We start from the raw sequence: 57,434 nt of genomic DNA, 5'->3' as shown, positions 1-57,434 counted from the left end.
AACCTCTCCGAGCTCGGTCTGCAGATGGCGGAGCGGGTCGCCGACCGGATCGCGGGGCAGGACATCACCCACGTGATCTCCAGCCCGCTCGAGCGGGCCCAGCAGACCGCCGGGCCGCTGGCGAAGGCGCTCGGCGTCGACATCTCGCTCGACGAGCGGGTGCTCGAGTCGGAGAACCTCTTCGTCGGCAAGAGCTTCAAGGACGGCCTGGGGCCGCTGAAGGACCCCAAGGTCTGGCCGAAGCTGCTCAACCCGTTCAAACCGTCGTGGGGCGAGCCCTACCTGGAGATCGTGTCCAGGATGATGGCCGCGATCCACGACGCCCGCGACCTCGCGCGCGGCCACGAGGCGGTCATCGTCTCCCACCAGCTGCCGATCTGGACCACCCGGCTGCACCTCGAGGGCCGCAGCTTCCTGCACGACCCGCGTCACCGCCAGTGCGCGCTGTGCTCCCTGACTTCGCTGCACTTCGTCGACGACGAGTTCGTCGCGCTCTCCTACAGCGAGCCAGCGGGCGACATGCTGCCGGCGAAGGACAAATACGCACCGTTCTCGGCAGGTGACGCAGAAGAAGCGGAAGATTAACGAGGCTCTCAGGTTTGTCAGGAACCATCCTGCGTGTGCGTAAGAAGTTGGGTGGCCTCCTCCTCACGGTGGTGATGGTGGGGCTGCTGGCCGCGTGCGGACAGACGGGCACGAACGAAGCCGGCTACATCTCCGGTGACGGCCGCACCCAGGAGATCCCGGTCGCCGATCGCGGAGAGCCGATCGAGCTCACCGGCGAGACCCTCGAGGGCAAGCCGTTCGACCTCGCCGACACCCGTGGCAAGGTCACGGTGCTCAACGTGTGGTGGACCGGCTGCGCGCCGTGCCGCAAGGAGATGCCGATGCTCCAGGCGGCTTACGAGGAGCTCGGTGACGAGGTCGCGTTCGTCGGCCTCAACACCCGCGATGCCTCGGCCGCCCAGGGGCTGGCGTTCGAGCGGCACTACGGCGTCGAGTACCCGTCGGTCTACTCGCCCGACGGCACCGCCGTCCTCGCGCTGAAGGGCTCGCTCGCGCCTCGCGCCATCCCGGCGACCGCGATCCTCGACACCGAGGGCCGCGTGGCCGCGCTGATCCGCGGCGAGATCCCCTCGGCACGTACGCTCGACGAGCTCATCACCTCGGCGGGCGAACAATGACCGACTGGTTCGCGAGCACTGCCGGGAGCGGGTCGCTGCTGCTGGCGGTGCCGATCGCGCTGCTGGCGGGGTTCCTCTCGTTCATCTCGCCGTGCACCCTGCCGATGCTTCCGGGCTACCTCTCCTACGCCACCGGCCTGTCCGGCGCCGACCTGGCCTCCGGTGACGTACGCCGCGGCCGCATGCTCGCCGGAGCCCTGCTCTTCGTCGCCGGGTTCTCGGTGGTCTTCGTCCTGCTGGGCATCACCGTGGGCGGGGTCGCCTACAAGCTGCTCGCGTTCCAGGAGACCGGCACCAAGATCCTCGGCGTGCTCTCGATCATCATGGGGATCGCGTTCATGGGCTTCATCCCGCTGCTCCAGCGCGACCTGAAGTTCCACAAGGTCCCGGCCGTCGGTCTCGCGGCCGCGCCGCTGCTCGGCTTCCTCTTCGGGCTCGCCTGGACCCCGTGCACCGGCCCGACGCTCGGCGTCATCGCCGGGCTCGCCTGGGACCAGGGCACCGCGGCGCGCGGCGGCCTGCTGCTCGCGGTCTATGCGCTCGGGCTCGGCATCCCGTTCATCCTCGTCGCGGTGATGTGGCGGCGAGCCACCGTCGCGCTGACCTGGTTCCGCCGCCACACTCGAGCGATCACGATCATCGGCGGCGTCGTGATGATCCTGATCGGTATCGCCATGCTCACCGGCTGGTGGGACAACGGCATGCAATGGCTGCAGGTCCAGGTCGTGCAGCGTTGGGAGGGCATCGCACTGTGAGCACACCCCCGTCGGTCGACACTGCTGCTCCTGACCAGGAGAAGCCGGAAGACGTACGCCGCCCCGGCGAACTGAACGCCCGCGAGCTGGTGCGCTGGGGCTGGCGTCAGCTGACCTCGATGCGCACCGCCCTGATCCTGCTCCTGCTGCTCGCTCTGGCAGCGGTCCCGGGGTCGCTGATCCCGCAGGACGGCGTCGACTCGCTCAAGGCCGACCAGTGGCGCGAGGCGCACACGACGCTGACGCCGATCTACGAGAAGCTCGGCCTCTTCAACGTCTACTCGACACCGTGGTTCGCGGCGATCTACCTGCTGCTGATGGTCTCGCTCGTCGGCTGCATCATCCCGCGCTGCCTCGTCTACGCGCGGGCCATGCGAGCTCAGCCGCCGGCCACGCCGGCCAGGCTGACCCGTCTGCCCGACTCCGCGACGTACGTCACCGACGAGTCGCCGGAGGAGGTGCTGGCCGCGGCGCGGAAGCAGTTGCGCCGCTACCGCATCCGCAAGGACGCTGACGGCGACTCCGTCTCGGCGGAGAAGGGCTACCTGCGCGAGGCCGGCAACCTGGTCTTCCACATGTCGCTGATCATCGTCCTGGTCGCGTTCGCGGTCGGAAGCCTGTTCGGCTACAAGGGCGGCGTGATCGTGCTGGTGGGGGAGGAGTTCGGCTTCGCCAACGAGCTCTCCCAGTACGACGACTTCAAGCCCGGGTCGCTCTTCGCGCCCGAGGACCTCGACGACTTCGCCTTCAAGATCGACGACTTCCACGCCGAGTGGCTGACCACCGGGGCCGGCGCCGGGACCGCGCGCGGGTTCAACTCGAAGATCCGCTACACGACCGGAGGGAGCAAGGAGAAGTCGTACGACCTCAAGGTCAACCACCCGCTGACCATCGGCGGCACCGACGTCTTCCTGCTCGCCCACGGCTATGCGCCGGTGATCACGGTGCGCGACGGCGAGGGCAACGTGGCCTACTCCGGTCCGACGATCTTTCTCCCGCAGAGCCAGAACCTGCTCTCCTTCGGGGTCGTGAAGGCGCCGTACGCCTCGCCCGAGGAGATCGGCTTCCAGGGCCTGTTCTACCCGTTCGAAGGCACGGTCGACGGCGAGCCGGTCAACCTGATGGGCGATATCGGCGACGGGTCGCACGCGATGCTCTCGCTCCAGGGCTTCCGAGGCGATCTCAACCTCGACGCCGGGCCGCAGTCGGTCTACGCGCTCGACACCTCCAAGGCCAACATGATGTCGCCCGACGAGTCCGGGAAGGCGTTCAACCTGCGCCTGGGCGAGACGGTCGAGCTGCCCGACGGGCTGGGCTCGGTCTCCTTCGACGACGTCCAGCAGTGGAACCGGGTGCAGATCTCGAAGTCGCCCGGCAAGGAGTGGGCGCTCCTCGGCGTCTCGCTCGCTCTGGTGGGCCTGCTCGGTTCCCTCTTCATCCGTCCGCGACGCGTGTGGGTTCGCGCCCGCCGGGTCGATGGGCGCACACTGGTCGAGATCGCCGCCCTCGACCGCTCCGGCGGTGGAGACACCGCGTCGGTTGTCACCGACCTGGTCGAGAACCTACGAGGCGCGCGAACACAGGAGGAGAAGGATGTCTGACCACACCTGGGGCGTTCTCAGCAACCAGGCCATCACGGCCGCCGGAGTCGTCTACTTCCTGGCGCTGCTCTGCGCGCTCGTCGAGTGGTCGGCCTGGCAGTCGCGGGCCCGAACCGCGGTCGCGGAGAAGGAGCTCGTCGGCGCCGGCGCTCCGGCGGACGAGGCCGCTGCGGCGGACCCCGCCGATGCCGTACGCGAGCACCGGGCCGCGCTCTTCGGACGACTCAGCCTGATGCTGACCGCGATCGCGGTCCTCTGCCACTTCCTGGCGCTGGTCGCCCGCGGGATGGCCGCCGACCCCAACCGGGTGCCGTGGGGCAACATGTACGAGTTCACGATCTCGGGCTCGTTCGTGGTCACTGCTGCCTACGTCGTTCTCCACCGGCGGCTGAAGCTGGCCTGGATGGCGCCGTGGGTGCTCGGGTTCACCGTGGTGGTGCTCATGCTGGCCGTGGTCGGGCTCTACGAGCCGGTCGCGCCGCTGACCGAGGCGCTCAACTCCTACTGGCTCGTCATCCACGTCATCGCCGCGATCATCGCGACCGGCGGGTTCACGCTGGGCGGCATCGCCGCGGTGGCGTACCTCCTCAAGACGCGCTTCCCCGACGCCGCGCTGCTGGCGCGGGTGCCCGACCTCGACAACCTCGACCGGGTCTCCTACCGGATCCACGCGTTCGCGTTCCCGGTGTGGACCTTCGGGGTGCTGATCTCCGGACCGATCTGGGCCCACGAGGCCTGGGGCTCCTACTGGAACTGGGACCCCAAGGAGGTCTGGGCGTTCATCACCTGGGTCGTCTACGCCGGTTACCTGCACGCCCGCGCGACCGCCGGGTGGAAGGGCAAGAAGGCGGCGATCGTCGCGCTGATCGGCCTGGCCACGCTGTGGTTCAACTTCATCGGCATCAACTACTTCTCCTCGACCTCGCAGCACTCCTACGCTGCCCCGGCTGCTCCGACGGTCGAGCTGGTCGAGATCACCCGATAGGGAATCCTCATGAAAGAGTTCTGGATCTACACCGGCCTGCGGCTGCTGTCGTTGGTCGCCACCTTCGGCATCGTGGCGGGCGTCTGGTCGCTGGTCGCCGGCGAGGTCGACATCTTCTTCGCCGTCATCGTCGCGTTCGTGATCAGCGGCGTGCTCTCCTTCTTCGTGCTCGACCCGCAGCGTCGGGCCTTCGCCGAGAAGGTCGAGGCCCGCGCTGCGAAGGCCGTCGAGGCCGCCCGCGCCAAGGAGGATGCCGAGATCGACACCGAGATGGATGCCAAGGCCGCCGACGCCCCCGCCACCGGCGACGGCGATAGCCACAAGGTCTCCTGACCTGCTAGACAACGATCATGTCGATCGTTCACAAGGCCACGCTCACCCCGACGAAGCCCGAGATCTTCGGTGCCTGGCTCGCCGACCAGGACTGGTCGCCGGGTGAGTTGACCAGCACGATCGGCTCCTACCGGTTCGACGACCCGGCGGGGCGGGTCGGGATCGAGTGTGTGCTCCTCGAGGTCGGCGAGTCCGTCGTCCACCTCCCGGTCTCCTATCGCGAGGCTCCGCTCGAGGGTGCCGAGGACTTCCTGATGGCGACCACCGAGCACTCCGCGCTGGGGACGCGCTACGTCTACGACGCCTGCGCCGACCCGGTGGCTGTCCGGGCGCTGCTGACGGCCGCGCTGACCGGCGCGACCCAGGAGCCGATGGACGTCTACGACCAGGGCCGCCTGGTGGAGCGCCGTGAGGCGGTCGTGACCGCGGCCGGCACCGGTGCGTGGGACCGCGACGCGGTGCCGCACTTCGACGGCGTCACGATCCGCTCCCACGGGGCCGAGTCCCGCGTCGACGCCGGCGGCTTCGTGGTCGTCGTGAAGCGCGTCGTCGACGACTCCGACGCGGACGGCACGGAGTCGATCCAGGTGACCTGGCCGGGGGGATCCGGGTCGCTGGTGGGCGTACAGCACCTCTGACCGCCGCCGCCGAGCCCGCTCGGGGTCGTTTCGGCAGGCTTCGCGCCTTGTCTGTGAACCGCCTGTGCGAGCGCTGATGATCAACGGGTCCTCCCGTAAGTCACGAGTCGGAAACATCGTCGTCCTGTACTTGACGCATTCGGACATGACGGGGCACATTGTCCCAATGTGAGCGTTCACATACGTGACGTCACTCACCCGGATTCCGGCCCCTGAGCCGGCCTCCGGCACCCCCGACAGCGGCGCGTCGGCTCCCCGACGTGGCCGTAGATGAAATGGAGCAGGTAAGTGCGCAAGGTACTCACCACGATCACCGCGGCGGCGCTTGCGCTCGGTCTGGCGGCATGCGGCGGCGACGGCGGCGAGGGCGGCGACAAGGGCACCGTCGGCGTGGCCATGCCGACCAAGTCCTCGGAGCGCTGGATCGCCGACGGCAACAACATCAAGAAGCAGCTCGAGGCCGAGGGCTACAAGGTCGACCTGCAGTACGCCGAGGACGACATCCCCACCCAGGTCTCCCAGGTCGAGAACATGGTGACCAAGGGCGTCGACGTCCTCGTGGTCGCGGCCATCGACGGCACCGCGCTCGGTGACGTCCTCGAGACCGCCTCGTCGCAGGACATCCCGGTCATCAGCTACGACCGCCTCATCCGCGACACCGACGCCGTCGACTACTACTCGACCTTCGACAACTTCCAGGTCGGCGTGCAGCAGGCCACCTCGCTCGTGGAGGGCCTGAAGGCCAAGGGCGAGGGCCCCTACAACGTCGAGCTCTTCGGTGGTTCGCCCGACGACAACAACGCCACCTTCTTCTGGGACGGCGCCATGTCGGTGCTCGAGCCGCTGATGAAGTCCGGCGAGATCGTCATCCCCTCCGGTCAGACCAAGTTCGACCAGGCCGCGATCCTGCGCTGGGACCCCGCCACCGCGCAGAAGCGCATGGAGGACATCCTCACCAAGACGTACGCCTCCACGAAGGTCCAGGGCGTCCTGTCGCCCTACGACGGCCTCTCGCTCGGCATCATCGCCGCGCTCAAGGGCAACGGCTACACCACCGCCGACCTCCCGGTCGTGACCGGTCAGGACGCCGAGGTGCAGTCCGTGAAGTCGATCAACGCCGGTGAGCAGTACTCCACGATCTTCAAGGACACCCGCGAGCTCGCCGAGGTGACCGTCGACATGATCGTCGCCGTCGGCGCGGGCGAGGAGCCCGAGGTCAACGACACCGAGACCTACGACAACGGCGAGAAGGTCGTTCCGTCCTACCTCCTCGACCCGGTCGTGGTCACCAAGGACGACGTCACCAAGGTGCTCGTCGACTCCAAGTACTACACCGCCGACGAGATCAAGTAGCACCCCGTACGCGGCGTGGGCCCGGGTCCCTCCGGACCGGGCCCACGCCGTCACCTGGCCAGAAGCAGGAACCACATGAGCTCACCGATCCTGGAGATGCGCGGCATCACCAAGGAGTTCCCCGGCGTCAAGGCGCTCTCCGACGTCAACCTCGTCGTCAACCGCGGTGACATCCACGCGATCTGCGGTGAGAACGGCGCCGGCAAGAGCACCCTGATGAAGGTGCTCAGCGGGGTCTACCCCCACGGCACCTACAGCGGCGACATCGTCTTCGAGGGCGAGACCGCGAAGTTCGGCAACATCCGGCAGAGCGAAGCCGCCGGCATCGTGATCATCCACCAGGAGCTCGCCCTCATCCCCGAGCTCTCGATCGCGGAGAACATCTTCCTCGGCAACGAGACCGCCAAGCGCGGCATCATCGACTGGGGCCGCGCCAACCGCGAGGCGATCGACCTGCTTGCGCGGGTCGGCCTGCGGGAGAACCCGCTGACCCCGGTGAAGAACCTCGGCATCGGCAAGCAGCAGCTGGTCGAGATCGCCAAGGCGCTCTCGAAGGAGGTCAAGCTCCTCATCCTCGACGAGCCGACCGCGGCGCTGAACGACGACGACTCCCAGCACCTTCTCGCCCTCCTCGAGGGACTGAAGGAGAAGGGGATCACCTCGATCATGATCAGCCACAAGCTGAACGAGATCGAGCAGATCGCCGACGAGATCACGATCATCCGCGACGGCCACAGCATCGAGACGCTGTCCGTCGCCGACGGCGGCGTGGACGAGGACCGGATCATCCGCGGGATGGTCGGCCGCGACCTCGAGAACCGTTTCCCCGACCACACCCCCTCCATCGGGGACGTACTCTTCGAGATCCGCGACTGGACCGTCATGCACCCCCAGGACAGCCACCGCGAGGTCATCCGGCAGGCCAACCTGTCCGTGCGCGCCGGCGAGATCGTCGGCATCGCCGGGATGATGGGCGCGGGACGTACGGAGCTCGCGCGGTCGGTCTTCGGTCGCTCCTACGGCTCCCGGACCTCCGGCTCGCTGGTGCTGGACGGCGAGGAGCTGCAGCTCAACACGGTCACCCAGGCGATCGATGCGGGCATCGCGTACGTCTCGGAGGACCGCAAGGGCCTCGGGCTCAACCTCATCGACGACATCAAGACCTCGATCACCGCGGCGGCGCTCAAGAAGCTGCGGCGCGGGCTGGTCGTCGACGAGCACAAGGAGGTCGTGGTCGCCGAGGGCTACCGCAAGAACCTCAACATCAAGGCGCCGTCGATCACGGCCGGTGTCGGCAAGCTCTCCGGCGGCAACCAGCAGAAGGTGGTGCTGTCCAAGTGGATGTACACCGACCCGAAGCTGCTGATCCTCGACGAGCCGACCCGAGGCATCGACGTCGGCGCCAAGTACGAGATCTACGGGATCATCCAGGAGCTCGCCAGCAGCGGTCGCGGCGTCCTGGTGATCTCCTCCGAGCTGCCTGAGCTGCTCGGCCTGTGTGATCGCATCTACACGCTCGCCGAGGGCGTGATCACCCATGAGTTCGACCGCTCAGAGGCCACCCAGGAGTCCCTGATGCGCTACATGACCGCGGACGCGAGGAAGTACCCCCGATGAATGCCCTGCTCAACACGCTGCGCGGGAACGTCCGCCAGTACGGGATGATCATCGCTCTGGCGGCGATCGTCATCCTCTTCCAGATCTCGACCGAGGGCGTGCTGCTCAAGCCGCTCAACGTCTCGAACCTGGTCGTCCAGAACGCTCAGATCCTGATCCTGGCCATCGGCATGGTGATCGTGATCGTGGCGCGCCACATCGACCTCTCGGTCGGCTCCGTGGCCGCCTTCGTGGGCGCCGCCTCGGCGATCATGATGACCCAGTACGACTTCCCGTGGTGGCTGGCCGTCTTCATCGGCCTGCTGATCGGCACGGCCATCGGTGCCTGGCACGGGTTCTGGGTGGCGTACGTCGGGATCCCGGCGTTCATCGTCACGCTGGCCTCGATGCTGCTCTTCCGCGGTCTGACCCTGGTCGTGCTCAAGGGTGCGACCGTGGGTGGTCTGCCCGAGGAGTTCAAGGCCATCGGTAACGGGTTCCTGCCCGAGATCGGGCCGGACACCGGGTTCCACAACCTGACGCTCCTCATCGCGGTCGCCGCTGTGGCCGTGCTGATCGTGCTCGAGGTGCGCCGCCGGGCTGCTCAGGCTGCGTACAACTTCGAGGTCCTGCCCTTCCCGCTCTTCGTGGTGAAGCTGGCGCTGCTGACGATCGTGATCATGTACTTCGCCTACCTGCTCGCCGATGCGCGCGGTCTGCCGATCGTCGGCCTCATCCTCGGTGGCCTGATCGTCGTCTACACGTTCATCATGAACAAGACCGTCTTCGGCCGGCACGTCTACGCGATCGGCGGCAACGTCGACGCGGCCACGATGTCCGGCGTCAACACCAAGCGTGTCGACTTCCTGGTCATGATGAACATGGGTCTGCTCTCCGGCCTGGCGGGTCTGGTCACGACCGCCCGCCTGACCGCGGCCAACCCCAAGGCCGGCGTCAACTTCGAGCTCGACGCGATCGCCGCTGCCTTCATCGGTGGCGCCGCCGTCACCGGTGGCGTCGGCACCGTCATCGGCGCGATCATCGGTGGTCTCGTCATGGGTGTGCTCAACAACGGCATGTCGCTGCTCGGTGTCTCCATCGACTGGCAGCAGGCCATCAAGGGTCTCGTGCTGCTGCTCGCCGTCGCGTTCGACGTGTGGAACAAGCGCCGCACCGCCGGCTCCGGTGGTGCCGGTGCCGAGTCCGCGGAGCCCAGCGCACCGCCGCCCGACAAGCTGGCCGAGGAGATCGAGGCCATGGAGGCCGAGCTTAGCGTCGACTCCCAGGAACCACCGAAGAACTGATCCATCCCTCCCTCCCCCACCCCTCGACCCCTGCCTCCCCCCGGCAGGGGTCGTTGGGGTTTCTGGGGGCGCGCCTTCGTGTAACACGCTGTTCGTAGCACTATCCGGTCGTTCATTGAGGGCGAGTAGCACTACGAACGACGTGTTACATCCCCGGCGCGCCCCTCACCAGCCGCCGGTGTTGAATAGCGGGGTGGCAAACTCCGCTCAGTGGCTCCAGGGAGCCCGACCTCGCACACTCCCAGCGGCGCTCGCGCCGGTCATCGCCGGCACCGGGGTGGCTGCGTACGCCGACGGGTTGGTCTGGTGGAAGGCGCTGCTCGCGCTCGTGGTGGCCCTCGCGCTGCAGGTCGCGGTCAACTACGCCAACGACTACTCCGACGGGATCCGCGGGACCGACGACGACCGCGTCGGGCCGCTGCGGCTGACCGGCTCGGGGCTCGCCTCGCCGTCCGCGGTCAAGCGGGCCGCGTTCATCGCGTTCGGGGTCGCCGCGGTGGCGGGGCTGATCCTGGCGGTGACCTCCGCGTGGTGGCTCGTGGTCGTCGGCCTGGTCTGCATGATCGCCGCCTGGTACTACACCGGCGGATCGCACCCCTACGGCTACGCCGGCCTCGGCGAGGTCATGGTCTTCGTCTTCTTCGGGCTCGTCGCGGTCATCGGCACCACGTTCGTCCAGACGCAGACCTGGGAGTGGGGCGCGCTGTGGGCCGGTGTGGGCATCGGCGCGATCACCTCCGCGCTCCTGGTCGCCAACAACCTCCGTGACATCCCCGGCGACACCGAGTCGGGGAAGATCACGCTCGCGGTCCGTCTGGGCGACGCGCGCACCCGCTGGCTCTACGTCGCCCTCGTGGCCGTCGCCGCCGTCTCGGTCGTGCTGGTGGCCCTGACGACGTCGTGGTGGGCGCTGCTCGGCCTCGGATTCCTCGTGGTGGCCGCTCAGGGCGTCCGCACCGTCCTCGACCGCGCCAACCTCGGCCCGCGGCTGATCCCCGTGCTCCAGCAGACGGGGCTGGCCACGCTGGTGTGGGGGCTGCTCGTCGGCGTACCGCTGCTGTTCGTCTGAGCGCAGTGTCGGCGCGCTGGCGCGTGCTGGCCCTCCGGTGAACCGAGTAACACGCTGTTCGTAGCACTACCCGGTCGTTCATTGAGGGCGAGTAGTACTACGAACGACGTGTTACACGAGTCGCCTATACCAGCTCAGCCACCCGCCCCCGCCGTGCCAGGTAGCGCTCGGCGGCGCGGGCGGAGGGGTGGACGCCGATGGCGGCGACGACGACGATCCCCGCGATGACGGCCCAGCCGAGGTGGCCGAGCTCCATGGCGAGGAAGGTGTACGCCGCGGGGGCCCAGACGGTGCCGAGGGTGTAGCCGACCTGGGCGGCACCCTGGTAGTCGCCGCGGTGCTCCGGGTCGGAGAGGTCGGCGACGAGGCCCCACTCGCCGGCGGACTGGAAGAGCTCGGCGCCGGTGACGGTCACGTGGCCGAGCCAGACCAGCGCGATGGTGAGAAGCCCGACGGTGTCGTGGGTGACCGCGATGATGACGCAGGAGGCGAGGAAGCAGAACGCTCCCCGCCGCTGCGCACGCAGCGACGTCGTCACGTCGGTGACCCCGCGGGCGGCGATGACCTGCAGCCCGACGGCCATGACGGTGTTCGTGCCGAACAGCCACGCCAGCAGCACCCGCGGCGCGTCGGTCTCCTGGACGAGCCAGAGCGGGATGACGACGTTGAGGAGCACCTGGTGGGTGCCGAGGACACCGTCGAAGAAGGTCGTGGCGAGGAACGCGCGGTTGCGCAGCGCGCCGAGACGGTCGCGTACCTCCGGCTTCACGTCGCCCGGAGAGGCAGCCGCGGCGAGCCGGGGGAGGCGCGAGATCCAGTAGGCGTTGACCAGGAGCACCACGGCGGTCATCACCGGGACTGCCTTGATCAGCGTGTTGGAGTCGGCCGCCAGGGCGAGGCCGCTGGCCAGGGCGCCGAGCGTGTAGCCGACGTTGCGGGCGGCGCGCATGTAGGCGAACCCGCGCACCCGGGTCGCTGCGGGGAAGACGGAGATCCGGTAGGCGTCGCGGCCTGACTTCTGCCAGGACGAGGCGAGGGCGAGGAGCACCTCGACGGCGACGTACGCGGCGAAGTTGCCGACCAGGACCCAGGCACCGAACAGCAGCGCTTGGAGGATGGCGCCGGCGATCCAGCTGAACCGGGTGCCGAGCCGGTCCGCGAGTCGGCCCAGGGGGACGGCGAACACAAAGGTGGCGACGCCCGCGATCGTGAGACCGAGGCCGACCTGCGCGGCGGAGAGGCCGACGATCTGGGTGAAGAAGACCGCCGAGCCCGTGAGGAAGGTGCCTTCGGCGAACGCCGACAGCACCGACTGGTACGACATCGCCCGGATCAGCGGGTCGTCTGAGAGGACCTTGTCCCTCAACCGGATGAAGCGAGACGACAAGGCGACTCCAAACTATCTTGACATCGAGACAAGCGCATCCTTGTCGTCGCCGTGTTCGACGTCAAACAGTTATCTGTGCTGGTCGGTCCCCACACCGGGCAGCCAGAGAAAAGGAGTCCATCGCGCCGACGCTCATGCGTCGGCGTAGGTCGCGGCCGAGGTCAGCGGGTGGAGCCCTCGATCGTGCCGATCACGCCGCCGAAGACGTCGGTGGTGACGCCCCAGATGCCGCCGGCGATTGCGGAGATCGTGCTGGTCAGCCCCTGCGGATCGGTGAACAGCCAAAACCCGACGAACAGAACGCCGATGACGATGAAGATCTTCTTCTTGTCCATGTGAGCTCGTCCTCCCGAGAAATCCGATTGTATTGAATGTAAATTCGCGAACCCGGACGCAAGCGCGCGAAATTCGCGAGGATGCACCGGGATATAGGTTCCCCGAAGTTGGCACCCCCTCGCAAGGATACGGTCAAGGAGACCGCAGAGCGGGACGGAGTCGTGCCCATCGGTCCGGTGGGCGGCATGGACGCCCCCCCCGAAGCGGTCGACCCGGGAGCCCGCGCGCACGCGATGAGCACGTGTCGTCAGGTGGAACGAGGTGCGCCGAGGCGGTCTGAGGACTACGCTCGTCTCACATGGCGGTGGCGTTTGTCCAGAAATGCCGATGCCCGGGAGTTTGCGTCTGTGCGCGGGAGGGGCAGGGCGCCTCCACCCACCGGTGCCGCATGGGGCTGCGCCGGACGGGACAACCGAATACTTCCGGAGATGTCCGGCAACCACACCTCACCTCGGGAAAGGGAGCAGAACAATGGCACCGCACCAGCTGATTCAAAGTACGTCGCAGGCCGCCGAGTACGGCACCGGTGGCCTGGCCGAATGGATCACCGACAACATCATCACCCTCGTCGTCCTGATCTTGGGCGTCACGGTCTTGTGGGCTGCCCGCAGCGGCAACATCTCCAAGGCCGTCACGATCGTCGGTGGCCTGATCATCGGTCTCGGCGTCCTCGGCCTGGCCGTGGGCAACAACGCCACAGACCTCGGTCAGTGGATGGCTGGTCTCTTCAAGGGGTGAACCCGGTCCCGTTAGCTAACCCAGGGAGGGATCTCGGGGATGAGGCTGCCTGACGACGACGAGCTGTACGAGGTCGACCAGACCTATCTCGGTCCCCCTCGTCGCTACATCGGGGAGATGCGGTATCGGACCATCTTCCTCTTCCTGGTGATCGCACCAGTGACGCTTGTGCTGTTGCGCAAGCTCGGCATGCCGGTGACGCTGCTCAGCATGGGACTGTGGCTGCTCGGCGCCTCCTTCCTCTCGATGAAGGCCTCCGACTACATCAGCGCGGAGAGCTCCGCCGGTGCCTGGCTGATGACCTTCTGGCACGAGCTGACCACGCCGCGGGTGGAGACCGGCATGCAGTACGCCGGGGGTGCAGCCGCCGCGTTCCGGCACGCGACCCGCCCCCGGGGCGGCTGGGCCAAGGCGATGCGACGGCCTGGCCGGCGGTTCGCCCAGCAGCCGGGCGCAACGTCGTCGCCGCGACTCATGCAGGCGACGGTCGTCGCCTCGACGCCGAGCGCCCAGTCTCGCCGCGCCGGCTCCTCGGCCATGCCCGTACGCGGCAAGGCCGCGCCTGTGCGACCGGTGATCGAGGCGAAGGTCGTCGAGGATCCGCTTCCGGCTCATCTCTCGGTCCAGCCCCAGGCCCAGGCTCAGCCCCAGGCTCGGTCCGCGACGCAGGCGGCCGGTGGCGGCCGTCCGGCGAAGGGTGGCTGGTCGAGCCGGCCGTCCTCGTCGCCACGAGAGCCCCGCGACGTGCCGTGGAAGGGCGGAGCGCCCTGGCAAGCCCGTGAGGGAGCGAACGCCCGCAGCGCCCAGCGCCCGCAGCCCGCTGCGCCTCAGCAGGCGCCCGCACAGCCCCCGGCACCGGCTCCCGAGCCCCCGGCGCCCCAGACCCCGGCACCCCAGACCCCGGCAGCCAAGTCCTCGACCCCTGCGCCGCCACCCCCGCCCGTCATCCCGACCCAGGCCCGGACGGCACGGCCGACAGCACCACCGCCTCCGCCGCCGACCTCTGCGGGTCAGCAGACCCCGCCGACCGCACAGCCGACCACACCGCCGAAGCCCCCGATTCGGGTCGAGCCGAAGGTCACCCGACAACCTCTCTCGCACGCGGTCAAGCCGGCCGTCGTGATCGCACCCGAACCAGGGCTCGCTGACCCCGACGAGCTCGATGACGCACCCTCGGGGCGGACACGGCCCCGGGGCAACCCGGACGAGCAGGCGATGCCTGCCGAGCACTCGCAGCGTACGGACGACTACGACTACCGCAAGCGCCTCGACGGCGACGCACCCAACGACGGAGGAACCGCATGAGGCGGCCGCGAACGGAGCGGGCCTACGGGCCCGGCTTCGAGAAGCCCAAGCCGGGACGCCGAGGCGTCTTCGGCCGGGGCGGCGACGACTCGAAGGGCGTCAACGGGCCCAGAGGCGACAGCTGGGCGCTGGAGGAGGTGCGTGGCCACCTGACCTTCACCAGCGACCGCATCATCGCCTGGTATCTCGCCGAGCCGCAGACCTGGTCGTTCCGGGCCCACGCCGACCTCGAGGCACTCATCACCGACCAGGCGAGCCAGCTGGCAGACCTGGTTGGCAACACCGTCCACGGTCGCGTCACCACCCGCCCCTATCCCGTACGTCACTGGGCGCACGCCGCCTTCGCGAACGCTCCGGACCCGCAGCCCGGGTTCGAGGAGATGATGGCGCGCAACCAGGCCCACATGGCCGCTCACAGCCAGGCCGACAAGCTCGTCTACTACGGCGTCGACCTCGGCCGCCGCGACGCGACGGTGCGGACGCTGGCGAAGTTCTCGGCCGGGGCTGCGGAGCGCGAGATGGCCGCGATCAGCGAGCGCCTCGACACTGTCAACCGGGTGATGTCGCGGCCGGGCTTCTCGGCACGTCCGGCCGTCGGCCACGACATGGAGTGGATGATCGCCCGTTCGCTCTCGCTGGGGGCGAAGATCCCCGTGCCCGAGCCGGGGGAGGCCCAGCAGAACTTCCTCGACACCGACGACATGGCCGAGTGGTTCGAGTCGGTCGCCTGGTCGGCAGAGCCGTTGGCGCCGACCGTGCAGGTCACGAGCAGCATCGGTGGCCGCCAGGAGACCAGCCACGTGTGTGTGCTGACCGTCTCGCGGATCGGCGACATCGAGGTGCCGGAGACCCATGCGCCGTGGATGGCGAAGACCGATGCACTCGGCTTCCCGGTGGAGTGGTCCTTCCGGGTCGAGCCCCGTTCGCCGGAGGACGTCTCCCGCGAGATGGCGTCGCTGACCCGCCGCATCGACGGCCAGGTCAGCCACTGGTCCGACGACCACGGGAAAAGGCCTCCCAAGCAGCTCACCCGCCAGGCCGGCCGGGCCGCCGACGTCGAGGACGAGATGCGCTCGGAGTTCACCGGCCTCTCGACCCGCACCCGGGGCTGGTACCGGATCGCCGTCACCGGTCGCACCGAGGCCGAGGCCCTCGACAAGGCGCAGAAGGTCGTCGACCTCTACCGGCCACAGATCAAGATCACCCGCCAGCTCGGCCAGTATCACCTGGCTCGCGAGTTCGTCCCGGGCGAGCCGCTCGCCTCGACCGCCCACGCCCGGAAGTTCCCGGTGCTCAAGGTCGCCGCCGGTCTTCCCGCGGTCACCGCGGAGGTCGGCGACAAGCGCGGCTTCTACCTCGGTGAGACCTCGGCGATGGCGTCGCGGGCGGTGCTGATGGACCCGTGGTACCTGACCGAGGTGATGGAGCAGGCCGGCCTGATCCCGCTCGTCGGCACCCCCGGATCCGGCAAGTCCACCCTCATGGGCGTCATCATCTACATGTCGATCCTGTCCGGCATCCACGGCGTCGCCATGGACCCGGCCGGCCGTCTGCAGCGGCTGATGTCGCTGCCCGAGATCGGTGGCGGCATCTTCAACGGCCAGCAGGTGCCGGCCCGGGCCCGCAGCGTCGACGTTCTCGGAGGCCGTCCGGGGAGCCTCTCGCCGTACGCCGTCGTGCCCGACCCCAACCCGGAGCTGATCCGGGCCGAGGCGATGTCCGACCACGAGTTCGCCGAGCGGCTCCACCGGGAGCGCTCGGCCGCCGTGCAGCAGCGCCGCGACCTGACCGTCTCCGTGCTCCGCTCCTGCCTCCCGGTCGGGTTGGCCAACAACGAGGAGGTGCTCAAGCGCATCCGTGCCCGCGTCATGGAGGCGCCGGCCGACCGCGGTGCCGACACCTCCACGATCGTGAAGATGCTCTTCGAGGGCGAGAACGGCGATCACGAGATCGCCCGCGAGCTCGCCGCCGCCCGTGAGCGTGAGCTCGGCCGACTGTTCTTCGGCAACGACTTCCTCCAGTCCGACGAGGAGCTGAAGGGCACGCCGTTCACCTTCTACAACCTCAAGGGCCTCAACACCCCGCCCGAGCACGTGCCGCGCGAGGAGTGGAGCGCCGAGGAGCAGATGGCGCGCCCGATCATGACCCTCGCTGCCTGGTCCGCGCTCCACCTGATCTACCGCAGCGACCCCAACGATCGGAAGCTGTTCGCGCTGGACGAGGCCCACGAGGTCACCCAGGCCTCGGGCGGCACCGGGCGTGCTCTCGTCCACAAGCTCTCCAGCGACTCCCGCAAGAACAACTGTGCCGCGCTGGTCTCCACCCAGAACGCCTCCGCGATCCTGGGCTCCGACATCAACAACTTCGTCGGGGCGGCCTTCGTGGGACGTACGCAGGACGAGTCCGCCCAGCGCGACGCGCTCAAGCTCCTGGGCAAGCCCGAGGGTCTGGGTTACGAGTCGATCCTGGCACGGCTCTCGCCGCGCACCAGGCGCGGCGACGAGCAGCTGGGCTACCGGGAGTTCATCTACCGTGACGGCCTCGGTGGCGACACCGGCCACGGCGGCATGGAGATCATCAAGGTCACCCTCAACCACCACCCGGGTCTGCAGGAGGCGCTCAACACCACCGCCGACCCCACGCGCCGCGTCAGCCGTGCCATCGGCGGCGACCCGACCGACCTTCCCGCGACCGATCTTTCCAGGGACGGGATCGGCTGATGCCACCGCGCCCCGCTCACCACAGGACAGCCCTGCGCCGCAGGGCTGCCGCCCTCGTCGTACTCGTGGTTGCGCTGCTGTCCGTCGCCGGGCCGGCGGCCGCGGGGCCGAAGGGGATCGACATCCCGATCCCGTTCGACCCGACGGGTGGGCTCTCGGGTGTGAGCGATGCGTGCAACAACCTGGATGCGCCGATGCCGGCGTCTCCCTACGGCGACGGCAGCTTCATCGTGCGGATGACGGCGTTGGGGGCGGCGTCGAAGGCGGGCACGGAGCTGAACGACCCGGAGAAGGTCGACGACGAGCTGGACCCGTTCCGCAACAAGGACGAGGTCTCGCTGGAGTCCGCCTACGGGACGTCGCCGCAGTGGTGGACCTACGACAACGGGTGCACGGGGCAGTTCGTGGCCGGTGCCGGGACCTCGTTGGGCAACATCCTGCTGGAGATCTCGGGGATCCTGCCCAACTGGTCGCATGCGTTGCTGAACGCCGTGATCGGGGAGAACTCGTTCCTGAAGGCGCTCGACGGCCCGATCGTGACGGCGTCGAAGGCGGTCACCGACGGGGTCTGGGCGCCGTGGGTGAGCGTGGTGCTGCTGCTGGTCGCGGCGACGGTGATGATCCGGGCGCGCGACGGCCGGTTCTCGCGGGCGGTGACGGCGGCCGGCTGGGCGCTGGGTGTGCTGGTGGTGACGTCGTGGCTGATCCAGTACCCGGTCGAGTCGACCCGGTTGGTCGACGACGGGGTGCGGTCGGCGACGGGGATGATCGCGACCGGGTTCAACGACGGCCGGACGGTGCCCGGGGTCAACGACGACAAGTTCGGTGAGACCGATGCGGTCGAGGCTGTCGACGCCCAGATGGACGACGTGGTGCGGTCGACGCAATACCGGACCTGGTTGGCGGGTGCGTTCGGTGATCCGGACTCGGCCACGGCGAAGAAATACGGGCCGCGGGTCTTCCGGTCCACGCACTTCTCCTGGCAGGAGTACGACGCCTACCGCGAGGACCCCAACGGCGAGGGCAAGAAGGTCCTGGAGGCCAAGCAGGACGCCTTCAAGAAGCACGCCGAGGCGGTCAAGAAGTCCGATCCGGTGGCCTACGAGTACTTCAAGGGCGAGCACTGGTCGCAGCGGGTGACCACGGCGCTGGTCAACCTCGTGGTGGTCGTGGTCGTGTGCGGATTCCTGCTGGTCGCGGGGCTGGCGATCCTGCTCTCGTTCGCGCTGATCCGGCTGATCGTGCCGTTCGCGCCGGCAGCCGGGGTGCTGTTCATGCTGGACCACACCCGGGATGCGGCGGTGGCGATGCTGAAGCGGGTGGTGGGGCCGCTGGTGATGGGCCCGATCTACTTCCTGGTCGCGTTGCTGCTGCTGCGGCTGGACTCGGCGATCCTGACCTCGAAGATGTGGTTCGTGCTCCAGCTGGGGCTGATCGCCGTGCTGACCGTGCTGGCCTGGCGGCTCACCCGCCCTGCTGCCTACGGGATCCCGATCCCGGGCATGGGACGTCTCAACGCGATGCTGTCCTCGTACGTCGGGGCCCGGACGGGCACCGAAGCCGGCGTCCGCGACGCGACCTCCGACCTGCAGCCCACGCCGGCAGGGGCCGGGCCGACCTCGAGCCCCGGTGGGGTCTACATGCCGGGCCAGGAGCTGACCGGAACCCGGCCGACGATGACCGCCGAGCAGGTGCCCGGCCAGGCGACCGTGGCCGCCGCCGGAGCCCTGGGCTCCGGATCGAGCGACACCCCTGCGTACGCCCTGGGGTCCTCCGCCGGTGGAAACGAGGGCGAGCGGGTGGCCGGTCAGTGGTTCGACTCGCGCTCCGTCGAGCGCGACGAGGCCCCGTCCGGTGACGAGGCGGCCCGAGGACGTGCCGGGCGCGTCTTCAACCAGGACCGCCCCGAGGCGCCGAGCCCCGTCGACTACACCGCAGGTGCCAACGCCGACCGTGAGCCGCCGCGACACTCTCCGGTGGCCGAGGCCAACGTCGACTACGACCCCGACGGCAACCCGGTCTTCGTCATCTACTCACCGAGCGGGAACCGCGCGGTTCCCGTCGACAACGGTTCGAGCTGGCGGCCAGATGAAGGAGGAGCCCGGTAGTGCGGTCGACAACGACGCGTGGTGTGCTGTGGGAGGTCATCGCGCCGCTGCTGAGGTGGCCCATGAGGTCGCCGTTCCGGTTCTTCTCGGTGGTTGTCGGCATCGTCTTCGTCATCTGGGTCATCGCCCAGTGGAGCGACGCTCCCGACGCCGAGCCGGCCGCGCAGCCGGAGCGAGGCGCCTCGGCCTCGGCCGGGGCGAGCGCCTCCGCCAGCGGGTCCGCAGCGCCGGTGCCCGACCCGGGCGCGGCGGCGACCCAGTTCGTGGCCGCGTGGGCACGACCCGACCTGACCACCGAAGAGTGGTGGGTCGGGATCAACGCCGCCCACCCCGACGAGTCGCTGGCCCAGGCGCTGGGCACCACCGATCCGGCCACCGTGCCGGCGACCAAGGTCGTCGGCACCGCGAAGGTGCTCGAGCAGACTGACTCCGAGGCGCGCGTCGAAGTCACCACCGACGGCCCGAAGGTCATCGTCTACCTGACGCTGATCGACAACGTCTGGTACGTCGCCAACATCCTCCCGGGCGGCTAGACCATGTCTCTCAAATCCACGCCCGCTACGCGACGTTTCGCATCCGATCTGGCTGCGTTGCCGCCGCTCGAAAGCCGTCAGGATGCCGTCGCAGCGGACGCCTTGCCAGATCGGCCCGAAACGCCGCTCGCGGCCGCCGTGTCTTTGAAAGACATGGTCTAGACCATGGCCATCATGCTGATCGCCAAGGCGCGACTGATCTGGGGACTCGTGGTCGCTGCGGCCACGGTGGCTCTGGTGGTCATGGTCGTCCTGGTGGTCATCATCGGGGGTCTGGCGAGCAGCGAGCAGAGCAACAAGGAGCAGGCCGAGGCCGGCTGCGTCGGCGGGACCAACGCGATCGCCACCAGCGGCGGGACCGGTGTCGACGGTGAGACGCCGGAGGGCAGCATCGCCGGGTTCACCAACGAGCAGATCCAGAACGCCCGGACCATCGTGGCGGTCGGCAAGCAGGCAGGGGTGCCGGCCTACGGGTGGGTGATCGCGCTCGCGACCGCGATGCAGGAGAGCACCCTGCGCAACCTCAACTACGGCGACCGCGACTCGCAGGGTCTCTTCCAGCAGCGCCCGGTCTCCGGCTGGGGGACGGTCGCCGACATCACGAACCCGGTCAAGTCCGCCCAGGCGTTCTACGGGGTGGCCACCCACACCGGCAACACCGGTCTGCTGGACATCCCGGGCTGGCGCAAGATGCAGGTCACCGCGGCCGCCCAGGCGGTGCAGCGATCGGCCTTCCCGCTCGCCTACGCCCAGCACGAGGACGAGGCGCGAGCCCTCGTCGCCGCGCTGGCCGACGGCGTCTCCGCCGCCGACCTGACGGCCACCGCGACCGACGTGGCCTGCACGATCGGCATGGCCGGGATCAGCACCTCCGTCGTACGTCCTATCCAGGCGGGCCTCGCGGTCGACAACGACAACTACGGCAACTCCGGGTCCAACTGGGCCAACATGCACACGGGCAACGACTACTCCTCGCCGTGCGGCACCCCGGTGCAGGCGGCCCACGGCGGCACCATCGTGCTCGAGTCGGGCGGCGGCTGGGGCTGGTCGGGCCGCTGGCTGGTGAAGGTGCAGACGGCGCCCGGCAACCTGACGACGTGGTACGGACACATGCAGTCGCTCTCGGTCCGCGAGGGCCAGATGGTCAAGGCCGGCCAGGTCATCGGCCAGGTCGGCAGCGAGGGCAACTCGACCGGCTGCCACCTCCACTTCGAGGTGCACCCGCACGGCGGTGGCTACCTTCAGGACCAGGTCGACCCTGCGGCCTGGCTGCAGAAGAACATCGGCAAGACCCTCGAGGCGACCAAGCAGGTCGCCGGGCTGCCGGGTGAGGGCAAGGCCGCCAGCGGCCAGCCGGCCGCGTCGCCGGCGGCGGTCTCCGGCCCGCAGGTGCGACTGGCCCAGGCCAACATCAAGGTCTCCATGTCCCGCTCGAGATACCGCTCCGACCTGGCGGAGGTCATGAAGCACGGACCCGACTTCGTCTCGCTCAACGAGGCCCAGTCGCGTACGGTCTCCGACATCTCGGTACGCGGCTACGGCACCTATCGCGCCTCCGCGGAGGAATACGGGGCGCGGAGCCAGGCGCTGAGCCCGGTCGTGATGTGGCGCACCGACCGCTGGGTGGCGGTCGACAAGGGCACCGTCCAGCTGACCAAGCCGGTCACCGGGGTCAAGAACGACAACAGGTACGCCACCTGGGTCGTCCTCGCGAGCAGCGACGGCTCTGGGCGCATCTCGGTGATCTCGACCCACACCATGACGTCACCGGCCAACAGCCCGCAGGCGCGCAAGGACGAGGCCCAGCGTGGCTTCGCCAAGCTCGCCGGGCTGGCGCAGGGTCTGCAGAAGTACGGCCCCGTGCTGGTCGCCGGCGACCTCAACTCGCCCTACCCGCGCAAGGGCGGCAACGGCGACCCGTGGGGACCGAAGCCCCTGATGACCAAGGCCGGGATGACCTCGACCTTCGAGACCCTCGGCGCTCCTCCGCAGGGTTGGGCCACCCATGACGGCGGCGGCACCATCGACTGGCTCCTCGGCTCGAGCTCGACCGCCGCCCCCACCCGCCACGCGACGTTCGAGCTGGAGTCCGACCACGACGGCCTGGTGGCCGACTTCAACATCCGCGGCCAGTAGCGCGCCGTCTCCCGTGTAACACGTCGTTCGTAGTACTACTCGCCCTCAATAAACGACCGGATAGTGCTACGAACAGCGTGTTACACCCCGCCGGACCCACCAGCCCGTCGCTCGCACTCCCGACGCAGGGGATAGCGTTGGGGGCATGGACCACGCGGCAGAACGGGCTCGACGCACCGTCGCCGCGATGGCCGAATGGCTGGCCGGAGGTGGGCCGGAGCACTGGATCGTGGAGACCTCGGGATCCACCGGCACGCCCAAGCGGGTGATGCTGTCGCGAGAAGCCATGAAGGCGTCGGCAGCGGCGTCGGCGCGACGCGTCGGGGCGAGCGGGCAGTGGCTGCTGACCCTGCCCGATTCGTACGTCGCTGGGGCCAACGTGATCGCCCGCTCGCTCCTCGCCGGGTTCGAGCCGGTGATCGCCGCGGCCCACGAGACCTTCGCCGAGGCAGCGGCAGCGATGAAGCCGGGGCCGCGGTTCGTCTCGCTGGTGCCGACGCAGCTGCACCGGATCCTGGAGGCGGTCGGCGCGGATCTGGCGGCGGCGGCCGAGTTCCACACGGTGCTTCTCGGTGGCGGCCCGATCGACCCGTCGCTGCGGGCGCGCGCCGAGGAGGCGGGCGTCACCGTCGTCGCCACCTATGGCTCGGCCGAGACCTGCGGCGGCTGCGTCTACGACGCGATGCCGCTGGACGGCGTCGGGATCGCGATCGGCACCGACGGCCGGGTCCGGATCAGCGGCCCGACGCTCTTCGACGGCTACCAGGACGATCCCGCCCAGACTGCGGAAGCGCTGGTCGACGGCTGGTTCCTCACCTCCGACGCCGGCACGCTGGACGAGGACGGCCGGCTCCGGATCCTCGGTCGGGTCGACGACATGGTGATCACCGGCGGCGTGAAGGTGCCGGCGGCGCTCGTCGCGCGCCGGCTCCGTGAGCACCCGGCCGTCGCGGCCGCGGAGGCGCTCGGCGTCCCCGACGAGGAGTGGGGCCAGCGCCTGGTCGCCTTCGTCGTCGGCGACATCACCGCCGACGCCGTCCGCGAGTGGGTCGCTGCGGAGCATCCGCGCTCGTGGGCTCCGCGTCAGGTCGTCGCGCTCGACGACATCCCGCTCCTGGCCAACGGGAAGCCCGACCGGCGGGCCCTGCTCGCGCTGGCCACGAGCGACGAGACGGAGGTGGCCCGATGAGCGAGCGCCAGCGAGCGACCATCGAAGCTGTCATCGGGCCGCGTCCGTATTCTGGCGCTTGCGCTACGGAGGTGGCCCGATGAGCGAGCGCCAGCGAGCGACCATCGAAGCTGTCATCGGGCCGCGTCCGTATTCTGGCGCTTGCGCTACGGAGGTGGCCCGATGAGCCTGCATGTCTTCTCCCTCCCGATGACGACCCGCTTCCGCGGGATCACCCAGCGTGAGGGCCTCGTCATCTCGACAGACTCGATACATCGCCTCGAAGGTGCCGGCGGGTGGGGCGAGTGGTCGCCGTTCCTCGACTACGACACCCCCGAGATCGAGCCCTGGCTGCGTTGCGCCGAGGAGGCGGCGGCAGGGGACTGGCCGGCCCGGGTCCGCGATTCTGTGCCCGTCAACGCCACCGTGCCCGCCGTCGGGCCCGAGCGCGCCCACGAGATCGTGACGCGCTCCGGGTGCGCGACCGCGAAGGTGAAGGTCGCCGACCCCGGCCAGAGCCTGGCCGACGACCTCGCCCGGGTCGAGGCGGTCCGGGATGCCCTCGGCCCCGGTGGCAAGGTCCGGATCGACGTCAACGGACTCTGGTCGGTCGACGAGGCGCTCGCGGCGATCGGCGTCCTCGACCGGGCCGCCGGAGGGTTGGAGTACGTCGAGCAACCGTGCCTCACGGTCGAGGAGCTCGCCGACGTACGCCGCAAGGTGGACGTCCCGATCGCCGCCGACGAGTCGATCCGGCGGGCCGCAGACCCCTACCGCGTCCGCGACCTCGAGGCCGCGGACGTAGCCGTGCTGAAGGTGCAGCCGCTGGGTGGCGTACGCGCCTGTCTGCGGATCGCCGAGGACATCGGGCTGCCGTGCGTGGTCTCCTCCGCGCTGGAGACGTCGGTCGGGATGGCCGCCGGGATCGCGCTCGCGGCGGCGCTGCCGGACCTTCCGTACGCGTGCGGCCTGGGCACGGTCTCGATGTTCACCGAGGACATCGCCGCCACGCCTCTCCTCCCGGACGGCGGGGTCCTGCCGGTGCTCCCGGCCTCGCCCGTTCCGGAGCGGCTGCTCGTCGAGGAGACGCTGGCCGCTTCCCCGGAGCGTACGGACTTCTGGCGGCGGCGACTGGCCGACGTCATCGCTTACCGGGAGACGCTCCGATGAGCACGTCGACGAAGGATCAGGGGAGTGCGCATGACAACGGCTACTGAGCTCGCCCGTGCGGTGGTCACCGCGCTTCTTGAGGCGCGTGTCACCGACGTCGTGATCGCTCCGGGTTCGCGGAACGCGCCGCTGTCGTTCGCCGTCTTCGACGCCGCCCGGGCCGGTCTGGTGCGGCTGCACACCCGGATCGACGAGCGCTCCGCCGGCTTCTTCGCGCTCGGCCTGACCAAGGTCGGCTCGCGCGCCGCGGTGATGTGCACCTCCGGCACCGCGGTCGCCAACCTGCACCCGTCGGTGCTCGAGGCGGCTCATGCGGCAGTGCCGCTGGTCGTCGTCACGGCCGACCGTCCGGCCCGGCTGCGCGAGACCGGCGCCAACCAGGTCACCGATCAGGTCGGCATCTTCGGCCGGCTGGTGGAGACCGTCGATCTGGCCGAGGCGCCCGCCGAGACCGACATCGCCGCCCTCGACTTCGCGCGCGGCCCCGTCCACTGGAACGTCCAGCTCGACGTCCCGCTGACTCCGCCGGACCGGTGGGAACCAGCGGGCCTCGAGGTCCGTCCGGAGCCCGTACGCCCGGAGCTGATGATCTACGAGTCGATCCCGACCGGCCCGGGGACGCCCCGCACGGTCGTGGTCGCCGGCGACGACGCCGGCCCGCCCTCCCGCATCCTTGCCCAGGAGGGCGGCTGGCCGCTGCTCGCCGAGCCCACCTCGGGCGCCCGCACGGGCGACAACGCCCTGCGCACCTACCGGCTGCTGCTGGAGTCGCCGCTCGCCGAGCGGATCGAGCGTGTCGTCGTCTACGGCCATCCGACCCTCTCCCGGCCGGTCGCGAACCTGCTGGCGCGCGACGACGTCGAGATCATCGCGGCCCCGGTCGAGGGGGCCTGGTCCGCGCGCCCGTTCCGGGTCGACCGCGCCGTCCGCACCCGCCTCCACGTCGACGGCGAGCCGGATCCGGCGTGGCTGGAGGAGTGGCGTACGGCCGACCGCGATCTCGGTCGTCAGGTCGACCGGCTGCTCCACGAGCAGCCGGAGATGACCGCGTACGACGTGTCCGCCTGTGTCGCCCGCGCCCTGCCCGACGGTGGCCTGCTGATGCTCGGCCCCTCCAATCCCGTACGTGACCTGGACCTGATGATGCGTCCCAACCGTGTCGGCGGGCGCCGGAAGGTGCTGGCCAACCGCGGTTTGGCCGGGATCGACGGCATCGTCTCCACGGCGATCGGCGCGGCCGCCGGTCGGGGCTCGTCGACCCGCGCGCTCGCGCTGATGGGCGACGTCACCTTCCTGCACGACGCCGGTGGGCTCGTGCTCGGCCCTGAGGAGATCCGCCCCGATCTCACCATCGTCGTCGCCAACGACGACGGCGGCTCGATCTTCGCCTCCCTCGAGCAGGGTGCCGACGACTACGCCGACAGCTTCGAGCGCCTCTTCGGCACCCCGCACGGGACCTCGCTGGAGGCTCTCTGCGCTGCCCACCGCATCCCGCACCTGGCGGTCACCTCCGTGCCCGAGCTCGACGCCGCCCTCGCCTCACCCAACGGCGGCATCGAGGTCGTCGAGGCCGTGGTCTCCCGGGCGGATCGCCGAGACCTCGACCTCGCCATCCGTGCGTTGGCCCATTCCTGAGCCTCCGCCCCGCCGGCGTGGCAGGGTGTGCCCGTGACCGAACAGCCGCAAGCGCAGCCGCAGTGGCCCGGCGTGGTGCCCTACGTCGAGTACTACACCGGCGCGAAGCGCATCCTGGTGCTCCACCTGACCAGCGGAAACGTGATGCTGGCCAACAACCCGGGCAAGCTCCCGCCGATCGCGAGCATCGACGGGCGCCAGTACGTCGTCTACTGGGGGACGGTCTCCTTCGAGATCCCCGCCGAACGCGCCTGCCACGTCAGCGTCCACGTCGAGGGCGACCACCTCCAGCAGGCCGCCACCATCCTGCTCTCGCCCGGGCGAGAGCAGGTGCAGCTGACGTACGCGACCCACTACACCTCCGGCGTCGGCTCTCTCACGCTGTCCTGAATCAGGCCCGCCAGTACGGATCCCGGCCGATGAAGCCGAGGAGCTGCTCCTGAGGGGTGGCGTCGGCGGGGACCTCGAACCTGGGGCCGAACTGGCCGGAGGCGCGCATGGCGTCCTCCATGGCGGCTGCGCCGGCGAGCATGGCGGCGGCGCGGTCGGCGCCGAGGTCGAAGTTCTGCCCGAGGGCGCGAGCGAGGTCCCAGGAGTGCATCCAGACGTCGGTCGTGTAGATCTCCGAGAGGGCAACGTCGAGGGGCTTGTCGCCCATGTGCGGGTTGGAGACCATGCGACCGGCGGGGTCGTCGAAGAGGGCCTGGATGTCTGCGGTGTGGGTCTTCCAGGCGGCGACGGGATCGGCGGCGACGTCCAGAGGCGGCAGGTCGACGCCCGCCGAACCCTGGAGGAACCCGCGTGACCACTCGACGAGATGGGTGACGACGTCCAGTGCGGTCCAGCCTGCGACCGGGCTGGGCCGTTCCCAGTCCTCGGCCCCGGCCGAGGCGACGAGGTCGGCGAACCGGGCCGAGTCGTAGGCGTGCTGCTCGGAGGGGCTCACGAGAGCTCCTCGAGGAGGTCGTCGAGCTGCTCGTAGCCCTGGATGACACCCTTGTCCATGCCGCTGGCCATGATCGCGGCCTGGGTCTCGAAGGACTCGACGACGCTGAGGCCGGTCAGCCGGGTGCGGCCGCCGGGGAGCGGCTCGAGCGTGAGGACCTCCAGTGAGACTCCGTCGGGCGCGCCGCGCCAGGTGAAGGTCTGCACGATGCGCTCGTTCTCGCGTACCTCGTGGAAGCTGCCGAAGAACTGGGTGAACTCGTCCCCGTCGCGCTCGGCCGAGTAGGCCCAGGAGCCGCCGGTGCGGAAGTCCCACTCGGTGATGTTCATGCCGACGTCGCGCGGGCCGACCCACGCGGCGTACAGGTCCTTCTCGGCGTGGGCGCGGAAGACGAGCTCCGGGGGAGCGTCGAACTCGCGGGTGATGGTGATCGTCGGGGTCTCCTTGGAGGCCTCGATCGTGGTCTCGTGCTTCGTGGTGGTCATGATGCGTCCTGTTCTCGGGATGATTCTCGTGTCGGTGTGCTGTCCTGCATCTCGTCGAGCAGCGCGTCCAGTCGGCGGTAGCGCTCCTCGGCCTGCTGTTGGTAGCGGTCGATCCATTTCGTCATGAGGTCGAACACCTCTGCTTCCAGACGTACGGGGGCGCGGCGCGACTCACGGCTCACCAGGCCGGCGTCCTCGAGCACCTTGAGGTGCTTGGAGACCGCCTGGAGGCTGACGTCGTACGGCGCCGCCAGCTCGCCGACCGTTGCGTCGGCCGACGAGAGCCGGGCGACCAGATCACGTCGGGTCGGGTCTGCCAGTGCCGCAAAGACTCGGGAGAGTCTGTCCTCGCTCATCCGTAACTCCTCAACCATGTGGTTGATAACGAGGCTAGGTCGCCGCGTGCGCTTTTGTCAACCATTTGGTTGAGTAACTTGGTTACCGGAAAACCGCCATCAGCGGACATCGGTTGCGGCATCCTGTTTTCCCAGTGCAGTGAGTGCACTCTCCACCTCGGGAAAGGCAGTCCCATGAGTCCTTTGCGCCGCAGATCCATGAGAGTGACCGCGATAGCCGCCGGTCTCCTCCTCGCCATCTCCCTCTCCTCGACCCAGTCCGCCGGCGCCGCCGGGAAGGACGACCGACAGCTCACCCAGAAGGCGAGGTCCCACGGCGTCACGCTGGAGCACGGGGCGTACGTCGGCTGGTCGACCCCCGGCTCGCGCGCCACGGGTGGAAGCATCTCCGGAGACACTCCGATCACCGTGCAGGCGACGGTGAGCGGCATCGACGTCTCCGGCCACCAGGGCAACGTCGACTGGGCCTACTGGTGGGGCCAGGGCAAGCGGTTCGCCTACATCAAGGCGACCGAAGGCACCTACTACCGCAACAGCACCTACTTCCCGCAGCAATACAACGGCTCCTACAACCAGGGCTTCATCCGCGGCGCCTACCACTTCGCCAACCCGTCCGACTCCGGCGGCGCCGCCCAGGCGGACTACTTCGTCAACAACGGCGGTGGCTGGTCGGCCGACGGGAAGACCCTGCCCGGTGTCCTGGACATCGAGTACAACCCCTACAGCGGCGGCACCTGCTACGGCCTCTCCCAGGCCTCGATGCGCTCGTGGATCGCGGCCTTCCTCAACCGCTACCGCTACCGCACCGGGCGTGACGCGGTCATCTACACGACCACCGACTGGTGGACGACCTGCACCGGCAACACCTCGCAGTTCGCCAGTGCTCACCCGCTGTGGATCGCGAGGTACGCCTCGACGCCGGGCGCGCTGCCGGCGGGTTGGGGATATTACACGTTCTGGCAGTACACCTCGTCGCCGTTGGATCAGGACACGTTCAACGGGGGGTCGGATCGGCTTCGGGCGTTGGCTTTGGGGTGAGGTTGTCTTTTGACCTTGTCATGCTCGGGGGGTTTGGTGGCTGGTCTGGGCCGCCGACCCTTCTTTGAGGGTCTTCTCGACGGCGCCCGGAGTAAAGGACGGCCTTCGGCCGCCGGCTACGCCGGCCGCTTCGCGGTCCTTGACACCGGGCCCCGTCGAGAAAAGATTTGGCTGGCTATCGGGGCGGCGGCCCGGGTGTGCCAACGAAAGCTGAGGCCGTTCGCTCACCGCGAAAGTCAGGGATGACCTGCGGAAACAGGTGACTTCCAGGGGTGTCGTCGCGTATAATATCGAGCATCAGGCAGGCACTCCTGGAAGGAACTGCGATGAGTCTCGGGCGCGACATCGACCACTGGGGCACCCACCCCGGTGACGCGATCGACGCCGCCCTGCAGTCCATCGAGTCCGCCGTCCAAGAGCTGTTGTCGACCGACCCTGTCTACTGGCGCACCGAGCAGAAGAAAGACCTCCTCGAGCGGCTGGAGAAACTCCAGGCCCAGCAGGCTGCGCTAAAGCTGCGGGTGCTTGCTGTGGCTGGTGATATCGCTGAGGAGACCGGCGCCAAGGATGCTTCGGGGTGGATGCTGACCGAGCTGCTCGTCGACAAGGCCGAGGCCCGGGCTCAGATCAAGCTCGCCACGGGTGTGGCGAAGTATGAACTCGTCGCTGCCGGTCTCGCCGAAGGCGTGGTTTCCCAGGTCAAGGCTGTCGTGATCACGAAAGCGTTGGATGCCGTCGAGGCCGACCCGGCTGCCAGCATCGAGGACCTCGTCCTCGCGGAGAAGCTGCTGGTCGAGTACGCCACCGTGCACACCGCCAACGAACTGAATAACATCGGCAAACGAATCCTGGCCGAGGTCGACCCGGAGCGGTTCGAGGCCGCCGAGGCCAAAGCGTTGCAGCGGGAGGAAGAGCGTGCCGCCCGGCGGACGTTCTTCTCCTCCCGCGACAACGGCGACGGCACTGTGGACATCCACGCCCGAGTCTCCCGTGCCGTGGGCATGCGGTTGCGGACCATGGTCGACTCGCTGGCGCAACCTCGGAAGTGGTCGGCCCAGGACAAGGGCCGCCACATCCCGTACGACCGGCTCCTCGGTCAGGCGTTCGCCCGGATCGTGGAGACCTACGACGTCGACCAGCTCCCCAGGCATGGCGGGCATGCGACCACGGTGTTCATCACGATGAGCATCGACGACCTCCGTGCTGAGCTCGGCACCGCCGCCCTCGGGTTCGATGGCGAGAAGATCACCGCCGCCGAGGCCCGCAAGATGGCCTGCAACGCCGATCTGGTCCCGGTGGTCCTCGGTACCGATTCGGAGGTCCTGGACCTCGGCCGCACCGCCCGCCTGGCCCATCCGGTCCAACACCGCGCACTCCGGCTACGGGACAAGGGCTGCCAAGCAGAAGACTGCGATGCGCCAGCCGCCTGGACCGAGGCCCATCATCTGAAACCCTGGGCCGAAGGCGGCAGAACCGATCTCGCGAACATGGTGCTGCTGTGCCCACGGGATCATCGCCGGATCCATGACCCGAACTACCGGCACGAGCGGCTGCCGGATGGACGGATCCGGTTCACCCGCCGCACCTGACCCTGCCCGCCGCGTTGCTGCCGCCCGGGGAGGGTCGGACTGTCGGGGTGTTTCCCTGCTGTCCGTCCCTTGTGAACGCTTCACAAGGTGTCATCGGCTAGTGAAAGCACCGACGAGACATTCCCCGGCCAAGAGAGACCCCAGCCCCAGTCCCCAAGCACCTACCCAGCCAAAGGAATCCGCGCCACACCCCGCCGCCGACCCGATATACGGCCAAATCTCTCGGCGGGTCCCGGTGTCCAGGATCGCCGAAGGCGACCGGCGAAGCCGGCGGCCGCAGGCCGTCCTTGACTCCGGGACCCGGCGAGAACACCATCCACAACGGGTCGGCGGCCCAGCCCCAGCGACACGACCAACACCGAGTTTCCAAAGGACCCGACCCCAACGCCCCCTAAAGCCCCAGCCGGGACTTCCAGGAGCCGAGGACCGGGGTCCACTCGAAGACACGGCGCTCCTTGATCAGTCCGACCGCGAGGAACGGATCCTCGTCGACGGTCGCCTCGACCGCGGCGATCTCGCCCTCGAAGACGAGCAGGCCGGAGCCGTCCGAGGTGGGGCCGGAGAGCACCAGGTTGTCCTGGCTCGCCAGGAATCCGCGATGGGCGTCGAGGTGCTCGGCGCGTACGTCCGGGAGGTCGTTGTAGGCGTACAGCACTGCGACGAGGGCCATCAGAGGTCAGCCCCGTCCGCGAGGCGTACGTAGCCGCGCTCGGCGGGGATCAGCGCGGCCGCCTGCGTGTCGAAGACGCCCGATCCGGCCTCGGAGTAGATCCGGTCGTGGATCGCGACGGTCCGGGAGGCGCCGACCTCGCGGGCGAAGTCGATCAGCTCGGCGGAGCGGGCCCAGGGGGCGGAGACGGGCAGGAAGAGCACGTCCACGGCCTGGCCGGGACCATCGAGCGCGTCGCCCGGGTGGAACAGCTTCGAGTCCCCGGCGGTGATCAGGTAGCCCGAGTTGTCGAAGTGGGGCATGTCTTCGTGGATCACCGCGTGCTTCTCGTTGACCGCGGTGACCGGGAGGCCGGCGTCGAACGACTCCCCGGGCTTCACGACCGTGGTCCGTTCGTGGACCGCGGGTGCGCCCTTCAGGATCTGCGCCGCGACGGCGCCGATGGTGTAGACCGGGGCGTCGCTGTTCTCCAGGAGAGCCGGGCTGTAATGGTCGGGGTGCTCGTGGGTGATCAGCACCGCGGTGGCGCCGTCCAGCGCCTCGGGCTGGGCGAACACGCCCGGGTCGACGACCACCACCGCCCCGTCGTGCTCGATCCGGACACAGGCATGGCCGAACTTCGTGATCCTCATGCCGCCGAATCTATCGCGGGCCGCACACTCCGGCAGGCCCCCTCTCGGGACCGGACAGCTCAGGAGAGAGCGTCGCGGATGGGGACGAACTTGGCCTGGGTCTCGGCCAGCTCGGTCGCCGGGTCGGAGCTGGCCACGATGCCGCAGCCGGCGAAGAGGCGAGCGGTGCGGTCGTCGATCATCTCGGCCGAGCGCAGTGCGATGCCCCACTCACCGTCGCCGGTGGCGTCCATCCAACCGACCGGCCCGGCGTAGCGGGCACGCTCCATCGACTCGATCTCGGCGATCAGGGCGACGGCGTCCTCCCGAGGGGTGCCGCCGACCGCGGCCGAGGGGTGCAGCGCGGCGGCCAGGTCGAGCGAGCTCACCCCGTCGCTGGCCACACCGGTGATGTCGGTGGCCAGGTGCATCACGTTGGGGAGCTTGAGCACGAAGGGGGCCTCGGGCACGTTCATCGAGGAGCAGTGCGGCTCGAGTGCGTCGGCGACCGACCTGGCGGCGTACTCGTGCTCCTCGAGGTTCTTCGACGACTCGGCCAGCGACGAGGCGAGGGCGTGGTCGCCGGTTCCATTTGATTTGGCCTCCTCGCCGGTGGGCCAGATCGTGCCCGCGAGCACGCGCGAGGTGACCAGGCCGCGCTCGCGGCGGACGAGGAGCTCCGGCGTCGCGCCGAAGAGGTCGTCGACGTGGAACGTCCAGCAGGTCGGGTACGCAGCCGCCAACCGCCGCAGCACGGCGCGGATGTCGATCGGCTCGCTGGCCGCGGCCAGCAGGTCGCGGGCGAGGACAACTTTTCGGAGGCGATGTCCTGAGCTTGTCGAAGGATCGCCGTCCTGGAGCCGGGACACGGCGTCGGCGACGATCCGCATCCAGTGCTCGCCGTCGACGTAGGCATCGGCGAAGACGACGTCGCGCGGCGCCTCCGGCGGCGACGTCGGCGCCAACGGAGGCGGGGGCGATGCGGCCGGGCCGACGGTGGTCACCCAGGCTGCGTCACCACGCTTGCCGACGATGACCGCCGGCACCTTGAGGACGGAGAAGCCCGGCAGGTCGGCGAAGGCGAAGGAGCCGAAGCCGACGAGCCCGGTGCCGGGCTCGCCCACGGCGTCCGAGACAGTGGAGGAGGCGACGAGCTCCTCGAACCACTTGGCGGCGTGCGCGAACCGTTCCGGCCCGGACGTACGGATCTCGGCGGCGGTGCCCCAGCCGACCAGGCCCTCGCCGTGGCGGACCCAGGACAGCACCCGCCGGCGGGCGGGCAGCAGCGCGAGCAGGTCGTCGAGCGTCTCCGACCCTGCGTCGAGTGCCACCGTGGTGGCTACCAGGGACCGCTGCTCTGACTCACTCACAGCCCCAGCGTATCGGCGTGGTGTCGGCGGCGACGAGTCGAAGTCATGTATGCAGCATCACGCCCCAGTTGCCATCCTTCACCAGATGGGTTGTAGCGTGCCCTGGCGTGAGTACCAACAAAGAGCAGTCGTTCATCGCAGAGAACGGCATCACCCTCGGCATCATCGCCTTGGCCCTCTTCGTCGTGCTGGGCGTTGGCCTGCCACGGTGGGTTGGCGACTCCGAATCCCACTCCAGTGTGAAGATCGCGCTCCCGGAGACGCTGTCGGGCGGCTACAAGCCGGCCGACGTGAAGTCCTCCTACGACCTCGAGGCGATCAAGAAGCAGGGCGCGACCGAGGAGCAGCTCGACCTGTTCATCAAGCAGAACGCGGCCAGCTCGAAGACCGAGGACCGCAACGTCTCCGACGCCCTCGGGTTCTCGATGGCCACGCGCACCTACATCACCGAGGACATGAAGAAGTCCGTGATGATCCGTGCCTTCGCCGGAGACGGCAGCGCCTACTACGGCGGTGGCGAGGTCTCCAAGGTGGGCGACAACGTGTGCTACTCCAGCGCCGACCAGCAGACCGGCCAGACCCAGGCGACCTGCTCTCACGCCTCCGACGACCTGACCGTCCAGGCGACCGCCGCAACGAAGAAGGACGCGGCGAAGTACGCCGACGAGATCTTCGAGAAGCTTGCCTGAGCTCGGGCCTGACGGAACCCGAGACAGCACCTGAGACAGAATCAGCCCGTGACCCGAGCAGATCTGGACAAGCAGCCCGGCGAGGTACGCCGGATGTTCGACGCCGTGGCCAAGCGCTACGACCTCACCAACGACGTACTCTCCCTCGGCCAGGACCGACGCTGGCGACGCGAGGTCATCAAGGCCGTCGACCCCAAGCCGGGTGAGCTCGTGCTCGACCTCGCTGCCGGCACCGGCACCTCGTCGCAGCCGTTCCTGGACGCCGGCGCCGAGGTGGTCCCGACCGACTTCTCGATCGGGATGCTCCAGGTCGGCAAGAAGGCGAAGCCGCACCTGCCGTTCACGGCCGGTGACGGCACCCGGCTGCCCTACCGCGACGGGACCTTCGACGCGGTGACGATCTCGTTCGGCCTGCGCAACATCGTCGACCCAGAGGCCGGCCTGCGCGAGCTGCGCCGGGTCACCCGCCCCGGCGGCCGGATCGTGGTCTGCGAGTTCTCGCACCCGACCTGGAAGCCGTTCCGGACGGTCTACGTGGAATACCTGATGAGGGCGCTTCCGCCGGTCGCCCGGGCGGTATCGTCCTCCCCGGACGCCTACGTCTATCTCGCTGAGTCCATCCGGGCCTGGCCCGACCAGGCAGGTCTCGCCGACATGCTCGCCTCAGCGGGGTGGAAGGCGCCGACCTGGACGAATCTCTCAGCCGGGATCGTCGCACTTCATCACGGAACCGCCTGATCTCTGCGAAAGTTCAACTATGACCACGACGTTGCCATGGGACGGCATCTTGATGCCTCGCGAGGCCTACGGCCCCGCAGCGGTCAAGGCCAGGGACTCGCTCACCGACGCGGCCGCACAGGGTGACTGGCGTCGCGCGCTCTCGCAGGTACGCAACGACTACACCGTCGGCGTCAACACCTGGAAGATCGGCGGCGAGTCGATGTTCACGCCGCTCCACCACGCCGCCTACCTCGGTGCACCGCGGGAGACCGTGCAGGAGCTGCTCTCGCTGGGCGGTGTCCGGTCGCTGCCCACGGCCCACGGCGAGACGCCCTACCAGCTCGCCAAGCGCCGCGGTCACGACCACCTGCTCGACATGCTCGACCCCTCCTTCCGTCCCGGCACCCCGCTCGGTGACAACCTCGAGGGCGTCAACCAGCACGTGAACACGACCCTCGCCGAGCTGACCGCGGAGTTCCGCGGCGACCACCAGCTGCGTACGTTCGACATCCGGCTCATCTCCGAGGAGGGCGGCCCTGCCGAGGCCTGGTTCACCGCCCCGGGGATGTACGGCGGCATCCGGATCGGCATGTTCTGGGGACGCGCCCACCTGGAATACAGCTCCCGCCTCGGCGACTCCTACGTCGTCGTCGGCCCCGAGGGCTCGGCCTACGTGAGCCGCACCAAGCGCGCCCTCCCACTGCCCACCCGGTAACCAGCCCGTCCGGAAACCCCTCGGGGTTCACCAGTTCCGCTGTACGCCGCGGCCCCGTCCGCCACACTCCGTACGTGGTTCACATCTGGGCCGTCACCCCGAAGGGGCAGTGGCAACTCGTCCGGTCGGCGAGAAGGGCTTCGCTCTGGACGCGGGCAACGCTGCTCCGTCACGTGCTGATCGCCATCGTCTGCTGGTCCGTGCTGATCGTCCCGTGGGTGCTGAGCGACGACTCCGGAACCATCGGCAGGCTGGACCGGATCGGGCTGGCCGCACTCGGGGTGATGGCACTCCTGTTCTCGGGCATGTGGCTCATCGCCCACCGGTCGGTCATCGCCAAGCAGATCACCGCTACCTATCCGATCGGCAAGGTCGTCGTCTCCGAGATGGACGACCGCGGCTTCCGGATCGCGACCGCGCTCGGCGAGGCATCGTGGCGCTGGGACCAGATCGGCGGTGCGCACGGCAACGCCGGGATTCTCGGCTTCATCGATCGGCAGGCCGTGCGCCTCGACCGGTTCCTCCCTGGGCTGATGCCTCGCCCGAGCGTCTGGGTTCCGCGGGCGCTGGTGGCAGACGATCTGCTCGTACGTCTCGGGCTCCCGGTCGTCGGCCCGACACCGGTGGCGTCACGGCATGGATTCCCGCGCGGCACTGCTGTCACCGCGGCCCGCACCTGGGTCGTGACCGCTGACTCTCAACGGAGGCTGGCGCGTGACGCCGGGATGACGCTGGTGCTCGAGCCGAGGATGCTGGCAGCGCTGATTCTTGCCGCTGTCATGCTCGGGGGACAGGCGTACCTGACCGTGGTGGCGGCGCTCGACGGCTATGGCACGGATCCGACGAACCTTCTGGTCCCGGTCTTCGTGGCGGTGAGCATCTGGGCGCTCTGGCGGGCGACCCGCAGCCAGATCAGGTCGCTCTTCCCGGTCGGCTTCAGCGTGTCGCTGCAGGTCGAGGACGTCGGCATCAGGCTGCTGACCGCGCGAGACGAGCGGGTGATTCCCTGGCGGATGCTTCAGGGGTCTCGGATCCGGGGGTCAGCCTTCAGCTATCCGAATGTGCTCCGGCCGACGGCTCGCGAGACCATTCCCGCGCCGTTGATTCCCGACGACATCGTGGCGCGACTCATGACGTCCCCCGGTCGAAACCGCGGTTTCCGGAGGATGAGAGGGTCGAGGCATGGCTGACTCTGGTGAGGATCTGATCATCGACCTGAACCCGCTCCCGGACGAGATCGGTGGGAGGCTGAGGGCTCAGCTGGAGTTCATCGCGGAGGCCGACAGGCTCAAGACGATCCTGCGCGCCTCTCCGCTGGCCGCGGCCGACCGTCGCGAGAACGACGCCGAGCACTCCTGGCACCTGGCATTGATGGTGCTGCTGCTGGCCGAGTACGCCGACGAGCCGATCGACGTCGGGCACGCGATCAAGCTCGTGATCATCCACGACATGGTCGAGATCTACGCCGGCGACAGCCCGGTCTTCGACCCTGCCGCGATCGTCGACCAGGTCGAGCGCGAGCTGGCTGCCGCCGACCGGCTCTTCGCGATGCTGCCGCCGGACCAGGCCGGGGAGATCCGGGCGCTGTGGGACGAGTTCGAGGCGGCGCAGACCCCTGAGGCGCGCTTCTGCAAGGCGATGGACCGCCTCGAGCCGATGCTCCTCAACTGGATCAACCGCGGTGGCACCTGGAGCATGCCGGGCGCCACCGAGTCCCGCGTACGTGCCCGCGAGGCCGGCGTCGTCGCCGCCTCGACCACCCTGGGACAGGCGACGGACGCCATCGTCCGCGCAGGTCTCGCCAAGGGCTGGATCCGTCCCGACTCCGAGTGAGTCCCGACTCGACATCGGGTGATCCGGCCATTCCCTCCGGGGGTATCCGGTACGCTGCGACCGGCCTGCCGGCCGAGACGCTGAGGAGGGCCGCCCGTGGATGCGGATGTGGTGCCCGGTTCGGTGACGGACTGGACCGTCACGATCGACGATCAGCGGCGGCTCAAACGGGCCCTGATGGGCCTGCGGGTGCGAAGCGGGGCGTACTGGCTGCTGGCACTGGCAGTGCCGGTGCTGGGGTCGGGTTTCGTCTGGCTCGGTGCGCAGGATGCGTTCGGCGGGGTCGTCAGCGACACGTTCGCGATCGCGACTGCGGTGGCACTCGGGGTCCTCATACTGCCTCTCAATGTGGCGATGCCGCTGGTGACCGTACGCCGTCGGGTAGAGCGTGAGCTCCCTGTCGGCACCACGCTCACAGCCTGGGCGACGGCAAGCGGATTGGGTGTGCGCACGCGCAGCCGACTCACCTTCTACCCATGGTCGCGGTTGACGGAGGTCGAGGCGGGCCCGGTGCTCGTGCGGTGCCGGCAGAAGATCCCGAGGACGTTGACTGTCCCCGAGTACCTTCCGGCCGGGCCGGACGAGGTGGCGCAGTCGATCGACTTCCCGGCTCAGCTCATCGGGCCGGAGATCAGGCGCGAACTGGAAGCGCGGGCGGACCGGAAGCCCGCGGAGATCCCGATGGCCGGGGTGCCGACCGTCGTCGACCGCGCCTTGCGGTGGCGGCTCGTCCGGGCCTGGATACGAGCGCAGTTCGGGGTTGCGGCGTGGCTGCTGCCGGCAGTGACGATCCTCAACATCGCGATGCAGCTCGCCATCGGCTCCTTCCTAGGGGTGTTCTTCTTCGCGGCGCTGGCGACGCTCGGCCTACCCGTCTGGTGGCTCACCGGGAAGCGGCGGATGTCGGGGATCTATCCGATAGGTGCCGCCGTCACCGGCTCCGCGGGCGAGTGGCTCGAGGTCCAGGGTCCGTGGGGGAGCGTGGCCTGGCCTCCGGGATGGCTGAAACCGATTCGGATGACCAAGCACACCGTGACGTACGAGATGGTGCAGGCGCACCCCGATGGCACGCTGGCCGAGTCGAATGGCGTCGAGAAGCGGATCGTCGTGATCCCGCGGGCCTTCCTCGACGCGCCGGAACCAGCTGTCCGCGCCGAAGCCTGATCCGCCACAACCCGGCAACATCCGCGCACATATGGGGTTCTGGCACGACCTGGGCTCGGGACGTACGAGGAATTTCGCTCATGTGCGGGGTTCTGACCCAGGTCTCCAGATCCCTCCGCAGATCTCCAGTACGCTGCCGCAGCCGAGCTGCGGCGATGTCGAGGAGGCCGTTGGTGGACATGGATGCGGTGCCGGGCTCGGTGACCAGCTGGACTGTCACGGCTGAGGATCAGCGCCGGCTGAGGCGCGCACTCGTGGGTCTGCGGCTGCGCAATCCGGGCTATTGGTTCGCGGCGCTGGTGCTGCCGCCGATGATGGTGGGGGCGCTCTGTTTGGTGTGGCTGTTCCCAGGCGCGAGCATCATCGACAACGGCTTCGGTGTTGCAGTGGCGGCGATCTTCGGAGGCACGATTCTGGTTCTCCAGCTGGTGATGCCGCTGTGGACCGCGCGAGGCGCGGTGCGGCGTGACCTGCCGGTGGGGGCGGTGCTCACGGCTTGGGCTACGGAGAGCGGCCTGGGGATACGCACGTCCACGCGGATGACCTTCTACCCCTGGTCGCGGCTGGCCCGGGCCGAGATCGGGCCGGTGCTGGTGAGGTGCCGACAGCCACGCTGGCGGCATCGGGTCCCGTCCTACGTCCCGACCGGGCCGGACGAGCTGGTGGGATCGATCGACTTCCCGGCCGTGCTCATCGGCCCGTTGATCCGGGGCGAGCTGGAGGCGGCGGGCGCCCGAACGGCTGTCGAGACGCCGCTGTCGGGAGTACGCATCGAGGTGGACCGGGCCATGCGACGGCGGCTCGTCTACGCCTGGTATCGGGAGCGGATCGGGCTCTCACCCCTGCTGACGTCGGGAATCCTGGGTGGTGTCGTGTCGATCTTCGTGATCTCAGGCCTCTATCGAGGCGCGATCTACCTTGCGGTGCTCGCCGGCTTGGGACCGCTGTCCCAGCTGTTCGGCGGGCAGGGCGGGATGACAGGGATGTATCCGCTCGGCGCCACCGTCGTCGGCTCGGTGGGCGAGTCGCTCGAGATCCAGGGACCGTGGGGCAGAGTCGTGTGGCACCACGGGTGGCTCAGGCAGCGACGGATGACGGCGCACACCGTGACGTACGAAGTCCTGCAGGTGAACGCCGACGGAGCTCCGGCCCAGGTGATCGATGTCGAGAAGCGGATCGTCGTGATCCCGCGGGCGTTCCTCGACGCGCCGGCACCGGCCTTCAGGCCCGGACGCTGACCCACCACTTCACCGCCATGGCGTGACTCTGCAGGCGTTTGCCGCCGGATGCGCGGGGGCATTTCGACCAGGGCGAGAAAGTGCGCCGCGCCATTTCGGCAACCCACTTGCATTCCGTCGCAGGAGTGGCAGGATGTGAGTTGGCCCACATTGTGATTCCATTCACAAAGTCTCAAGAAGGGGTGGGTCGCTCAGGGTAGGAGGCGAGATGGAGCTGTACGTGCCGGTGCTCGCGTTGGCGGGACTGGCGACGCTCTTCGCGGTCGGTTCGGTGATCATGAGCTCGGTCGTGGGACCGAGACGCGCCAACCAGGCCAAGGCGGATCCCTACGAGTGCGGGATCGAGGCCACGCCACAAGCGCTGGGCGGCCGCTTTCCGGTGAAGTACTACATCACCGCGATGCTCTTCATCATCTTCGACATCGAGATCATCTTCCTCTACCCGTGGGCCGTCAGGTTCGACGCGATGGGATGGTTCGGACTCGCGGAGATGGGCCTGTTCTTGCTGACGGTGTTCGTGGCGTACGCCTATGTGTGGCGCCGCGGCGGATTGGACTGGGACTGACATGGGTCTCGAAGAGAAGCTTCCGAGCGGGGTTCTGCTCACGACCGTCGAGGGCCTGGCGGGCTACTTCCGCAAGGCGAGCCTGTGGCCGGCGACGTTCGGGCTGGCCTGCTGCGCCATCGAGATGATGACGAGCGGCGGGCCGAAGTACGACCTCGCCCGGTATGGCATGGAGGTCTTCCGCGCCAGCCCGCGGCAGGCCGACCTGATGATCGTGGCGGGGCGGGTGAGCCAGAAGATGGCGCCGGTCCTGCGGCAGATCTATGACCAGATGCCCGAGCCGAAGTGGGTGCTCGCGATGGGCGTCTGCGCCAGCAGCGGCGGGATGTTCAACAACTATGCGATCGTCCAGGGCGTCGACCACATCGTGCCCGTCGACATGTATCTCCCCGGCTGCCCACCGCGCCCGGAGATGCTGATCGACGCGATCCTCAAGCTGCACGACAAGATCCAGGGCACCCCGCTGGGCGTCAACGCCGAGCGCGAGGAGGTCGCCAACGAGACCGCCGCGCTGCGCCAGCTGCCGCTGATCGACCAGACGGGACTGCTGCGGTGAACGATCAGAACAGCGGCCAGAACAGTGGCATGTTCGGCGTGAGCGACACCGGCGACACCAGCGGCTACGGCGGTCTCACCCGCCAGCACGCCATGCCGAGCCGCACCAGTGATGTCGGTGTTCAGCCCTACGGTGGCTGGTTCAAGGAGGTCGCCGACGCGCTCGCCTTCACCGAGGCGGAGGCGGTCATCCACCGTGGCGAGCTGACCTTCCACGTACGCCGCGAGCGGCTGCTCGAGGCCCTGCAGGTGCTCCGCGACGAGCTGCGCTTCGAGCTCTGCTCCGGGGTCTCCGGGGTGCACTACCCGGCTGACCATGGCCAAGAAAACAAGCACAGCGAGCTGCACGCGGTCTACCACCTGCTCTCGATGACGTACAACCGCCGGGTGCGGGTCGAGACCTCCGCCCCCGAGGAGGACCCGCACGTGCCGAGCGGGGTGGCGATCTACCCGACGCTGGACTGGCACGAGCGCGAGACCTACGACATGTTCGGGATCGTCTTCGACGGCCACCCGGGGCTGACCCGGATCCTGATGCCCGACGACTGGCCGGGACACCCGCAACGCAAGGACTACCCGCTCGGCGGGATCCCGGTGGAATACCACGGCGCGACGATCCCGCCGCCGGACACTCGCAGGAGCTACTCATGACCGCGACAGAGGCCGACGAAGGCCGTACGTTCACCGTCACCGGCCAGGACTGGGACGAGCTCACCGACGCCCTCAAGGACGTCAAGGACGAGCGAATCGTCGTCAACATGGGCCCGCAGCACCCCTCGACACACGGGGTGCTCCGGCTGATCCTCGAGCTCGAGGGCGAGACCGTGACCGAGGCGCGCGCCGGGATCGGCTACCTCCACACGGGCATCGAGAAGAACATGGAGTTCCGCTCCTGGACCCAGGGCACGACCTTCGTCACCCGGATGGACTACCTCTCGCCGATCTTCAACGAGACGGCGTACGTCCTCGGCGTGGAGAAGCTGCTCGGGATCCAGGCCGAGGTGCCGGAGAAGGCCGACGTCATCCGGGTCATGCTGATGGAGCTGAACCGGATCTCCTCCCACCTGGTCGCGATCGCGACCGGCGGCATGGAGCTCGGTGCGCTGACGGTGATGACGATCGGGTTCCGCGAGCGTGAGCTGTGCCTGGACCTGTTCGAGTTCATCACCGGGCTGCGGATGAACCACGCCTACATCCGTCCCGGCGGCGTCGCCCAGGACGTGCCCGAGGGCACAGTGGCGCGGGTCGGCGAGTTCATCGAGCTGATGAAGACCCGGCTGACCGAATACGCAGCGCTCTGCAACGCCAACCCGATCTTCAAGGGCCGCCTCGAGCAGGTCGGCTACCTCGACCTGGAGGGCTGCCTCGCGCTCGGCCTGACCGGCCCGATCCTGCGGTCGACCGGCTACCCGTGGGACCTGCGCAAGACCCAGCCCTACTCCGGTTACGAGGACTACGACTTCGAGGTCATCACCTGGGACACCTGTGACTCCTACGGGCGGTTCCGGGTCCGGCTGGCCGAGATGTGGGAGTCCTTGCGGATCATGGAGCAGGCGCTCAAGCGGCTCAAGGACCTCGACGGTGCGCCCGTGATGGTCGCCGACAAGAAGATCGCCTGGCCCTCGCAGCTCTCCGTCGGCCCCGACGGCCAGGGCAACTCCCTCGACCACATCCGCCACATCATGGGCGAGTCGATGGAGGCGCTGATCCACCACTTCAAGCTGGTGACCGAGGGCTTCCGGGTGCCGGCCGGCCAGGCGTACGCCGCGATCGAGTCACCGCGCGGCGAGCTCGGCGCGCACGTGGTCAGCGACGGCGGCACCAAGCCCTACCGGGTCCACTTCCGGGACCCGTCGTTCACCAACCTGCAGGCCACGAGCGTGATGTCCGAGGGCGGCATGGTCGCCGACGTGATCGTGGCGATCGCATCCATCGACCCGGTGATGGGAGGCGTCGACCGATGAGCTTGGCTCCGGAGACATTCGACGAGCTGCGGGAGATCGCGGCTCGCTATCCCCAGGCCCGTTCCGGGCTGCTGCCGATGCTCCACCTGGTGCAGTCGGTGGAGGGCCGGGTCACTCCTGAGGGCATCCAGGCGTGTGCCGACGTCCTGGGGCTGACCCCGGCCGAGGTGAGCGGGGTCGCGACCTTCTACACGATGTACAAGCGTCATCCCGTCGGGAAGCACCATGTCGGCGTCTGCACCAACACGCTCTGCGCGGTGATGGGCGGCGACGAGATCTTCGCCTGCCTGCGCGAGAAGCTCGAGGTGGGCAACGACGAGACGACGGCAGACGGCAGCATCACGCTCGAGCACATCGAGTGCAACGCGGCCTGCGACTACGCGCCGGTGGTGATGGTCAACTGGGAGTTCTTCGACAACCAGACGCCGGAGTCGGCGCTCCAGCTGGTGGAGGACCTGCAGGAAGGCCGCGAGGTCGTGGCCTCGCGCGGGGCGCGGATCACCAGCTGGCGCGAGGCCGAGCGGGTCCTCGCCGGCTTCGAGGACGGGCTCGTCGACGAGGGGCCGGCGTCGGGAGAGGCCTCCCAGGCGGGCCTGAAGCTGGCCGCCGAGAACGAGTGGAAGGCCCCTGAGGCATGACCGACACCCTGACCCCGGTCCTGACCGCCAACTGGGGCGACGAGCGGGCCTGGACGCTGCCCGCCTACACCGCCACCGGGGGATACGAGGCGCTCGACGTCGCGCTCCGGATGGCCCCGGAGGACGTCCAGACGACCGTCAAGGACTCCGGCCTCCGCGGTCGCGGAGGCGCCGGCTTCCCGACCGGTGTGAAGTGGGGCTTCCTGCCGCCGGCAGACCCGGAGAACCCCAAGCCGCGCTACCTCGTGGTCAACGCCGACGAGTCCGAGCCGGGCACCTGCAAGGACATCCCGCTGATGATGGCCTCGCCCCACACCCTGGTCGAGGGCGTGATCATCTCCTCCTACGCCATCCGTGCGGAGCGGGCCTTCATCTACGTACGCGGCGAGGTGCTGCACGTGATCCGGCGGCTGCAGGCCGCGGTCCGTGAGGCCTATGCCGCGGGTCACCTCGGCACGAACATCCACGGCTCCGGCTACGACCTCGAGCTGGTCGTGCACGCGGGCGCGGGGGCGTACATCTGTGGTGAGGAGACCGCGCTGCTCGACTCGCTCGAGGGGCGTCGTGGCCAACCCCGGCTCCGGCCGCCGTTCCCGGCCGTCGCCGGTCTCTACGCGAGCCCGACCGTGATCAACAACGCCGAGTCGATCGCCTCGGTGCCGGCGATCGTGAAGAACGGCGCCTCCTGGTTCTCGGGGATGGGGACGGAGAAGTCGGCCGGTGTCGGCATCTTCTCGCTCTCGGGCCACGTCAAGAAGCCCGGCCAGTACGAGGCCCCGCTCGGCATCACGCTGCGCAAGCTGATCGAGCTCGCCGGCGGGGTCCGCGAGGGCCACGAGCTCAAGTTCTGGACCCCGGGTGGCTCCTCGACGCCGCTGTTCACCCAGGAGCACCTCGACGTGCCGCTGGACTTCGAAGGGGTCGCCGCGGCCGGCTCGATGCTCGGCACCCGCGCGCTGCAGATCTTCGACGACTCGGTGTGCGTGGTGCGAGCGGTGCTGCGGTGGACGGAGTTCTACAAGCACGAGTCGTGCGGGAAGTGCACCCCGTGCCGCGAGGGCACCTGGTGGCTGGTGCAGGTGCTGGAGCGGCTGGAGAAGGGCGACGGCAAGCCGGAGGATCTCGACCTGCTGCTCGACCAGTGCGACAACATCCTCGGCCGCTCGTTCTGTGCGCTGGGTGACGGTGCGACCAGCCCGATCACCTCCTCGATCAAGTACTTCCGAGACGAATATCTGGCCCACCTCGAGCAGGGCGGCTGCCCGTTCGACCCGGCCGCGTCGACTGCATGGGCGGAGTCGAAATGAGCGACGTAACTCTCAAGATCGACGGCGCTGACGTCACGGTCCCCGAAGGGACCCTCGTGATCCGAGCCGCCGAGGAAGCCGGGATCGAGATCCCGCGGTTCTGTGACCACCCCTTGTTGGCCCCGGTCGGCGCGTGCCGGCAGTGCCTGGTCGACATCCCCGACGCCGGCAACGGTCGCGGCTTCCCGAAGCCGCAGGCCTCCTGCACGATCCCGGTCGCCGAGGGCATGGTGGTGGAGACGCAGAACTCCACCGCGGTGAAGGCGCAGCAGGGGATCATGGAGTTCCTCCTGGTCAACCACCCGTTGGACTGCCCGGTGTGCGACAAGGGCGGCGAGTGCCCGCTGCAGAACCAGGCGATGTCCCACGGCCAGGGGGAGACCCGGTTCGAGGGGACGAAGCGCACGTTCCCGAAGCCCATCAACCTCTCGCCCAACGTGCTGCTCGACCGTGAGCGCTGCATCGTCTGCCAGCGCTGCACCCGGTTCGCCGCCGAGATCCCGGGCGACCCGGGCATCGCGCTGATCCAGCGTGGCGCGCAGCAGCAGATCGGCATCGCCGAGGACAAGCCGTTCTCGTCCTACTTCTCCGGCAACGTCATCCAGATCTGCCCGGTCGGCGCGCTGACCTCGGACGACTACCGGTTCCGCGCCCGCCCCTTCGACCTGGTCTCGACCCCGAGCGTCGCCGAGCACGACGCCTGCGGTGCCGCGATCCGCATCGATCACCGCCGCGGCAAGGTCATGCGCCGGCTCGCCGGCAACGACCCCGAGGTCAACGAGGAGTGGATCTCCGACAAGGACCGCTTCGGATTCCGCTACGCGGTCCGCGACCGGCTCACCACGCCGATGGTCCGTGAGGACGGCGAGCTCCGTCCGGCCTCCTGGCTGGAGGCCGTCGCCGTGGCCGCGGCCGGGCTGGCCCAGGCCGGCTCCGTGGGCGTGCTGCCCGGTGGCCGGCTGACGCTGGAGGACGCGAAGGCCTACGCCACCTTCGCCCGAGACACTCTCCGCACGCCGCACATCGACTTCCGCTCGCGTCCGCTGTCGGCGGAAGAGACCGACTTCCTGCGCTCGCGGGTGGCGGGGACGAGCGTCACCTACGCCGACCTCGACGCCGCCGACCACGTCGTCCTCGTCGGCCTCGAGCCCGAGGACGAGGCCGGCACGCTCTTCCTGCGGCTGCGCAAGGCCAACCGATCCGGTCTGCGGATCACCACCCTGAGCCCGTACGCGTCGGAGGGCTCCCGCAAGCTCGGCGCAGAGATCGTCCTGACCGCTCCCGGCGCCGAGAAGGACGTGTTGTCGCAGTTCAGCGGGGTCACCGAAGCTTCGGTGATCCTCGTCGGCGAACGGCTGGCGACCAGCCCCGGCGCCTACTCCGCTGCCGCCGACCTCGCCGACCGCACCGGCGCCAGGCTCGCCTGGGTGCCGCGTCGCGCCGGCGACCGGGGTGCGGTCGAGGCCGACCTGCTTCCGGGCGAGGGTGGCCTCGACGCCGACGGCATCGTGCGCAGCGGCCTCGACGCCCTCCTCGTCGCCGGTGTGGACCCCGACGACACCGCCGACCCGGCTGCCTTCCTGGCCGCCCTCGACCAGGCCGGTTTCGTGGTCAGCCTCGAGCAGCGGGTCACCGCCGTGACCGAGCGTGCCGACGTCGTACTCCCTGTCGCCACCGCCTCCGAGAAGGCCGGCACCTTCGTCACCTGGGAAGGCCGCCGCCGCCCGTTCGAGAAGGTCTTCGACAAGCCCGGCACCTACTCCGACGCCGACCTCCTCAAGATCCTCGCCGAAGAGTCGAGTATCGACCGCGAGACGTCAGTTTCTGACCGCGAGGAGTCAGTTCTCGGCACAGAAATCGACCCCTCGACGTCAGAGATCGACTACTCGGCGCCGATCTCCGACTCTTCGGCGTATCGGGTTTCGACGTGGAGGTTGATGCTCGACAACGGGACGTTGCAGAGGGGGGACAAGGCTCTGGCCGCGACCGCACGGCCGGCGTTCGTACGCATCCCGGCAGGGCTCCACGCCGAGCTCGGTGACGTCGTGACGATCACCGGTGACCGGGGGAGCTGGACGCTTCCGGCGCTGCCGGCCGAGATGGCCGACGGCACCGTGTGGGTGCCGACGAACAGCTTCGGGCGCGGCGTGTGGGCGGACCTCGCCTCGCCGGGCTCGACGGTGACCATCGAGGGGGCAGGACAGTGAACGGGCTGGAGCAGTTCGGCCAGGACCCCTGGTGGATCATCGCGATCAAGGTCCTGCTGGTCTTCGTGGTCTGCGTCGTGCTGACGCTGTTCAACATCTGGTGGGAGCGCAAGGTCGTGGCCCGGATGCAGCACCGCATCGGCCCGAACCGGCACGGGCCGTTCGGTCTGCTGCAGTCGCTCGCCGATGGCGTGAAGCTGGCGCTGAAGGAGGACCTGACCCCGGAGAAGGCGGACAAGATCGTCTTCATCACCGCGCCGATCCTGGCGACGGTGCCGGCGTTCGTGACGTTCTCGGTGATCCCGTTCGGACCTGAGGTCAGTCTCTTCGGCGTGATGACGCCGCTGCAGCTGACCGACATGCCGGTCGCGGTGCTGTTCGTGATGGCGATCGCCAGCATCGGCATCTACGGGATCGTGCTCGGTGGCTGGGCCTCCGGATCCACCTACTCGCTCCTCGGAGGGCTCCGAAGCAGCGCCCAGATGATCTCCTACGAGGTGAGCATGGGTCTCGCGCTCGTCACCGTCTTCCTGATGGCCGGGAGCCTGTCCACGAGCCAGATCGTCGAGGCTCAGACCGACTGGTGGTTCGGCGCCCTGCTGCTGCCGTCCTTCCTGATCTACTGCATCTCGATGGTCGGCGAGACCAACCGCGCGCCGTTCGACCTTCCCGAGGCCGAGGGAGAGCTGGTCGGTGGTTTCCACACCGAATACTCCAGCCTGAAGTTCGCCCTCTTCTTCCTGGCCGAATACATCAACATGGCCACCGTCAGCGCGCTCGCCACCACGCTGTTCCTCGGTGGCTGGCGGGCCCCGCTCGGTCTCGGCACCCTCTGGGCCGGCGCCAACGAGGGCTACTGGCCGGTGCTGTGGTTCTTCCTGAAGATGTTCTTCTTCATCTGGGTCTTCATCTGGCTGCGCGGCACGCTGCCCCGACTGCGCTACGACCAGTTCATGTCGCTCGGCTGGAAGGTCCTGCTCCCGGCGAGCCTCGCCTGGATCGTCGTCGTCGCGGTGATCAAGATGACCGCGATCCAGGGCGGCTTCAGCCCCAACTGGTTCCTCTTCGGCTTCGGCCTGGCCGTCACCGTGGTGGTCGTGCTCGGCTTCCTCAACCGGCTCCCGGAGAAGGAGGCCCAGGCCAGCACCCCGGCCGGCGGTTTCCCCACGCCCGCGATGCCCGCCGGTGGAGCCGTCCGCGGTGCCGCCCAGCCGCTCGTCTTCGGCCTCAACGGCACCAGCGGGCCCCACGGCGTACGAATCCTTCCCTCTCCTGAGGACGCACTGCCTGAGGAGGCAAAGTGAGCAACGACGACCGCACGTTCAAGGAGCGTTTCTGGGACCCGGTCAGCGGGTTCGCGGTGACCTTCGGGACGCAGTTCAAGAAGCCGGTCACCGAGCAGTACCCGCAGCAGAAAGAGCCGACCGAGGAGCGCTTCCACGGTCGCCACCAGCTCAACCGGCACCCTGACGGTCTGGAGAAGTGCGTCGGGTGCGAGCTGTGCGCGTGGGCCTGCCCCGCCGACGCCATCTACGTCGAGGGCGCGGAGAACACCGAGGAGGAGCGCTACTCGCCCGGTGAGCGCTACGGCCGCGTCTACCAGATCAACTACCTGCGTTGCATCCTGTGCGGGCTGTGCATCGAGGCCTGCCCGACCCGGGCGCTGACGATGACGAACGAGTACGAGCTCGCGGACACCTCGCGCGAGAGCCTCATCTACGAGAAGCAGGACCTGCTCGCGCCGCTCGAGGACGGGATGGAGGCTCCTCCGCACCCGATGTTCCTGGGCAACGACGACACCTCCTACTACGCGCCGGAGCCCAAGGAGCCCACCCGATGAGCTTCGTGATCCTCGCCTCGATCATGGTGATCGCGGCGCTGGGCCTCCTGTTCTCGCGCAAGCCCGTGCACGCCGCGCTCTCGCTGGCGGTGGTCATGGTCGGGCTCGCGATGATCTACGCGATGCTGGAGGCGCCGTTCCTGTTCGCGGTACAGATCGTGGTCTACACCGGCGCGATCCTGATGCTGTTCCTGTTCGTGATCATGCTGGTCGGCGTCGACACCTCCGACCGGCTCAAGGAGACGATCGCGGGACAGAAGGTCCTGGCCGGTCTGCTCGGCGTCGGGCTGGGCGTGATCCTCGTCGCGGGCGTCGGCCAGGCGAGCATCGCCACGATGCGCGGGCTGTCCGAGGCCAACGCGGGCGGCAACGTACAGCGCCTCGCCGACCTGCTCTTCTCCCGCTACGTGATCGCCTTCGAGGCGACCAGCGCGCTGCTGATCACCGCCGCGATCGGCGCGATGGTGCTGGCCCACCGGGAGCGGATCGACCCGAAGCAAACGCAGACCGACCTCGCCCAGAAGCGGGTCGCCGACTACGCGAAGAGCGGGAAGCACCTCGGCCCGCTGCCCCCACCGGGCACCTTCGCGAGACACAACAGCAACGACACCCCGGCGCTGCTGCCGGACGGGTCGCAGAGCAGGAGGTCGGTCCCGGCGATCCTGGCCGGGGGCAGATCGAACGGGGCGAACGGATCGAACGGATCGAACGGAGAGGGGAAGAACGAATGACAGACAACACCACGGCGTACGTCATCCTGTCCGCCATCCTCTTCACGATCGGCACGATCGGTGTGCTGACCAGGCGCAATGCGATCGTCGTCTTCATGTGCGTCGAGCTCATGCTCAACGCCGCCAACCTGGCGCTGGTGGCGTTCAGCCGGATGCACGGCAACCTCGACGGGCAGGTGACCGCCTTCTTCGTGATGGTCGTCGCGGCCGCTGAGGTGGTCGTCGGGCTGGCGATCATCATGACCATCTTCCGCACCAGAAACACGGCTTCGGTCGACGAGCCAAGGATGCTCAAGTGGTGAACCCTGTCGAGGCCAGCGGCGTCTTCTCGCTGATCTGGCTGGTGATCGCGCTGCCCCTGGCCGGCGCAGCCCTGATCCTGATCGGGCGCCCGCTGGCGCCGGCCCTCTTCGACCGGATCGGGCACTGGCTCGCGGTTGCGCTCGCGGGCGCGGCCTTCGTGGTGTCGCTCGTCCTCTTCGTGGCTCTCCTCGGCCGCGACGAGGAGAGCAGGCAGGTCGTCCAGCACCTCTACACCTGGTTCGACACGGGCGACCTGAGCGTCGGCTTCGACCTGCTCTACGACCAGCTCTCCAGCCTGTTCCTGCTGCTCATCACCGGCGTCGGCACCCTGATCCACATCTACTCCGTCGGCTACATGGCCCACGACGAGCGCCGCACCCGGTTCTTCGGCTACCTCAACCTGTTCCTCGCCGCGATGCTGATGCTGGTGCTGGCGGAGAACTACGTCGGGCTCTTCCTCGGCTGGGAGGGCGTCGGCCTGGCGTCCTACCTGCTGATCGGCTTCTGGCAGCACAAGCCGTCCGCGGCCGCTGCCGCCAAGAAGGCGTTCGTGATGAACCGGGTCGGCGACATGGGCCTCTCGCTGGCGATCGCCCTGTGCTTCGTCACCTTCGGCTCGACGTCGTTCTCCGCGATCGACATCGGCGACACCACGACCACGACGCTCAACTGGCTCGGCATCCTGCTGCTCGTCGGCGCCTGCGGCAAGTCCGCACAGGTGCCGCTGCAGGGCTGGCTCCTGGACGCGATGGAGGGTCCGACCCCGGTCTCCGCGCTGATCCACGCGGCGACGATGGTGACCGCCGGCGTCTACCTGATCGTACGCAGCAGCGCGGTCTTCGACGCCGCCGAAGCCGCCTCGACCGCTGTCGTGATCGTCGCCCTGGTGACGATCATCTGGGGCGCCGCGGTGAGCTGCGTGAAGGACGACATCAAGAAGGTCCTGGCCGGTTCGACGATGAGCCAGATCGGCTACATGATGCTGGCTGCCGGGCTGGGCGGACCGGGTTACGCGTTCGCGATCTTCCACCTGCTCACCCACGGCTTCTTCAAGGCCAACATGTTCCTCGGTGCCGGAAGCCTGATGCACGGGATGAACGACGACGTGAACCTCAAGCACTACGGCGCCCTCAGCCGGGCGCTCCCGGTCACGTTCCTGACCTTCTCGATGGGCTACCTGGCGATCATCGGGTTCCCCGGCTTCTCCGGCTTCTGGTCCAAGGACAAGATCCTCGAGGTCGCCTTCGCCGAGAGCTGGCTGGTCGGCATCATCGCCCTGCTGGCCGCCGGCGTGACCGCGTTCTACATGACCCGCCTGATGATGCTCGCCTTCTTCGGACGCAAGCGGTGGCCTGAGGGCGTACACCCGCACGAGTCGCCACGCATCATGACCGGTCCGCTCGTGGTCCTGGCCGCGCTGTCGGTCCTCGGTGGCGTCTTCGCCCTGGGCGGCTGGATCGAGCACTGGCTCGAACCGGTGGTCGCCATCGGCCACGGCGGCCACCACGGACCGCTCCCGGTCTGGGCCACCTCGGTCCTCGCGGTGCTCGTCGTCGCCATCGGCGTCGCGGCAGCCGGGTTCGTCTTCGGGCGTCGCCCGACCACGACCGACCCGACGCCCTACCTGCACGTCCCGCACGTCGAGGACGTGGTGGTGCCACCCGGGATGGCGATCACCCGCGGCGCGCTCGCGACCGACAAGTATGTCGTCGACGGCCTGATGAGCGGTGGCCCGGTCGCCCTCGCGGCGATCGCCGGTGAGCTCCGCAAGGCGCAGACCGGCTACGTACGTTCCTATGCCCTCTCCGTCCTCGGCGGCACGGTTCTCGTCGCCCTGGCCCTGATCGTGGTGAGCTGACTTGTTGACAACTCTCGTCCTCATTCCGTTCGTGGGCGCGCTGGTCACGGCGGTGATGCCGGCCCGGCCCAAGCTGTGGGCCTTCGGCTTCGCGTTCGCGACCCTGATCGCGGGCCTCGTGACGATGTTCACCGCCCCCGATACCGACGTCGTCTGGATGGAGCCGCTCGGGGTCCACTGGGCGCTGGAGATGGACGGCTTCGGCAAGCTGATGGTGCTGCTGACCGTGGTTCTGGTGCCGCTGGTGATGGTGGCGGCGGTCAAGGACCACGACAAGCGGTGGTACGCCTGGGCGCTGGCCCTGGAGGCCTTCGCGCTGCTCACCTTCCTCGCCGCCGACCTGTTCGTCTTCTACATCGCCTTCGAGGCGACGCTGATCCCGGCCTACTTCATGATCGGTCAGCACGGTGGCCCCCAGCGGGCGAAGGCCGCGCTGAAGTTCCTGATGTTCCAGCTCGGCGGCGGCCTGGTGCTGCTCGGTGCGTTGATCGGCTTCTTCGTGGTCTCCTCGGAGGCCGGCGCACCGTCCTACCTGATCAGCGACCTCGCCCAGCTCGACATCGGCACCACCGCGCAACGCTGGATCTTCGTGGCGATGTTCATCGCGTTCGCGGTCAAGGCGCCGCTGTTCCCGGTGCACACCTGGCTGGCGGACACGACCGAGCAGGCCACCCCGCCGACCTCGGTGCTCCTGGTCTGCATCCTCGACAAGATCGGCACCTTCGGCATGATCCGGCTCTGCCTGGGTCTGGTGCCGGAGGCGTCCGCGTGGGCGACGCCTGTCGTCGTGGTGCTGGCGCTGATCTCGATCGTCTACGGCGCCGTCCTGGCGATCGGGCAGGACGATCTGCTCCGACTGATCGGCCTCACCTCGCTGAGCCACTTCGGGCTGATCACGCTCGGCATCTTCGCGGCCACCCGCGAAGGCCTGGTCGGGTCGATCCTCTACATGGTCAACCACGGTGTCGCGACCGCGGCGATGTTCCTGATCGCCGGGTTCCTGATCACCCGCAAGCGCACCGCCTCGATCTCGTCGATGCGCGGGCTCGAGAAGGCGACCCCGGTGCTCGCCGGCACGTTCCTCATCGCCGGTCTGGCCACCGCCGGTCTCCCCGGGCTCTCCCAGTTCGTCTCCGAGATCATGGTCCTGATCAGCGCCTTCGACTACCACTGGGTGGTCGGTGTCATCGCCGTCACCGCGATCGTGCTCGCCGCGATCTACGTGCTGTGGGCCTACCAGCGGATCTTCACCGGACCCGCTCAGCTCTCCAAGAAGCCGGTCCGCGACCTCGACCGGCGGGAGATCGGGGTGCTGACGCCGCTCCTGGTCGCCCTCGTCTTCTTCGGCTTCGTCCCCGGCCCGCTGATCTCGGCGGCGTCACCGGTGGTCGATCCGATCGTCAACGTGATCCAGGCAGGTGAGTGAGGCGATGTTCGAGTCTCCCGGAATTTCGTACGCCACCCTCTGGCCCGTCCTGCTGGTGCTGGGCGTCGCCTGCGCCGGTGTCGTGGTGGAGGCCTTCGCGCCCCGCGCCGCGCGGTTCAACACCCAGGTCTCCCTGGCACTCCTCGGTCTGGCCGCCGCCCTCGCCGGCACGGTCGCGGTCGGGGCGGGCTCCGGCCTGGGTGTCTCGACCGGTGAGGGTGCGCTCGTCGTCGACGGCCCTGGGGTCTTCTCCCAGGGGCTGGTCCTGCTGGTCTCGCTCGGCGGCGTGGCTCTCTTCGCCGAACGCCGTCTCGACAACGGCGTGAGCGCCTTCGCCGGTCAGGCGGCGGCGCTGCCCGGCACACCGGCCGAGCGCACGGCATCGCAGCGGGGCCTGGAGCACACCGAGGTCTATCCGCTGATGATGTTCGCGGTCGGCGGGATGATGCTCTTCTGCATCTCCGGCGACCTGCTGATGCTCTTCGTCGCGCTCGAGGTGCTCTCGCTCCCGCTCTACCTGCTGACCGGGCTGGCCCGGCGTCGCCGGCTGCTCTCCCAGGAAGCCGCGCTGAAATACTTCCTGCTCGGCGCCTTCTCGTCCGGCATCTTCCTCTACGGTCTCGCGCTGGTCTACGGCTTCGCCGGGTCGATGTCGCTGGCCGAGATCGGTGAGATGGCGGCCGAGGACGGCTCCAGCCCGCTGCTGCTGCTCGGCATCGGCCTGATGGCCGTCGGCCTGCTCTTCAAGACCGGTGCGGTGCCGTTCCACTCCTGGACGCCCGACGTCTACCAGGGCGCTCCGACGCCGGTGACCGCGTGGATGTCGGCTGCGACCAAGATCGCCGCGTTCGCCGCGATGCTGCGCCTCTTCTACGTTGCCTTCGGCGCCGAGGGTGACATCTGGCGCCCGGCGATCGGCATCGTCGCGGTGCTGACGATGCTGCTGGGTGCCTCCTTCGCGGTGGTCCAGACGGACGTGAAACGGATGCTCGGCTACTCCGCCGTCGCCCACACCGGCTTCCTGCTCACCGGCCTCCTCGGGGTGCAGAACGACGCCTTCGGCTCCACCCAGGCGGTGCTCTTCTACCTGACCGCCTACGGCTTCGCGACGCTCGGGTCGTTCGCGATCGTCTCGCTGGTACGCGGGCCCAACGGCGAGGTCGGCTCGCTGGACCGCTGGGCGGGCCTGGGGCGCACCAACCCGTGGGTCGCGGCGACCTTCGCCGTCTTCCTGCTCTCGATGGCCGGGCTGCCGCTGACCGCCGGGTTCATCGGCAAGTGGGGCGTCTTCGCCGCCGCGCTGGGAGCCGGTCAATGGCCTGTCGTCGCGGTCGCGATCGGGTCGAGCATCATCGCGGTCTTCTTCTACGTACGCGTCATCATGCTGATGTTCTTCACCGATCCTCAGGAGGACGCGGCAACGGTTTCGACGCCGTCCTACGCCACCACCGTCGTGATCGCACTGAGCGCTGTCGCCACCGTCTTGTTGGGTGTTATTCCGGGCCCTGTGCTCAGCCTGTTGGTGGATGCGGGAGGATTCATCGGGTGAGCACCAGCGCACCCACCGACCGAGCCCCTGAACTCGCCCTCCCGATCACCGATCCCGAGCTCGAGCAGCGGCTGCGTGCTCGGCTGGTGGATGTGGAAGAACGGCTGGCCAGCTATACGCGTAGCCGTTCGCCGTTCGTCACCGAGGCGGCCACCCACCTGATGCAGGCCGGCGGCAAGCGGTTCCGGCCGTTGCTGGTGCTGCTGGCCGCCGAGTGTGGCCCGGACAAGCTCGCCTACGAGGTCATCACCGCCGCCTGCGTCGTCGAGCTCACCCATCTCGCCTCGCTCTACCACGACGACGTCATGGACGAAGCGCTCGTGCGCCGCGGCGAGGACTCCGCCAACGCCCGGTTCGACAACCACGTCGCCATCCTCACCGGTGACTTCCTGTTCGCGCGTTCCTCGGAGCTGACCGCCGAGCTGGGCCCGGAGGCCGTACGCATCCAGGCAGCCACCTTCGCCAAGCTCGTCGAGGGTCAGATCCTGGAGGGTGTCGCGCCGCCCGAGGGCGTCGACCCCGTCGACCACCACCTCGAGGTGCTGGCCGGGAAGACCGGCGTCCTGATCGCCACCTCGGCGCTCTACGGCGCGCTCTTCGCCGGCGCCGACAAGGAGATCCAGGAGGCCTTGGTCGCCTACGGCGACATCGTCGGCGTCGCCTTCCAGCTTTCCGACGACATCCTCGACATCGCCTCCGACTCCGACAAGTCGGGCAAGACGCCTGGGACCGACCTCCGTGAGGGCGTTCCCACGCTCCCGGTGCTGCTGGCACGGCGCTCCGCCGACGCCGGCGACGCCCGGCTCCTGGAGCTGCTCGACAGCGACCTCACCGACGACGCGGCCTTGGCCGAGTGCGTCGCTCTGCTCCGCGCCCACCCGGCACTCGCCGAGGCGCGCGCGTACGTCCAGGCTCGCGCCGAGGAGGCCAAGGCCGCCCTCGCCCCGCTCCCCGAAGGCCCCGTACGCGCCGCCCTCGAGGCCTTCGCCGACGCCGTCGCCGTCCGCTCCGCCTAGGATCAGCCCTCATCCACGGGGGAAATTCTCCGAAGCCGGGACGCCGGCGGCGTACCGGTGCTTGAATTCGCTGTCCGCAGTCTCGGGCACCGCACTTCGGGAGAAAGTCCCCACATGCTTCGCAAGATCTCGCTGGCCGCTGCCGTCCTGGCACTCGCGGCAGCCGGCCTCACCATCGGCACGTCCTCGCCGGCCGCTGCCGCATCCACCCCGTCGGTCCGCGCCACCACCGCCTGTGAGGGCGGCGCCGGCACCATCACTGTCGGCTCCTATCGACGCGCCACCGGCGGCACCACCGGGACCACCCGCTTGGAGGGCGTGAAGCGCCCCAACTGGATGGGCTACACCCAGGTCGGCTTGGCCGAGCCCGCCTTCCCGGTGGCCGAGGGGGAGGAAGAGGCGCCGCCGATGCTCAAGGCCGTCAACGGCGTCGTCCGCGACTCCACCTCGTCCAAGCTCAGCTGGCCGCGCCCGGTCAACGGCTTCTACCTCTCCCGTGACGCGGCGGTCATGTGCATGGCCGGGGTGCGTCAGACGTCGACGTTCGTCGAGGGTATGAGCATGTACACCACCCTCCGCGTCCGCCGCGACTCCGGCGTCGTCCGGGTCGAGGGCATGGCCAACCGCTACGGCAAGCACAAGGTCATCGTCCGGCTCTGGTCGCCCGCCGGCTACCAGCAGAAGACGAAGTACGTGAACCCCGGCTACGACTCCGACATCGGCGTGCTCAGCGCCCGGTTCACCGGTTTCAAGCGCACCAACAAGTTCACCAAGGCCGTCGTGATCGTCAAGCACGTCAAGACCGGCAGGACCACCAGGCTGGCCATCGGCCGCACGCTCTGACCAGGTTCTGTACGACCGTCCCGACCGCCTGCGGCGCCCGAGCGTCGCGGGCGGTCGGCTGTCTCTGCAGGCCCGCCCGTCGGACCAGGGTAAAGAAGCCGTACGCGAGGCGGGTAGCGTGGGCTCGTGAGTGAGCAGCGGCGTGGAGTGATGTTCGGCGCCGCGGCGTACATCATGTGGGGTGTCTTCCCGCTCTACTTCCCGCTCCTGGAGCCGGCCGGAGCCTGGGAGATCCTGGGGCACCGGATCGTGTGGTCGCTCGTCGTGGCCGGCGCGCTGGTGCTGATCGTGGGACGCCGCGCACAGGTCGCGGCGATCCTGCGCGACCGGCGCAAGCTCGGGCTGCTCGCGGCTGCTGCTGCGGTGATCTCGATCAACTGGGTGACGTACATCTGGGGCGTCAACAACGGGCGGATCGTGGAGACGAGCCTGGGCTACTTCACGAACCCGCTGGTCACGATGTTGATGGGCGTGATCATTCTTCGTGAGCGGATGCGGAAGCTGCAGTGGGTGGCGCTGGGGATCGCGTTCCTGGCCGTCGTCGTGCTCACCATCGACTACGGACGGCTGCCGTGGGTGGCGCTCGTGCTGGCGTTCTCGTTCGGCACGTACGGGCTGCTGAAGAAGAGCGCCGGGGTCGGGCCCTTCGAGTCGCTGGCCGTCGAGACCGCGGTGACCGTCCCGTTCGCGCTGGCTCTCCTCGTCGCGCTCCAGGCGACCAGTAACGGCACGCTCGTCGGGCACGGTGTCGTCCACGTACTTCTGCTGATCAGCCTCGGCGTCATCACGGTGGTGCCGCTGGCCTGCTTCGGCGCCGCCGCGATCCGAGTGCCGATGGTGACGATCGGGCTGCTGCAGTACCTCGCGCCCATCCTGCAGTTCGCCGTCGGCGTCTTCATCGCCCACGAGGCGATGCCTCCCGGCCGGTGGGTCGGGTTCGCGATCGTCTGGCTCGCCCTGATCATCTTCAGCGCCGAGGCCGTTCACCACCGCCGCCAGGTCCTGCGGACGCTGGTGACCCCGACGAGCTCGACCGTCTAGCGCCGAGACGTCAGCCCCGCCGGTCGAGACGTCACCCCCGGGGGGGGGGGGGGGGGGGGGGGGGGGGGGGGGGGGCGCGGGGGGCGGGGGGGGGGGGGGGGGCGGCCGCGGGG

General features: G+C 69.0%; 55 protein-coding genes (1 of these 55 running past the window's edge). 47 read left to right on the top strand and 8 right to left on the bottom strand.

Annotation, left to right across the window (positions count from 1 at the left end; genetic code table 11):
- From WBG06_RS09190 to WBG06_RS09140, 11 genes are all read left to right on the top strand, one after another.
- Positions 1–585, top strand: partial view of a histidine phosphatase family protein gene (locus WBG06_RS09190; protein WP_336736285.1) — the 3' portion only. Its footprint begins 102 nt before the window's first position; only the last 585 of its 687 coding nucleotides appear in the window; the start codon falls outside the window, past its left edge; it ends in the stop codon at positions 583–585.
- Positions 586–620: 35 nt separating this feature from the next.
- Entirely contained in the window at positions 621–1,184 is a 564-nt protein-coding gene (locus tag WBG06_RS09185; RefSeq protein ID WP_336736284.1) for a TlpA family protein disulfide reductase, read from the top strand.
- Positions 1,181–1,939 (top strand): cytochrome c biogenesis CcdA family protein, encoded by a 759-nt coding sequence (locus tag WBG06_RS09180; protein ID WP_336736283.1) that lies wholly within the window; start codon positions 1,181–1,183, stop codon positions 1,937–1,939. The genes WBG06_RS09185 and WBG06_RS09180 overlap by 4 nt, the downstream gene beginning before the upstream one ends.
- Positions 1,936–3,540, top strand: a complete 1,605-nt coding sequence (resB, locus tag WBG06_RS09175) for a cytochrome c biogenesis protein ResB (RefSeq protein WP_336736282.1) — start codon at positions 1,936–1,938, stop codon at positions 3,538–3,540. Before WBG06_RS09180 ends, resB begins: the two co-directional genes overlap by 4 nt.
- Positions 3,533–4,525, top strand: coding sequence for a c-type cytochrome biogenesis protein CcsB (ccsB, locus tag WBG06_RS09170; RefSeq protein WP_336736281.1), 993 nt, complete (start codon positions 3,533–3,535; stop codon positions 4,523–4,525). Before resB ends, ccsB begins: the two co-directional genes overlap by 8 nt.
- 9 nt (positions 4,526–4,534) lie before the next feature.
- Positions 4,535–4,858 carry a DUF4229 domain-containing protein gene (locus WBG06_RS09165; RefSeq protein WP_336736280.1) on the top strand — a complete coding sequence of 108 codons (324 nt, stop codon included), beginning with the start codon at positions 4,535–4,537 and terminating at the stop codon, positions 4,856–4,858.
- 17 nt (positions 4,859–4,875) lie between these two features.
- Positions 4,876–5,496, top strand: a complete 621-nt coding sequence (locus WBG06_RS09160) for a maltokinase N-terminal cap-like domain-containing protein (RefSeq protein ID WP_336736279.1) — start codon at positions 4,876–4,878, stop codon at positions 5,494–5,496.
- Positions 5,497–5,784: 288 nt separating this feature from the next.
- Positions 5,785–6,849 (top strand): multiple monosaccharide ABC transporter substrate-binding protein, encoded by a 1,065-nt coding sequence (gene chvE / locus WBG06_RS09155; protein ID WP_336736278.1) that lies wholly within the window; start codon positions 5,785–5,787, stop codon positions 6,847–6,849.
- A gap of 75 nt (positions 6,850–6,924) precedes the next feature.
- Positions 6,925–8,466: a multiple monosaccharide ABC transporter ATP-binding protein gene (gene mmsA, locus WBG06_RS09150; protein WP_336736277.1), complete on the top strand. Its 1,542-nt coding sequence runs from the start codon at positions 6,925–6,927 to the stop codon at positions 8,464–8,466.
- Entirely contained in the window at positions 8,463–9,749 is a 1,287-nt protein-coding gene (gene mmsB, locus WBG06_RS09145) for a multiple monosaccharide ABC transporter permease (RefSeq protein ID WP_336736276.1), read from the top strand. Before mmsA ends, mmsB begins: the two co-directional genes overlap by 4 nt.
- A 193-nt stretch (positions 9,750–9,942) precedes the next feature.
- Positions 9,943–10,818: a 1,4-dihydroxy-2-naphthoate polyprenyltransferase gene (locus WBG06_RS09140; protein WP_336736275.1), complete on the top strand. Its 876-nt coding sequence runs from the start codon at positions 9,943–9,945 to the stop codon at positions 10,816–10,818.
- 124 nt (positions 10,819–10,942) lie between these two features.
- Here WBG06_RS09140 and WBG06_RS09135 read toward each other — a convergent pair whose 3' ends face one another.
- Together WBG06_RS09135 and WBG06_RS09130 are read right to left on the bottom strand one after the other, a co-directional pair.
- A complete protein-coding gene (locus WBG06_RS09135) occupies positions 10,943–12,205 on the bottom strand; it encodes an MFS transporter (RefSeq protein ID WP_336736274.1) in 1,263 nt (420 codons plus the stop codon).
- A 161-nt stretch (positions 12,206–12,366) separates the two neighbouring features.
- A complete protein-coding gene (locus WBG06_RS09130) occupies positions 12,367–12,540 on the bottom strand; it encodes a hypothetical protein (RefSeq protein WP_008356373.1) in 174 nt (57 codons plus the stop codon).
- Between the two features lie 472 nt (positions 12,541–13,012).
- Here WBG06_RS09130 and WBG06_RS09125 point away from each other — a divergent pair, with 472 nt between their 5' ends.
- The 10 genes from WBG06_RS09125 (at position 13,013) to WBG06_RS09080 (ending at position 26,444) form a co-directional block, all read left to right on the top strand.
- Positions 13,013–13,279 carry a hypothetical protein gene (locus WBG06_RS09125; protein WP_336736273.1) on the top strand — a complete coding sequence of 89 codons (267 nt, stop codon included), beginning with the start codon at positions 13,013–13,015 and terminating at the stop codon, positions 13,277–13,279.
- Positions 13,280–13,318: 39 nt separating this feature from the next.
- Positions 13,319–14,584 carry a hypothetical protein gene (locus tag WBG06_RS09120; RefSeq protein WP_336736272.1) on the top strand — a complete coding sequence of 422 codons (1,266 nt, stop codon included), beginning with the start codon at positions 13,319–13,321 and terminating at the stop codon, positions 14,582–14,584.
- Positions 14,581–17,304, top strand: coding sequence for an ATP-binding protein (locus WBG06_RS09115; RefSeq protein ID WP_336736271.1), 2,724 nt, complete (start codon positions 14,581–14,583; stop codon positions 17,302–17,304). The genes WBG06_RS09120 and WBG06_RS09115 overlap by 4 nt, the downstream gene beginning before the upstream one ends.
- Positions 17,304–19,412: a hypothetical protein gene (locus tag WBG06_RS09110; RefSeq protein WP_336736270.1), complete on the top strand. Its 2,109-nt coding sequence runs from the start codon at positions 17,304–17,306 to the stop codon at positions 19,410–19,412. The genes WBG06_RS09115 and WBG06_RS09110 overlap by 1 nt, the downstream gene beginning before the upstream one ends.
- A 62-nt stretch (positions 19,413–19,474) precedes the next feature.
- Positions 19,475–19,945, top strand: coding sequence for a hypothetical protein (locus tag WBG06_RS09105; protein WP_336736269.1), 471 nt, complete (start codon positions 19,475–19,477; stop codon positions 19,943–19,945).
- Positions 19,946–20,110: 165 nt separating this feature from the next.
- Positions 20,111–22,081, top strand: coding sequence for a peptidoglycan DD-metalloendopeptidase family protein (locus WBG06_RS09100; RefSeq protein WP_336736268.1), 1,971 nt, complete (start codon positions 20,111–20,113; stop codon positions 22,079–22,081).
- Between the two features lie 145 nt (positions 22,082–22,226).
- Positions 22,227–23,270, top strand: a complete 1,044-nt coding sequence (locus WBG06_RS09095; RefSeq protein WP_336736267.1) for an AMP-binding protein — start codon at positions 22,227–22,229, stop codon at positions 23,268–23,270.
- Between the two features lie 162 nt (positions 23,271–23,432).
- A complete protein-coding gene (locus WBG06_RS09090; RefSeq protein WP_336736266.1) occupies positions 23,433–24,419 on the top strand; it encodes an o-succinylbenzoate synthase in 987 nt (328 codons plus the stop codon).
- 30 nt (positions 24,420–24,449) lie between these two features.
- Positions 24,450–26,054, top strand: coding sequence for a 2-succinyl-5-enolpyruvyl-6-hydroxy-3-cyclohexene-1-carboxylic-acid synthase (gene menD, locus WBG06_RS09085; RefSeq protein WP_336736265.1), 1,605 nt, complete (start codon positions 24,450–24,452; stop codon positions 26,052–26,054).
- Between the two features lie 33 nt (positions 26,055–26,087).
- Positions 26,088–26,444 carry a hypothetical protein gene (locus WBG06_RS09080; protein ID WP_336736264.1) on the top strand — a complete coding sequence of 119 codons (357 nt, stop codon included), beginning with the start codon at positions 26,088–26,090 and terminating at the stop codon, positions 26,442–26,444.
- 1 nt (position 26,445) lies between these two features.
- Here the strand turns inward: WBG06_RS09080 and WBG06_RS09075 are convergent, their stop codons facing one another.
- Genes WBG06_RS09075 through WBG06_RS09065 form a run of 3 tightly spaced genes read right to left on the bottom strand, consistent with a single transcriptional unit; the run spans position 26,446 to position 27,841 of the window.
- Complete coding sequence (locus WBG06_RS09075) at positions 26,446–27,000, bottom strand: TIGR03086 family metal-binding protein (protein ID WP_336736263.1); 555 nt, start codon at positions 26,998–27,000, stop codon at positions 26,446–26,448.
- Positions 26,997–27,485, bottom strand: a complete 489-nt coding sequence (locus tag WBG06_RS09070; protein ID WP_336736262.1) for an SRPBCC family protein — start codon at positions 27,483–27,485, stop codon at positions 26,997–26,999. The genes WBG06_RS09075 and WBG06_RS09070 overlap by 4 nt, the downstream gene beginning before the upstream one ends.
- Complete coding sequence (locus WBG06_RS09065) at positions 27,482–27,841, bottom strand: ArsR/SmtB family transcription factor (RefSeq protein WP_336736261.1); 360 nt, start codon at positions 27,839–27,841, stop codon at positions 27,482–27,484. Before WBG06_RS09065 ends, WBG06_RS09070 begins: the two co-directional genes overlap by 4 nt.
- 204 nt (positions 27,842–28,045) lie before the next feature.
- Between WBG06_RS09065 and WBG06_RS09060 the strand changes: the two genes are divergently transcribed.
- Positions 28,046–28,879, top strand: coding sequence for a GH25 family lysozyme (locus WBG06_RS09060; protein ID WP_336736260.1), 834 nt, complete (start codon positions 28,046–28,048; stop codon positions 28,877–28,879).
- A gap of 326 nt (positions 28,880–29,205) precedes the next feature.
- Positions 29,206–30,468, top strand: a complete 1,263-nt coding sequence (locus WBG06_RS09055; RefSeq protein ID WP_336736259.1) for an HNH endonuclease signature motif containing protein — start codon at positions 29,206–29,208, stop codon at positions 30,466–30,468.
- A gap of 391 nt (positions 30,469–30,859) precedes the next feature.
- Here the strand turns inward: WBG06_RS09055 and WBG06_RS09050 are convergent, their stop codons facing one another.
- The 3 genes from WBG06_RS09050 to WBG06_RS09040 are packed head-to-tail and all read right to left on the bottom strand — an operon-like array spanning position 30,860 to position 33,119.
- The gene (locus tag WBG06_RS09050) at positions 30,860–31,138 is read right to left on the bottom strand and encodes a YciI family protein (RefSeq protein WP_336736258.1); all 279 of its coding nucleotides are present in this window, start codon (positions 31,136–31,138) and stop codon (positions 30,860–30,862) included.
- Positions 31,138–31,770 carry an MBL fold metallo-hydrolase gene (locus tag WBG06_RS09045; protein WP_336736257.1) on the bottom strand — a complete coding sequence of 211 codons (633 nt, stop codon included), beginning with the start codon at positions 31,768–31,770 and terminating at the stop codon, positions 31,138–31,140. The genes WBG06_RS09050 and WBG06_RS09045 overlap by 1 nt, the downstream gene beginning before the upstream one ends.
- Before the next feature lie 59 nt (positions 31,771–31,829).
- Positions 31,830–33,119 carry an isochorismate synthase gene (locus WBG06_RS09040; protein WP_336736256.1) on the bottom strand — a complete coding sequence of 430 codons (1,290 nt, stop codon included), beginning with the start codon at positions 33,117–33,119 and terminating at the stop codon, positions 31,830–31,832.
- A 107-nt stretch (positions 33,120–33,226) separates the two neighbouring features.
- On the opposite strand from WBG06_RS09040, the gene WBG06_RS09035 reads away from it, so the two are divergent.
- The 24 genes from WBG06_RS09035 (at position 33,227) to rarD (ending at position 57,321) form a co-directional block, all read left to right on the top strand.
- The gene (locus tag WBG06_RS09035; protein ID WP_336736255.1) at positions 33,227–33,808 is read left to right on the top strand and encodes a hypothetical protein; all 582 of its coding nucleotides are present in this window, start codon (positions 33,227–33,229) and stop codon (positions 33,806–33,808) included.
- Positions 33,809–33,856: 48 nt separating this feature from the next.
- A complete protein-coding gene (locus WBG06_RS09030) occupies positions 33,857–34,546 on the top strand; it encodes a demethylmenaquinone methyltransferase (protein ID WP_336736254.1) in 690 nt (229 codons plus the stop codon).
- A gap of 19 nt (positions 34,547–34,565) precedes the next feature.
- Positions 34,566–35,243 carry an ankyrin repeat domain-containing protein gene (locus WBG06_RS09025; RefSeq protein WP_336736253.1) on the top strand — a complete coding sequence of 226 codons (678 nt, stop codon included), beginning with the start codon at positions 34,566–34,568 and terminating at the stop codon, positions 35,241–35,243.
- Between the two features lie 74 nt (positions 35,244–35,317).
- Entirely contained in the window at positions 35,318–36,433 is a 1,116-nt protein-coding gene (locus WBG06_RS09020) for a hypothetical protein (RefSeq protein WP_336736252.1), read from the top strand.
- On the top strand, positions 36,426–37,076 hold the full coding sequence (locus WBG06_RS09015; RefSeq protein WP_336736251.1) for an HD domain-containing protein: 651 nt from the start codon (positions 36,426–36,428) through the stop codon (positions 37,074–37,076). The genes WBG06_RS09020 and WBG06_RS09015 overlap by 8 nt, the downstream gene beginning before the upstream one ends.
- A gap of 96 nt (positions 37,077–37,172) precedes the next feature.
- Complete coding sequence (locus WBG06_RS09010; RefSeq protein ID WP_336736250.1) at positions 37,173–38,240, top strand: hypothetical protein; 1,068 nt, start codon at positions 37,173–37,175, stop codon at positions 38,238–38,240.
- A gap of 173 nt (positions 38,241–38,413) precedes the next feature.
- Entirely contained in the window at positions 38,414–39,478 is a 1,065-nt protein-coding gene (locus tag WBG06_RS09005) for a hypothetical protein (protein WP_336736249.1), read from the top strand.
- Between the two features lie 208 nt (positions 39,479–39,686).
- Positions 39,687–40,043 (top strand): NADH-quinone oxidoreductase subunit A, encoded by a 357-nt coding sequence (locus tag WBG06_RS09000; protein ID WP_179660860.1) that lies wholly within the window; start codon positions 39,687–39,689, stop codon positions 40,041–40,043.
- 1 nt (position 40,044) lies between these two features.
- Positions 40,045–40,599 carry a NuoB/complex I 20 kDa subunit family protein gene (locus tag WBG06_RS08995; protein WP_336736248.1) on the top strand — a complete coding sequence of 185 codons (555 nt, stop codon included), beginning with the start codon at positions 40,045–40,047 and terminating at the stop codon, positions 40,597–40,599.
- Positions 40,596–41,249 (top strand): NADH-quinone oxidoreductase subunit C, encoded by a 654-nt coding sequence (locus WBG06_RS08990; RefSeq protein ID WP_336736247.1) that lies wholly within the window; start codon positions 40,596–40,598, stop codon positions 41,247–41,249. Before WBG06_RS08995 ends, WBG06_RS08990 begins: the two co-directional genes overlap by 4 nt.
- On the top strand, positions 41,246–42,562 hold the full coding sequence (locus WBG06_RS08985) for an NADH-quinone oxidoreductase subunit D (RefSeq protein ID WP_336736246.1): 1,317 nt from the start codon (positions 41,246–41,248) through the stop codon (positions 42,560–42,562). Before WBG06_RS08990 ends, WBG06_RS08985 begins: the two co-directional genes overlap by 4 nt.
- Positions 42,559–43,200, top strand: coding sequence for an NADH-quinone oxidoreductase subunit NuoE (nuoE, locus tag WBG06_RS08980; RefSeq protein WP_336736245.1), 642 nt, complete (start codon positions 42,559–42,561; stop codon positions 43,198–43,200). The genes WBG06_RS08985 and nuoE overlap by 4 nt, the downstream gene beginning before the upstream one ends.
- Complete coding sequence (nuoF, locus tag WBG06_RS08975) at positions 43,197–44,507, top strand: NADH-quinone oxidoreductase subunit NuoF (protein WP_336736244.1); 1,311 nt, start codon at positions 43,197–43,199, stop codon at positions 44,505–44,507. Before nuoE ends, nuoF begins: the two co-directional genes overlap by 4 nt.
- Positions 44,489–46,714, top strand: a complete 2,226-nt coding sequence (locus WBG06_RS08970) for an NADH-quinone oxidoreductase subunit G (RefSeq protein ID WP_442945420.1) — start codon at positions 44,489–44,491, stop codon at positions 46,712–46,714. Before nuoF ends, WBG06_RS08970 begins: the two co-directional genes overlap by 19 nt.
- Positions 46,711–48,018, top strand: a complete 1,308-nt coding sequence (gene nuoH, locus WBG06_RS08965) for an NADH-quinone oxidoreductase subunit NuoH (RefSeq protein WP_336736242.1) — start codon at positions 46,711–46,713, stop codon at positions 48,016–48,018. The genes WBG06_RS08970 and nuoH overlap by 4 nt, the downstream gene beginning before the upstream one ends.
- Positions 48,015–48,554, top strand: a complete 540-nt coding sequence (gene nuoI, locus WBG06_RS08960) for an NADH-quinone oxidoreductase subunit NuoI (RefSeq protein ID WP_336736241.1) — start codon at positions 48,015–48,017, stop codon at positions 48,552–48,554. The genes nuoH and nuoI overlap by 4 nt, the downstream gene beginning before the upstream one ends.
- On the top strand, positions 48,551–49,285 hold the full coding sequence (locus WBG06_RS08955; RefSeq protein ID WP_336736240.1) for an NADH-quinone oxidoreductase subunit J: 735 nt from the start codon (positions 48,551–48,553) through the stop codon (positions 49,283–49,285). Before nuoI ends, WBG06_RS08955 begins: the two co-directional genes overlap by 4 nt.
- On the top strand, positions 49,282–49,587 hold the full coding sequence (gene nuoK / locus WBG06_RS08950; RefSeq protein WP_008356449.1) for an NADH-quinone oxidoreductase subunit NuoK: 306 nt from the start codon (positions 49,282–49,284) through the stop codon (positions 49,585–49,587). Before WBG06_RS08955 ends, nuoK begins: the two co-directional genes overlap by 4 nt.
- Complete coding sequence (gene nuoL / locus WBG06_RS08945; RefSeq protein ID WP_336736239.1) at positions 49,581–51,446, top strand: NADH-quinone oxidoreductase subunit L; 1,866 nt, start codon at positions 49,581–49,583, stop codon at positions 51,444–51,446. The genes nuoK and nuoL overlap by 7 nt, the downstream gene beginning before the upstream one ends.
- A 1-nt stretch (position 51,447) precedes the next feature.
- Positions 51,448–52,872, top strand: coding sequence for a complex I subunit 4 family protein (locus tag WBG06_RS08940; RefSeq protein WP_336736238.1), 1,425 nt, complete (start codon positions 51,448–51,450; stop codon positions 52,870–52,872).
- Between the two features lie 4 nt (positions 52,873–52,876).
- The gene (gene nuoN / locus WBG06_RS08935) at positions 52,877–54,421 is read left to right on the top strand and encodes an NADH-quinone oxidoreductase subunit NuoN (RefSeq protein ID WP_336736237.1); all 1,545 of its coding nucleotides are present in this window, start codon (positions 52,877–52,879) and stop codon (positions 54,419–54,421) included.
- Complete coding sequence (locus WBG06_RS08930) at positions 54,418–55,437, top strand: polyprenyl synthetase family protein (protein ID WP_336736236.1); 1,020 nt, start codon at positions 54,418–54,420, stop codon at positions 55,435–55,437. The genes nuoN and WBG06_RS08930 overlap by 4 nt, the downstream gene beginning before the upstream one ends.
- Positions 55,438–55,551: 114 nt before the next feature.
- The gene (locus tag WBG06_RS08925) at positions 55,552–56,280 is read left to right on the top strand and encodes a hypothetical protein (protein ID WP_336736235.1); all 729 of its coding nucleotides are present in this window, start codon (positions 55,552–55,554) and stop codon (positions 56,278–56,280) included.
- Positions 56,281–56,406: 126 nt separating this feature from the next.
- The gene (gene rarD / locus WBG06_RS08920; RefSeq protein WP_336736234.1) at positions 56,407–57,321 is read left to right on the top strand and encodes an EamA family transporter RarD; all 915 of its coding nucleotides are present in this window, start codon (positions 56,407–56,409) and stop codon (positions 57,319–57,321) included.
- Positions 57,322–57,434 lie beyond the last annotated feature (113 nt).

The sequence above is a fragment of the Nocardioides sp. CCNWLW239 genome (assembly GCF_037137035.1).
Lineage (GTDB): Bacteria > Actinomycetota > Actinomycetes > Propionibacteriales > Nocardioidaceae > Nocardioides.
This window is presented reverse-complemented; position numbering and strand designations above follow the sequence as displayed.

Excerpts from the sequence above, each read along its gene's own strand:
- WBG06_RS09180 (WP_336736283.1), top strand. The coding sequence starts at position 1,181 with ATGACCGACTGGTTCGCGAGCACTGCCGGGAGCGGGTCGCTGCTGCTG.
- ccsB (WP_336736281.1), top strand. The coding sequence starts at position 3,533 with ATGTCTGACCACACCTGGGGCGTTCTCAGCAACCAGGCCATCACGGCC.
- WBG06_RS09165 (WP_336736280.1), top strand. The coding sequence starts at position 4,535 with ATGAAAGAGTTCTGGATCTACACCGGCCTGCGGCTGCTGTCGTTGGTC.
- WBG06_RS09160 (WP_336736279.1), top strand. The coding sequence starts at position 4,876 with ATGTCGATCGTTCACAAGGCCACGCTCACCCCGACGAAGCCCGAGATC.
- mmsA (WP_336736277.1), top strand. The coding sequence starts at position 6,925 with ATGAGCTCACCGATCCTGGAGATGCGCGGCATCACCAAGGAGTTCCCC.
- mmsB (WP_336736276.1), top strand. The coding sequence starts at position 8,463 with ATGAATGCCCTGCTCAACACGCTGCGCGGGAACGTCCGCCAGTACGGG.
- WBG06_RS09130 (WP_008356373.1), bottom strand. The coding sequence starts at position 12,540 with ATGGACAAGAAGAAGATCTTCATCGTCATCGGCGTTCTGTTCGTCGGG.
- WBG06_RS09125 (WP_336736273.1), top strand. The coding sequence starts at position 13,013 with ATGGCACCGCACCAGCTGATTCAAAGTACGTCGCAGGCCGCCGAGTAC.
- WBG06_RS09120 (WP_336736272.1), top strand. The coding sequence starts at position 13,319 with ATGAGGCTGCCTGACGACGACGAGCTGTACGAGGTCGACCAGACCTAT.
- WBG06_RS09115 (WP_336736271.1), top strand. The coding sequence starts at position 14,581 with ATGAGGCGGCCGCGAACGGAGCGGGCCTACGGGCCCGGCTTCGAGAAG.
- WBG06_RS09110 (WP_336736270.1), top strand. The coding sequence starts at position 17,304 with ATGCCACCGCGCCCCGCTCACCACAGGACAGCCCTGCGCCGCAGGGCT.
- WBG06_RS09105 (WP_336736269.1), top strand. The coding sequence starts at position 19,475 with ATGAGGTCGCCGTTCCGGTTCTTCTCGGTGGTTGTCGGCATCGTCTTC.
- WBG06_RS09100 (WP_336736268.1), top strand. The coding sequence starts at position 20,111 with ATGGCCATCATGCTGATCGCCAAGGCGCGACTGATCTGGGGACTCGTG.
- WBG06_RS09095 (WP_336736267.1), top strand. The coding sequence starts at position 22,227 with ATGGACCACGCGGCAGAACGGGCTCGACGCACCGTCGCCGCGATGGCC.
- WBG06_RS09090 (WP_336736266.1), top strand. The coding sequence starts at position 23,433 with ATGAGCCTGCATGTCTTCTCCCTCCCGATGACGACCCGCTTCCGCGGG.
- menD (WP_336736265.1), top strand. The coding sequence starts at position 24,450 with ATGACAACGGCTACTGAGCTCGCCCGTGCGGTGGTCACCGCGCTTCTT.
- WBG06_RS09070 (WP_336736262.1), bottom strand. The coding sequence starts at position 27,485 with ATGACCACCACGAAGCACGAGACCACGATCGAGGCCTCCAAGGAGACC.
- WBG06_RS09065 (WP_336736261.1), bottom strand. The coding sequence starts at position 27,841 with ATGAGCGAGGACAGACTCTCCCGAGTCTTTGCGGCACTGGCAGACCCG.
- WBG06_RS09055 (WP_336736259.1), top strand. The coding sequence starts at position 29,206 with ATGAGTCTCGGGCGCGACATCGACCACTGGGGCACCCACCCCGGTGAC.
- WBG06_RS09050 (WP_336736258.1), bottom strand. The coding sequence starts at position 31,138 with ATGGCCCTCGTCGCAGTGCTGTACGCCTACAACGACCTCCCGGACGTA.
- WBG06_RS09045 (WP_336736257.1), bottom strand. The coding sequence starts at position 31,770 with ATGAGGATCACGAAGTTCGGCCATGCCTGTGTCCGGATCGAGCACGAC.
- WBG06_RS09025 (WP_336736253.1), top strand. The coding sequence starts at position 34,566 with ATGACCACGACGTTGCCATGGGACGGCATCTTGATGCCTCGCGAGGCC.
- WBG06_RS09015 (WP_336736251.1), top strand. The coding sequence starts at position 36,426 with ATGGCTGACTCTGGTGAGGATCTGATCATCGACCTGAACCCGCTCCCG.
- WBG06_RS09000 (WP_179660860.1), top strand. The coding sequence starts at position 39,687 with ATGGAGCTGTACGTGCCGGTGCTCGCGTTGGCGGGACTGGCGACGCTC.
- WBG06_RS08995 (WP_336736248.1), top strand. The coding sequence starts at position 40,045 with ATGGGTCTCGAAGAGAAGCTTCCGAGCGGGGTTCTGCTCACGACCGTC.
- WBG06_RS08985 (WP_336736246.1), top strand. The coding sequence starts at position 41,246 with ATGACCGCGACAGAGGCCGACGAAGGCCGTACGTTCACCGTCACCGGC.
- nuoE (WP_336736245.1), top strand. The coding sequence starts at position 42,559 with ATGAGCTTGGCTCCGGAGACATTCGACGAGCTGCGGGAGATCGCGGCT.
- nuoF (WP_336736244.1), top strand. The coding sequence starts at position 43,197 with ATGACCGACACCCTGACCCCGGTCCTGACCGCCAACTGGGGCGACGAG.
- WBG06_RS08970 (WP_442945420.1), top strand. The coding sequence starts at position 44,489 with ATGGGCGGAGTCGAAATGAGCGACGTAACTCTCAAGATCGACGGCGCT.
- WBG06_RS08955 (WP_336736240.1), top strand. The coding sequence starts at position 48,551 with ATGAGCTTCGTGATCCTCGCCTCGATCATGGTGATCGCGGCGCTGGGC.
- nuoK (WP_008356449.1), top strand. The coding sequence starts at position 49,282 with ATGACAGACAACACCACGGCGTACGTCATCCTGTCCGCCATCCTCTTC.
- nuoN (WP_336736237.1), top strand. The coding sequence starts at position 52,877 with ATGTTCGAGTCTCCCGGAATTTCGTACGCCACCCTCTGGCCCGTCCTG.
- WBG06_RS08925 (WP_336736235.1), top strand. The coding sequence starts at position 55,552 with ATGCTTCGCAAGATCTCGCTGGCCGCTGCCGTCCTGGCACTCGCGGCA.